At 34.6% G+C, this 57,671-nt stretch carries 52 protein-coding genes, 1 pseudogene and 3 riboswitches (2 of these 56 only partly in view); of the genes and pseudogenes, 41 read left to right on the top strand and 12 right to left on the bottom strand.

Annotated features, from left to right (window positions below):
- Together dapA and MKY04_RS18875 are read right to left on the bottom strand one after the other, a co-directional pair.
- Positions 1-500, bottom strand: the 5' portion of a protein-coding gene (gene dapA, locus MKY04_RS18880) for a 4-hydroxy-tetrahydrodipicolinate synthase (protein ID WP_346234944.1). The gene continues 385 nt to the left of window position 1, outside the view; 500 of the gene's 885 nt are visible here — the first part of the coding sequence; it begins with the start codon at positions 498-500; its stop codon lies off the left edge, out of view.
- A 123-nt stretch (positions 501-623) separates the two neighbouring features.
- Positions 624-804, bottom strand: a riboswitch (Lysine riboswitch).
- A gap of 140 nt (positions 805-944) precedes the next feature.
- The gene (locus tag MKY04_RS18875) at positions 945-1,871 is read right to left on the bottom strand and encodes a ketopantoate reductase family protein (protein ID WP_346234943.1); all 927 of its coding nucleotides are present in this window, start codon (positions 1,869-1,871) and stop codon (positions 945-947) included.
- A 183-nt stretch (positions 1,872-2,054) separates the two neighbouring features.
- On the opposite strand from MKY04_RS18875, the gene MKY04_RS18870 reads away from it, so the two are divergent.
- From MKY04_RS18870 to MKY04_RS18830, 9 genes are all read left to right on the top strand, one after another.
- The gene (locus MKY04_RS18870; protein ID WP_126293106.1) at positions 2,055-2,264 is read left to right on the top strand and encodes an alpha/beta-type small acid-soluble spore protein; all 210 of its coding nucleotides are present in this window, start codon (positions 2,055-2,057) and stop codon (positions 2,262-2,264) included.
- A 217-nt stretch (positions 2,265-2,481) separates the two neighbouring features.
- Positions 2,482-4,836: a bifunctional 2',3'-cyclic-nucleotide 2'-phosphodiesterase/3'-nucleotidase gene (locus MKY04_RS18865; protein ID WP_346234942.1), complete on the top strand. Its 2,355-nt coding sequence runs from the start codon at positions 2,482-2,484 to the stop codon at positions 4,834-4,836.
- Positions 4,837-5,120: 284 nt separating this feature from the next.
- The gene (locus tag MKY04_RS18860; RefSeq protein WP_126293110.1) at positions 5,121-5,978 is read left to right on the top strand and encodes an EAL domain-containing protein; all 858 of its coding nucleotides are present in this window, start codon (positions 5,121-5,123) and stop codon (positions 5,976-5,978) included.
- A gap of 39 nt (positions 5,979-6,017) precedes the next feature.
- Positions 6,018-7,001 carry a GGDEF domain-containing protein gene (locus MKY04_RS18855; protein WP_126293112.1) on the top strand — a complete coding sequence of 328 codons (984 nt, stop codon included), beginning with the start codon at positions 6,018-6,020 and terminating at the stop codon, positions 6,999-7,001.
- A 217-nt stretch (positions 7,002-7,218) separates the two neighbouring features.
- Positions 7,219-8,412 carry an oligoribonuclease gene (locus MKY04_RS18850; RefSeq protein WP_346234941.1) on the top strand — a complete coding sequence of 398 codons (1,194 nt, stop codon included), beginning with the start codon at positions 7,219-7,221 and terminating at the stop codon, positions 8,410-8,412.
- A 170-nt stretch (positions 8,413-8,582) separates the two neighbouring features.
- Positions 8,583-10,988: an EAL domain-containing protein gene (locus MKY04_RS18845; protein WP_346234940.1), complete on the top strand. Its 2,406-nt coding sequence runs from the start codon at positions 8,583-8,585 to the stop codon at positions 10,986-10,988.
- Between the two features lie 236 nt (positions 10,989-11,224).
- A complete protein-coding gene (locus MKY04_RS18840; RefSeq protein WP_346234939.1) occupies positions 11,225-12,286 on the top strand; it encodes an LLM class flavin-dependent oxidoreductase in 1,062 nt (353 codons plus the stop codon).
- A 181-nt stretch (positions 12,287-12,467) separates the two neighbouring features.
- Positions 12,468-13,322: a DUF4097 family beta strand repeat-containing protein gene (locus MKY04_RS18835; RefSeq protein WP_346235891.1), complete on the top strand. Its 855-nt coding sequence runs from the start codon at positions 12,468-12,470 to the stop codon at positions 13,320-13,322.
- Between the two features lie 77 nt (positions 13,323-13,399).
- Complete coding sequence (locus tag MKY04_RS18830) at positions 13,400-15,775, top strand: polyprenyl synthetase family protein (RefSeq protein WP_346234938.1); 2,376 nt, start codon at positions 13,400-13,402, stop codon at positions 15,773-15,775.
- 58 nt (positions 15,776-15,833) lie between these two features.
- Here the strand turns inward: MKY04_RS18830 and MKY04_RS18825 are convergent, their stop codons facing one another.
- Positions 15,834-16,748, bottom strand: coding sequence for a DMT family transporter (locus MKY04_RS18825; RefSeq protein WP_126295943.1), 915 nt, complete (start codon positions 16,746-16,748; stop codon positions 15,834-15,836).
- Positions 16,749-16,829: 81 nt separating this feature from the next.
- On the opposite strand from MKY04_RS18825, the gene MKY04_RS18820 reads away from it, so the two are divergent.
- Positions 16,830-16,952 (top strand): hypothetical protein, encoded by a 123-nt coding sequence (locus MKY04_RS18820; protein ID WP_346234937.1) that lies wholly within the window; start codon positions 16,830-16,832, stop codon positions 16,950-16,952.
- Between the two features lie 7 nt (positions 16,953-16,959).
- Here MKY04_RS18820 and MKY04_RS18815 read toward each other — a convergent pair whose 3' ends face one another.
- From MKY04_RS18815 to MKY04_RS18800, 4 genes are all read right to left on the bottom strand, one after another.
- Positions 16,960-17,370 carry a carboxymuconolactone decarboxylase family protein gene (locus tag MKY04_RS18815; protein WP_126295944.1) on the bottom strand — a complete coding sequence of 137 codons (411 nt, stop codon included), beginning with the start codon at positions 17,368-17,370 and terminating at the stop codon, positions 16,960-16,962.
- Between the two features lie 258 nt (positions 17,371-17,628).
- Entirely contained in the window at positions 17,629-18,198 is a 570-nt protein-coding gene (locus MKY04_RS18810; protein WP_346234936.1) for a manganese catalase family protein, read from the bottom strand.
- Between the two features lie 184 nt (positions 18,199-18,382).
- Complete coding sequence (locus MKY04_RS18805; protein WP_126295946.1) at positions 18,383-18,646, bottom strand: spore coat protein CotJB; 264 nt, start codon at positions 18,644-18,646, stop codon at positions 18,383-18,385.
- Positions 18,639-18,866, bottom strand: coding sequence for a spore coat associated protein CotJA (locus MKY04_RS18800; RefSeq protein ID WP_126295947.1), 228 nt, complete (start codon positions 18,864-18,866; stop codon positions 18,639-18,641). Before MKY04_RS18800 ends, MKY04_RS18805 begins: the two co-directional genes overlap by 8 nt.
- A gap of 180 nt (positions 18,867-19,046) precedes the next feature.
- On the opposite strand from MKY04_RS18800, the gene MKY04_RS18795 reads away from it, so the two are divergent.
- The 6 genes from MKY04_RS18795 to MKY04_RS18770 all read left to right on the top strand — a co-directional run bounded on the left by MKY04_RS18795 (position 19,047) and on the right by MKY04_RS18770 (position 26,855).
- Positions 19,047-19,889: a DegV family protein gene (locus MKY04_RS18795; protein ID WP_126295948.1), complete on the top strand. Its 843-nt coding sequence runs from the start codon at positions 19,047-19,049 to the stop codon at positions 19,887-19,889.
- 157 nt (positions 19,890-20,046) lie between these two features.
- Entirely contained in the window at positions 20,047-21,942 is a 1,896-nt protein-coding gene (locus MKY04_RS18790) for a PrkA family serine protein kinase (protein ID WP_126295949.1), read from the top strand.
- Positions 21,943-22,092: 150 nt separating this feature from the next.
- Entirely contained in the window at positions 22,093-23,256 is a 1,164-nt protein-coding gene (gene yhbH, locus MKY04_RS18785) for a sporulation protein YhbH (RefSeq protein WP_346234935.1), read from the top strand.
- A gap of 23 nt (positions 23,257-23,279) precedes the next feature.
- On the top strand, positions 23,280-24,680 hold the full coding sequence (locus MKY04_RS18780) for a SpoVR family protein (RefSeq protein WP_346234934.1): 1,401 nt from the start codon (positions 23,280-23,282) through the stop codon (positions 24,678-24,680).
- 279 nt (positions 24,681-24,959) lie between these two features.
- Complete coding sequence (locus tag MKY04_RS18775; RefSeq protein WP_126293938.1) at positions 24,960-25,559, top strand: YitT family protein; 600 nt, start codon at positions 24,960-24,962, stop codon at positions 25,557-25,559.
- Positions 25,560-25,916: 357 nt separating this feature from the next.
- Positions 25,917-26,855: an SDR family oxidoreductase gene (locus MKY04_RS18770; protein ID WP_126293939.1), complete on the top strand. Its 939-nt coding sequence runs from the start codon at positions 25,917-25,919 to the stop codon at positions 26,853-26,855.
- 134 nt (positions 26,856-26,989) lie between these two features.
- Here MKY04_RS18770 and MKY04_RS18765 read toward each other — a convergent pair whose 3' ends face one another.
- Together MKY04_RS18765 and MKY04_RS18760 are read right to left on the bottom strand one after the other, a co-directional pair.
- Positions 26,990-28,621: a catalase gene (locus tag MKY04_RS18765; RefSeq protein WP_126293940.1), complete on the bottom strand. Its 1,632-nt coding sequence runs from the start codon at positions 28,619-28,621 to the stop codon at positions 26,990-26,992.
- 246 nt (positions 28,622-28,867) lie between these two features.
- On the bottom strand, positions 28,868-30,466 hold the full coding sequence (locus MKY04_RS18760) for a ribonuclease J (RefSeq protein WP_246020266.1): 1,599 nt from the start codon (positions 30,464-30,466) through the stop codon (positions 28,868-28,870).
- A 281-nt stretch (positions 30,467-30,747) separates the two neighbouring features.
- On the opposite strand from MKY04_RS18760, the gene MKY04_RS18755 reads away from it, so the two are divergent.
- From MKY04_RS18755 to MKY04_RS18735, 5 genes are all read left to right on the top strand, one after another.
- Positions 30,748-31,452: a DUF421 domain-containing protein gene (locus MKY04_RS18755; protein WP_126293942.1), complete on the top strand. Its 705-nt coding sequence runs from the start codon at positions 30,748-30,750 to the stop codon at positions 31,450-31,452.
- Between the two features lie 155 nt (positions 31,453-31,607).
- Positions 31,608-32,306 (top strand): hypothetical protein, encoded by a 699-nt coding sequence (locus tag MKY04_RS18750; protein WP_126293943.1) that lies wholly within the window; start codon positions 31,608-31,610, stop codon positions 32,304-32,306.
- Between the two features lie 190 nt (positions 32,307-32,496).
- Positions 32,497-33,210, top strand: coding sequence for an MBL fold metallo-hydrolase (locus MKY04_RS18745; RefSeq protein ID WP_126293944.1), 714 nt, complete (start codon positions 32,497-32,499; stop codon positions 33,208-33,210).
- Positions 33,211-33,226: 16 nt separating this feature from the next.
- Positions 33,227-33,784: a TetR/AcrR family transcriptional regulator gene (locus MKY04_RS18740; RefSeq protein WP_346234933.1), complete on the top strand. Its 558-nt coding sequence runs from the start codon at positions 33,227-33,229 to the stop codon at positions 33,782-33,784.
- Between the two features lie 130 nt (positions 33,785-33,914).
- Positions 33,915-34,796: a DMT family transporter gene (locus MKY04_RS18735; RefSeq protein ID WP_126293946.1), complete on the top strand. Its 882-nt coding sequence runs from the start codon at positions 33,915-33,917 to the stop codon at positions 34,794-34,796.
- An 89-nt stretch (positions 34,797-34,885) separates the two neighbouring features.
- Here MKY04_RS18735 and MKY04_RS18730 read toward each other — a convergent pair whose 3' ends face one another.
- The gene (locus MKY04_RS18730; RefSeq protein ID WP_126293947.1) at positions 34,886-35,461 is read right to left on the bottom strand and encodes a YitT family protein; all 576 of its coding nucleotides are present in this window, start codon (positions 35,459-35,461) and stop codon (positions 34,886-34,888) included.
- Positions 35,462-35,636: 175 nt separating this feature from the next.
- Positions 35,637-35,813: riboswitch (cobalamin riboswitch) on the top strand.
- A gap of 160 nt (positions 35,814-35,973) precedes the next feature.
- Positions 35,974-36,151, top strand: a riboswitch (cobalamin riboswitch).
- 135 nt (positions 36,152-36,286) lie between these two features.
- On the opposite strand from MKY04_RS18730, the gene MKY04_RS18725 reads away from it, so the two are divergent.
- From MKY04_RS18725 to MKY04_RS18715, 3 genes are read left to right on the top strand one after another with little or no spacing between them, the layout of a single operon-like run.
- The gene (locus MKY04_RS18725; RefSeq protein WP_346234932.1) at positions 36,287-37,330 is read left to right on the top strand and encodes a FecCD family ABC transporter permease; all 1,044 of its coding nucleotides are present in this window, start codon (positions 36,287-36,289) and stop codon (positions 37,328-37,330) included.
- Positions 37,323-38,129 (top strand): heme ABC transporter ATP-binding protein, encoded by an 807-nt coding sequence (locus tag MKY04_RS18720; RefSeq protein ID WP_346235890.1) that lies wholly within the window; start codon positions 37,323-37,325, stop codon positions 38,127-38,129. Before MKY04_RS18725 ends, MKY04_RS18720 begins: the two co-directional genes overlap by 8 nt.
- Positions 38,119-39,111, top strand: coding sequence for an ABC transporter substrate-binding protein (locus tag MKY04_RS18715; RefSeq protein WP_126293950.1), 993 nt, complete (start codon positions 38,119-38,121; stop codon positions 39,109-39,111). The genes MKY04_RS18720 and MKY04_RS18715 overlap by 11 nt, the downstream gene beginning before the upstream one ends.
- 191 nt (positions 39,112-39,302) lie before the next feature.
- On the opposite strand, the gene MKY04_RS18710 is transcribed toward MKY04_RS18715, so the two are convergent.
- Positions 39,303-39,893 (bottom strand): metallophosphoesterase family protein, encoded by a 591-nt coding sequence (locus MKY04_RS18710; RefSeq protein WP_126293951.1) that lies wholly within the window; start codon positions 39,891-39,893, stop codon positions 39,303-39,305.
- A gap of 157 nt (positions 39,894-40,050) precedes the next feature.
- Between MKY04_RS18710 and MKY04_RS18705 the strand changes: the two genes are divergently transcribed.
- Both MKY04_RS18705 and MKY04_RS18700 read left to right on the top strand, forming a co-directional pair.
- Complete coding sequence (locus MKY04_RS18705; protein WP_346234931.1) at positions 40,051-40,767, top strand: hypothetical protein; 717 nt, start codon at positions 40,051-40,053, stop codon at positions 40,765-40,767.
- A 128-nt stretch (positions 40,768-40,895) separates the two neighbouring features.
- Positions 40,896-41,090 carry a gamma-type small acid-soluble spore protein gene (locus MKY04_RS18700; RefSeq protein ID WP_126293953.1) on the top strand — a complete coding sequence of 65 codons (195 nt, stop codon included), beginning with the start codon at positions 40,896-40,898 and terminating at the stop codon, positions 41,088-41,090.
- Positions 41,091-41,143: 53 nt separating this feature from the next.
- Here MKY04_RS18700 and MKY04_RS18695 read toward each other — a convergent pair.
- Positions 41,144-41,679 (bottom strand): annotated as a pseudogene (locus MKY04_RS18695) (pyridine nucleotide-disulfide oxidoreductase).
- Between the two features lie 191 nt (positions 41,680-41,870).
- On the opposite strand from MKY04_RS18695, the gene MKY04_RS18690 reads away from it, so the two are divergent.
- The 15 genes from MKY04_RS18690 to MKY04_RS18620 form a co-directional block, all read left to right on the top strand.
- On the top strand, positions 41,871-42,572 hold the full coding sequence (locus MKY04_RS18690) for an arginase (RefSeq protein WP_126293954.1): 702 nt from the start codon (positions 41,871-41,873) through the stop codon (positions 42,570-42,572).
- Between the two features lie 68 nt (positions 42,573-42,640).
- Positions 42,641-42,880, top strand: a complete 240-nt coding sequence (locus tag MKY04_RS18685) for a hypothetical protein (protein ID WP_126293955.1) — start codon at positions 42,641-42,643, stop codon at positions 42,878-42,880.
- Between the two features lie 268 nt (positions 42,881-43,148).
- Complete coding sequence (locus MKY04_RS18680; protein ID WP_346234930.1) at positions 43,149-43,799, top strand: protoglobin domain-containing protein; 651 nt, start codon at positions 43,149-43,151, stop codon at positions 43,797-43,799.
- An 11-nt stretch (positions 43,800-43,810) separates the two neighbouring features.
- Entirely contained in the window at positions 43,811-44,008 is a 198-nt protein-coding gene (locus MKY04_RS18675) for a hypothetical protein (RefSeq protein WP_346234929.1), read from the top strand.
- Positions 44,008-44,886: a methyl-accepting chemotaxis protein gene (locus tag MKY04_RS18670; RefSeq protein ID WP_346234928.1), complete on the top strand. Its 879-nt coding sequence runs from the start codon at positions 44,008-44,010 to the stop codon at positions 44,884-44,886. The genes MKY04_RS18675 and MKY04_RS18670 overlap by 1 nt, the downstream gene beginning before the upstream one ends.
- A gap of 179 nt (positions 44,887-45,065) precedes the next feature.
- Positions 45,066-46,214 carry an acyl-CoA dehydrogenase family protein gene (locus MKY04_RS18665; RefSeq protein ID WP_126293957.1) on the top strand — a complete coding sequence of 383 codons (1,149 nt, stop codon included), beginning with the start codon at positions 45,066-45,068 and terminating at the stop codon, positions 46,212-46,214.
- A 65-nt stretch (positions 46,215-46,279) separates the two neighbouring features.
- Complete coding sequence (locus tag MKY04_RS18660) at positions 46,280-47,773, top strand: long-chain fatty acid--CoA ligase (RefSeq protein WP_346234927.1); 1,494 nt, start codon at positions 46,280-46,282, stop codon at positions 47,771-47,773.
- 23 nt (positions 47,774-47,796) lie between these two features.
- Positions 47,797-48,978, top strand: a complete 1,182-nt coding sequence (locus MKY04_RS18655) for an acetyl-CoA C-acetyltransferase (protein ID WP_126293959.1) — start codon at positions 47,797-47,799, stop codon at positions 48,976-48,978.
- Positions 48,979-49,222: 244 nt separating this feature from the next.
- A complete protein-coding gene (locus MKY04_RS18650) occupies positions 49,223-50,554 on the top strand; it encodes a DUF2252 domain-containing protein (protein ID WP_346234926.1) in 1,332 nt (443 codons plus the stop codon).
- Between the two features lie 307 nt (positions 50,555-50,861).
- Positions 50,862-52,082 carry an ATP-grasp domain-containing protein gene (locus tag MKY04_RS18645; RefSeq protein ID WP_126293961.1) on the top strand — a complete coding sequence of 407 codons (1,221 nt, stop codon included), beginning with the start codon at positions 50,862-50,864 and terminating at the stop codon, positions 52,080-52,082.
- Entirely contained in the window at positions 52,079-52,789 is a 711-nt protein-coding gene (locus MKY04_RS18640; protein WP_346234925.1) for an aspartate/glutamate racemase family protein, read from the top strand. The genes MKY04_RS18645 and MKY04_RS18640 overlap by 4 nt, the downstream gene beginning before the upstream one ends.
- Before the next feature lie 222 nt (positions 52,790-53,011).
- Positions 53,012-54,160 (top strand): DEAD/DEAH box helicase, encoded by a 1,149-nt coding sequence (locus tag MKY04_RS18635; RefSeq protein WP_346234924.1) that lies wholly within the window; start codon positions 53,012-53,014, stop codon positions 54,158-54,160.
- Between the two features lies 1 nt (position 54,161).
- Positions 54,162-55,391, top strand: coding sequence for an aminopeptidase (locus MKY04_RS18630; RefSeq protein WP_346234923.1), 1,230 nt, complete (start codon positions 54,162-54,164; stop codon positions 55,389-55,391).
- 126 nt (positions 55,392-55,517) lie between these two features.
- The gene (locus MKY04_RS18625; protein WP_346234922.1) at positions 55,518-56,690 is read left to right on the top strand and encodes an exonuclease SbcCD subunit D; all 1,173 of its coding nucleotides are present in this window, start codon (positions 55,518-55,520) and stop codon (positions 56,688-56,690) included.
- Positions 56,687-57,671, top strand: partial view of an SMC family ATPase gene (locus MKY04_RS18620; protein WP_346234921.1) — the beginning only. The gene runs 2,090 nt beyond the window's last position; only the first 985 of its 3,075 coding nucleotides appear in the window; its start codon is at positions 56,687-56,689; its stop codon lies off the right edge, out of view. The genes MKY04_RS18625 and MKY04_RS18620 overlap by 4 nt, the downstream gene beginning before the upstream one ends.

Genomic DNA, 57,671 nt, shown 5'->3' with positions numbered 1-57,671 from the left:
TTACCGCTTGCTTCTTTTATTGCAACGATATTTTTAATTTCGGAAAGGCGGACAACTGTATCAACAGATAAGCTGACAGCACTGCGACCAGGAACATTATATAAAATAATTGGTAATGAAGTTTCTTCAGCGATTGCTTTGAAGTGTTGGTATAAACCTTCTTGTGATGGTTTGTTATAGTATGGTGCAACAAGCATAACGCCATCCACACCTGCATTTTCTGCATGCTTTGTTAATTCGATTGAAGCTTTAGTATTATAAGAACCGGTGCCAGCGATGACTGGAACTCTTCCATCTACAACGTCAACTGCAAATTTAAATAGCTCGACTTTTTCTTCTTCAGTCAGTGTTGGAGACTCTCCAGTTGTACCTGAAATAACTAATCCATCAGTACCATTTGCAATTAAATAGTTAATTAAGTTTTTTGTAGCTGGAAAATCAATTTCACCATTTTGATCAAAAGGGGTTACCATAGCAGTTAAAATTTTACCGAAATTCATTTCTTCTCCACATCCTTAATAAATTTTTATTAAAAAATAGAGGGAGAAGGGCGTTAAGTTAAGTAAACGCAAAAAAGCAACAACGAGGGCTCGTTGCTGCTAAGAAATAAAATTCATTTCTTTGCGTAAGATAGCCCTCCATATAGTTTCCTATATGACAGTCCTGCATTTATTCAACAACAGAACCAGCCTTAAGAAGAATGAGATTCTTAAAAGCTTCGGCAAATTCCCCTTTCCACAATTGTCGTAGGACCTCATTATCCTCAAATTGTGTACTGATGGTCTTTGCTCCTCTATCCTTACTTCAAAAGATCTTGAAATAAGTGAATATTTAATTAACCAGAATAATACATGTTTTTGATTGGAAATTCAAGACTTTTCCTAAGAATTAATAAAATTAATTCTGATTGAAGATAAACTAACGGTTTTCGAGCTAGTCATTAGCTAAAAGTTAGCATACGAACTTTCAATCAGCTGAAATTGATCGTATAACATCTTGTTAACAGGTGTTGAAATACCGTGTTTTTTTCCTAATCTTAATACAGTCCCAGAAAAGAGTTCGACTTCGCTTTGTCGTTTGGCATCAACATCTTGTGCCATTGAAGGTTTTCCGTCTGGACTCAAAGTTCCAAGTACATTTAACCAATAGTGTAAATCCTTTTCGGTTAAAGAAACGCCTTCTTTCTCAGATAAAGCAATGACTTCCCGCATCGCTGCAATCATTGTATTTCTTGCTTCGCCATCTCTTTGAACTTCACCATAATTACTTTTATAGACGGCAACTGTTTGATTTACGCCGACATTTAACATAAACTTGCCCCATAACCTATGAAGCATATTTGTATCTATTTCATGTGGAAGCTCAACTCGAGTGAAAAAATCAGCCACACTTTTAACTTTTTCTGAAACAATGCCAGCTTCTTTTTCTCCGAAGCATAGTAATCCTTTGTTAGCATATGTTAGTTTATTTTCTATTTTTACGGCGTCCATTCCTTGTGCTACACAATATAATATTTTTTCCATTCCATATGTTTGACCAATTATTTCCTCGCTGCTAATGCCATTTAATGCGGATAATATAATTGTATTATGTCCAACATGATATTTAACTGATTCAATTGCTTCTTGTAAACCATCAAATTTCACAGTGAAAAGAAGTAAATCAGCTGGTTCGCAATTTTCCTCAGGCGTAATAAAATTAAAATTACAGCGTTCACCATTGCAAAAAATTCCAGTTTTTTTATAGCGTGCAATTCGATTTGAATCAGCGATAATTCTTAAATTTTCCTTTGGCATAATTTTTGATAGATGGTGGCCATATAAGGTACCTAATGCACCTAATCCAATAATCGATACGGTTTTTATTACCATAAACAAACCCTTTCCTTTAAATATCTATAATAGAAAAAAATCTAATCTTATGAATTTAGTGTATCAAAAAGCTGCTCAAGGAGAAAAAGGGATATTGATACTTGCCAGGAACTATTATCATCTATATATAACGTATTAAAAAATCTTCCTTGAACATTCTAATGTCACAAGGAGGTGAGAGAAATGGCTTCTAATAACAGAAGTTCAAATAAACTAGTATTTCCAGGTGCTCAAGCTGCAGTTGACCAAATGAAGTATGAAATTGCACGAGAATTTGGTGTAAACCTTGGACCAGAAGATGCTTCACGTGCAAATGGTTCGGTCGGTGGTGAAATTACAAAACGTCTTGTACAAATGGCTGAATCTCAATTAAAAGGAAGATCAGGACAATAATATAAAAGTGACTAGAGGCTGAAACAAGAAGGAAAATTTTTTGTTTCAGCCTTTAAATTTCCTCGAATATATCCTCATTTTCAGCTAATAAAATCTCCAAAAATATTAAATTCATGTTAATTTTACATAATTTTCATCAAGTTACTATATTTATATTCTATTTTTTGATAAAATAGAAGTTGTTTGAAAATTCTTTATAATGGAGGAATGAGAATATATGTGGAAAAAGGTTTCAGCTTCTGCACTTGCATTATCGCTTGCAGTAACCGGTTTTGCTAATGTAGATCAAACAAATGCTGCAGCCAACGAGGTAACTCGTGGTGAGTATGTAAAAGCAGTAATTGATGCAATGGGAGTAAAATTAGGTACAGGTGCAACTATTAAATTTGAGGATGTTCCAGATTCATTAAAACCTTATATTGAAAAAGCAATCGAATTAAAATTAGTTTCTGGAAAAACAGAAACACAATTTGCCCCAAATGAAAAAATTACTCGTGAAGAAGCAGTTGTTATTGTAGCAAATGCCGTTCAAAGCAATGAAACTTTTTCAGAGGATGTTTTAAACCAATTTAAAGATAATCAAGAGATTAAAGAAGAAAACCGTGATGAGATGGCTAAAGCAGTTGGATTAGGCATTTTAACAGGTTATGAAGATAAAACGATTAAACCAACTAATGTTTTATCTTATAAACATTTAGATAAAATTTTAGAGCGTTTCCTTGAAGACTATAAACCAGCTGAGTCAAATACAACAGTATCACTTCGTATTTTAGGAACGTCAGATATTCATACAAATATTATGAACTATGACTATTATAAAGATACTGAATCTAACAGTTTAGGATTAGTAAAAACAGCAACATTAATAAAACAAGCACAAAAAGAAAATAGCAATTCATTATTATTCGATAATGGAGATGCAATTCAAGGAACACCACTTGGTTCCTATAAACAAGCAATTGATGTATTAGAAGATGGTGAAGAACATCCATCTATTACAGCCATGGAGCTGCTAGGTTATGATGCTGCAACACTAGGAAACCATGAATTCAACTATGGTTTAGATTACTTAGATGAAGTAGTTGATGATGCGGACTTCCCATATGTAAATGCGAATATTCGTGATGCAAATACAAAAGATTATAAATACACACCTTATGTACTAATTGATAAAGAAGTTGTTGATTCAACAGGCAAAACAACAACAATTAAAGTCGGTGTTACAGGAATTGTACCTCCGCAAATTTTAAACTGGGACAAGTCTAATTTATTTGGAAAAGTAACTGTAGATGATTCAGTTGAAGCAGTTGAAAAAGTTGTTCCAGAAATCCAGCAAGCAGGAGCAGACGTTATTGTAGTGCTTTCACATTCTGGCTTTGGTGATGCAACACACGAAGCAGGCGAAGAAGATGTAACATATCTACTTACAAAGGTTGAAGGTGTAGATGCAATTATTACTGGCCACGCACATGGTGTATTCCCGGGTGAGGTTGATGCATCTTTAACAGGTGTTGATGCTGAAAAAGGTACAATGAATGGTGTGCCAGTTGTGATGCCAGGAAAATACGGCAGCCATTTAGGTGTTATTGACTTAACACTTGAACAGCAAGGTGAAGATTGGGAAGTAGTAGCTGGTACAGGTGAAGTACGTGAAATTGCAGAAGATGCTTCTGATGTAGATGCAACTATTGCCGCAGCAGTAAAAGAAGCTCATGAAGGAACAATTGAGTATGTTCGTGAAGCAGTAGGTGAAACAACAGCTGATATTCATAGTTACTTCTCACAAGTACAAGATGATCCTTCCATCCAAATCGTTACAGATGCACAAAAGGCTTATGTACAAGGCAAAATTAAAGGTACTGAATTTGAAAGTCTTCCAGTTCTTTCAGCAGGTGCACCATTTAAAGCCGGTACGCGCAGCGACCCTGAGTACTATACATTTGTACCAAAAGGCCAATTGGCAATTAAAAACGTAGCTGATTTATATTTATATGATAATACGCTTGCTATTTTAAAAGTTACTGGTGCAGATGTAAAAGAATGGCTTGAAATGTCAGCAGGTCAATTCAATCAAATTGATGGAAATAGCACTGCTGAGCAACAATTAATCAATTCTGATTTCCGTTCATATAACTATGATGTTATTGATGGAGTAACATATGAAATCGATGTAACACAGCCAGCAAAATATGATGCAAGCGGTAATGTTGTAAATGAAGATGCAGAGCGTATTGTAAACTTACAATTTAACGGTGAACCAATTGATTTAGAACAGGAATTTATTGTTGCGACAAACAACTATCGTGCAAATGGTACATTCCCAGGTGTTCGTAATGCAACATATGTAGAAATCTATCCAGATGAAAATCGTCAAGCGATTATTGACTATATCATTGAAAACAAAACAATCGATCCATCTGCTGACGGCAACTGGAAATTTGCAGAGCTTCCAGCAAACGTTAATGTTGTATTTGAATCATCTAAAAAAGCGGTTGAAGTTATTCCAGAAGGCAGCAATATCGAATACGTTGGCGATGGTACAGACGGATTTGGTAAATATTCATTAAAATAATTAATTTAACGACTTAGTAATTTTACAAGTTGTTATAAATAATTTAAAAGGGGCGTCCAGCTATTTGGAACGCCCCTTTATACGTTTAGTCATAGTTAACTACAAGAAAATCGTACTATATAAACTAAGTTTGGATGAGTGAATTTAGAGTTTTTTGATATGAAAGACTTAGTAAAACTTGCTTATTAGGGCTTCAATTTACAAATGGTTAATAATTTATTAATAGTGCATTAATAACGTTGGTATAAAATGGGTAATAATACCCCTATTTATAAGGAGTCGCTATGAATTCAGTACCATATACAAGAGAAACCTCATTTAATATATTCTCTTATCTAAAATATTTATTTAATAAAAGACATGATGATATGCTGTACTACAAAAGATATACTGAATTAAAAAAAATAATGATGGAAGAGTCGCTAGAAACTTTTTTTCAGCCTATTATAAATCTGCAAACGGGGAAAACTTTTGGATTTGAAGCTTTAAATCGTCCAGGACAATCTCAATATTTTTCCAGTGTAGATCATTTTTATGAATTTGTTGGACAAACCGATATGGTATTTGAGTTTGAGAAGTTTTGCAGAAATTTATCATTAAAAAGATATATATCTAGATTAAATACTGAATTAGCAAATGAAAATTTTACACTATTTATTAATATTCATCCACATGTTTTGCTGGATAAAAACTATCATTATGGAGATACGTTGCAATCGTTAAATGTAATAGGAATTCAACCTGAACAGGTTGTATTCGAACTTACCGAGCGTAGTGCCGTAACAGATTTTCAAGAATTCGAACGAGTACTTTCTCATTATCGTTCTCAAGGGTATCGTATAGCAATTGATGACGTAGGCTCGGGCTATAATAGTCTAAAAACTTTAATTTTCTTAAAACCTGAATTTATTAAATTAGATAGATCCTTAATCCACCACATTGATAGTAGTGCTCCAGGTCAACAGCTCGTATCACTAATTTATGACTATGCGGAGCAATCAAATACAAAAATAATTGCAGAAGGGATTGAAAGAGTCGAGGAAATAAAATATTTACAAACTGTAGGAATCCATTATGCTCAAGGTTATGCTATAGGTAGACCAAATAGAGAGATTACGGTTGGTAAAATACCAAGTCTATAGAAATTGTATGTAAAATCGATGCAAATAGGTGAGAAAATGATGACGAAAACAGAGGAAGTAGTGTCAAATATAGGTAGGATTGTGAAAACAGTACCCTATATTTCCCCATCGTTAAAAAATAAAGAAGTAGATAAATTATTTACTGAAAACCCGAATTTACGAGGAATTGTAGTCGTGCATCATGAAAAACCCATTGCTCATATTACAAGAACACATTTCTATCAAAAGATTGGGACTTTGTATGGTTATAATTTGTATATGGGCAGAGAAAGTAATTTGCTGGCAAAAACAAGCCCTCTAATTGTAGATTATTTTCAACCAATAACGGAAGTTAGTAAATTAGCGATGGAAAGAAAAGAAGAAGATTTATATGACGATGTTATTGTTACAAAAGATGATAAATTTGTTGGTGTTGTAAGTATTCGAGCCCTATTGATGGAATTTGTTGATATACAGGTACAAATCGCCAGCTTCCTAAACCCACTTAGTAAATTGCCAGGGAATCATTTAATTGATAAACAATTGAGTGAAATTATTTATCTTGAAAAATATAGCATTATTTATTTTGATTTAGATCATTTTAAAACATACAATGATTTGTATGGTTTTAATAAAGGAGATAAAGTACTCCTTTTTTTAACGGATATTTTAAAAAGAAATGTAGCACAGAATGGTTATTTTTTAGGGCATATAGGTGGAGACGATTTTATGGCTATTCTTCCTCATTATGAAGTAGAGTCAATCTGTCTAAATATTATTGAAGAATTTGATAGGAAGATTCCGAATTTTTATGAGGAAAAACATTTAAAGGACCCGACCTTCCGAGTGAAGGGAAGATCTGGAAATCTAGAAAAATTTACAATTATGACGTTATCAATAGCTGTTTTAACGAATGAAAACCAGCGTTTTGAAAAAATCGAGGATCTTTCAAATGCTGTGGCATCGATTAAACGAAATTGCAAAAAGGTGAAGGCTAGTTGTTACCTTGTGAATAAATATGATTATATCCCAAAAACTGTATAAAATATATTATCGGATGAGTAGGCGAAGCTAATTTCTCATTCGATTTTTTATTTATACTCCTTTGTTATGGATAAGATAATATTGAACTGCACCGACACCAAAATCCAAATAAGAATGGAACGGAACTTTGAAATAATACTTCGAATTGTACTTTAGAATTTTTCACAGCATCAATAATTTTTAAGTAATCATTCATACTACACTAGAGGTGAAGAAAATGTATAAGCTGTTAACACATAATGATTTAGATGGAGTTGGGTGTGGAATTTTAGCAAAACTTGCTTTTGGGCAGGAAGTAAAGGTGCGTTATAATTCAATATCTTCTCTTAACCGTGAAATTGAGTTTTTTTTAGAAAATGATCCGCCAGATACGTTTTTATTTATTACCGACTTATCACCAAATGAGGAAAATGAAAAAAAGCTAGAAGATTATTTTAAGGAAATCGGAAATATTCAGCTGCTTGATCATCATAAAACGGCTATGCACTTAAATGATTATGAGTGGGGGCTTGTTTTAGTTGAGGATGAAGAAGGCAACTTAACATCGGCTACTTCGCTATTTTATGAATTTCTTGTATCACAAAACCTTTTAAAGCCTACTAATGCTATTTCGGAATTTGTAGAGCTTGTGCGTCAATACGATACATGGGAGTGGGAAAAGAATGAAAATCATAAAGCACATGCTCTAAATTCACTCTTTTTTTTAGTGTCAATTGATGAATTTGAAGAAAAAATGATTGAACGATTGACTACGAGTGATGAATTTGATTTTGATGAATTTGAAAAAAAACTGCTTAATATGGAAGAAGATAAAATTGAGAGGTATATTCGCAGGAAAAAACGTGAAATTGTTCAAGCAGAGATTGGTGACTATTTTGCGGGGGTTATTTACGCGGAATCCTACCACTCTGAAGTAGGTAATGAGTTAGGAAAAGAGTATGACCATTTGGATTATATAGCTATTTTAAATATGGGAAGCAAAAAAATTTCTTTTCGTACCATTCATGACCATGTAGATGTTTCAGAAATTGCAGGCATATTTGGTGGAGGTGGTCACCAAAAGGCGTCTGGCTGTACATTAACAGATGAAGCTTATAAACAGTATGTATTAGATACATTTCATTTAGATCCTCTACAGGAGGATGCAAAAAGAAACCGTTATAACATAAAACAATCTTCTTTTGGTTCGTTGTATAAAAATCGTAATGAAGATATTTTTCTTATTTATTTAAAATCAGATGAACATTGGGTAATTGAAAAAAATAAAGTTGCTCTTGAACAAACTTATACTAGCTTTGAGCAAGCTGAACGATTTTTAAAACGCAATTTCGAAGCTTGGCTAGTAAGGGACGACGTTTTTGTGGAGTATTTAATGAATGAAATCGAAAAGTTGAGTAATAAAGAGGAATAGAAATAGTTATTTTATACTAGTTATAAAAAGTGCTTATTTAAGCACTTTTTATAATTTTAAAATTAAAATTATAGACAAAAGGTGTATAATTAATGAATGTTTTATATGTCATTTGTAATGTGAATAAAGTAAAATATTAATAATATTATTGGAAATTAAGAGAGGCAATTATGGATAGGCAAATGAAGAGGCAACTCGATACGTTAGATCAATTATTAAAATTATTTAGTAAACAAAAAGATTGTATAGTAGTTATTAATAATTTAGGAAACATTTTATATTTGAATGCAAATGCAGAAAGGATGTTTTTTGCCACAAGTAATCATGTTGTTGGAATGTCTATCAATACTCTTATCCTAAATTATAACCACCTAGAGAATACAAATAGGCAAAAACATCAATTATATATAGCTATTAAGGAATCTAAAAATCACTTTTGGATAGATATACAAACTTATACATTTACTTCTGGGGATGAGCAATTCCAAGTATTGCTTATAAATGATGTGCACGATAATAAAAGTGAATCAGAATTAATAAAACAAATGAAGATTGAATTTCTTAATAAAATGCAAAATCTAAAAAACGGTTTTTTTTCAATGGCAAAAAATGAAGAAGGTAGCATTATCTATACTATGGCTATAGGTAAACTGTTTGAGGAAATAGGAGTTATAACCTCAACACTTTATAGAAAAACGCCCTTTGAGGTTTTCCCAAGAGAGCTGGCATTTTATAAACAATATCATTATGAGAAAGCATTCGAAGGGAAACGCACAAATTATGAAGTTGAATTTAATGGTAGACAAGTATATGTAGATATTACCCCTATTGTAAATGAAGGTGAAGTATCTGAGATTGTTGCTTCTGTAAATGATATTACAGAATTAAGATCAACGCAAAAAGAGCTTCAAATCAATCAAGGACAATTCCAATCCTTGTTTAAATTTAGTCAAGACTACATCATTGTTTTTAATACAGATTCACAAATTATAGATATGAATCCACGTACTTTTGAATTATTTGGACTTTCGAGTGATGATATTAAAAATAATCAAATAAGGAAACAAATCGTTGAAAGTTATTTAGGAGATATTGGTGATTATTTTGAAAAAGCAGTACAAGGAAACGTACAAAATTTTGAAATAAATATAGTAAATAAAAATAACGATAAATTATATTTTAATATAACATTAATCCCTATCATTATCGATAATCGAATTAGAGGTATATATTTAATTGGCAAGGATATTTCTGAACAAAAATACATCCAGGAGACTAATGCATATTTAGCAGATCATGATGAACTTACTAATATTGCTAATAGGAGAGGTATAGAAAAGAAAGTAAACAGAGCCTTACAAAATGCAAAAAACAATAAAATGCAACTAGCGATATTATTAATCGATTTAGATCGCTTTAAATCTATTAATGATACGCTTGGACATATGATTGGTGACCAACTCCTCAAGCAAATTGCTGAACGATTATTAAGTTGTCTTGATAATGAAAAGCAATATGCTGCCCGAATGGGTGGAGATGAATTTATGATTCTTTGTCAGGATGTTGCTTCCTGTGATGAGGTAATTACAATAGCAGAGAAGATATTACAGAGTTTTGTATCACCATTTTTTATTCAAGATTTTGAATTGCTAATTTCTACAAGCATCGGGATTAGTATCTATCCAACAGGCGGAAATGATCTTGTTGAATTAATGAAAAAAGCTGATATTGCTCTTTATAATGCAAAAGAGTTAGGCCGTAATATGTATCAAATTTATGATCAATCAATGAGTAAAAGGAGTTATCAGTCCTTTTTTTTAGAGAGAGATTTAAGAAAAGCAATCTTTAATAATGAGTTTATAGTGTATTTACAACCGCGTGTTGATGCATTAACAGGAAAAATAATAAGTGCCGAGGCTTTAATACGTTGGGAGCATCCAGAAATCGGGTTAGTTTCTCCAGGCGATTTTATTCCACTTGCTGAAGAAACTGGTCTTATCATTCCGATTGGGAAATGGATGAAGCGAAAAGTTTGTGAACTCCTTGTTGCATGGAGAAAAGCAGGGTTGCGACTAATACCGATTAGTGTGAATATTAGTTCTCAACGCTTTTTACAAAAAAGTTTTTCTAAGGATATTTTGGATTTGTTAAATGAATATAATCTTGATGGTGAATGGCTCGAAATAGAAATTACTGAAAATTCAATTATGAGAAACGAAGAAAATGTACAAAAAACCTTGATGGAACTAAAGGAACTTGGAGTTAAAATTTATATAGATGATTTTGGTACGGGTTACTCTTCTTTCAATTATTTAAAAACATTTCAGCTTGATGGAGTCAAAATTGATCGTTCTTTTATTCAGAATATTTCTTCTGAATCAGAGAATGCCAGTATTACTACAGCAATGATAAAAATGGCGCAGCATCTAAAAATGGAGGTTATCGCTGAAGGTGTTGAGACAAAGGGAGAATTAGACTATTTACTAGAACAAAGCTGTCATCAAATTCAAGGCTTCTATTTTGGTAAACCTTGTCCAATTAAAGAATTTGAACGGAAATATTTGATAAATACATAGAAAATATTAAAAAGTGCGTGTCCTATTTTAAGGATTCGCACTTTTTAGCATAAGTAAATTAAAGAATACCTCAATTTAGCACATGTCTAGCTATTCCGCTCTGGCTTCCTCTAATAATCCAAAAAATTGAAAACAAATAGATCTATCATATATTATGAGTTTAAAACATGTATTAATTTACAAGTTAAAAATTGTTTTCAATTTTAGAGATGATGCAAAATAGAGGAGTGGGAATTTTGGAAATTGGTTTAACGACATTTGTTGAAACAACACCTGATGTCAATAATGGGAAAGTAATCAGCCATGCAGAAAGGATACGTGAAGTAGTAGAAGAAATTGTTTTAGCAGATGAGATTGGATTAGATGTATTTGGAGTAGGTGAACATCATAGAAAGGATTATGCTTGCTCTGCTCCAGCAGTATTACTTGCAGCAGCCGCTTCAAGAACAAAACGAATAAGACTAACAAGTGCTGTTTCTGTTCTATCCTCTGATGATCCAGTACGAGTGTTCCAAGAATTTTCAACGGTTGATGCCATTTCGAATGGAAGAGCAGAAATTATGGCGGGTCGAGGTTCTTTTATCGAGTCCTTTCCTCTATTTGGCTTTAATTTGCAAGATTATGATGAATTGTTTGAAGAAAAGTTAGATTTATTATTAAAAATACGAGATGAAGAAATTATTAATTGGACTGGCAAGTACCGACCCTCAATACCGAATCGAGGAGTTTACCCACGCCCTGTCCAAAATCAATTGCCTGTTTGGATTGCCAGTGGTGGAACACCGCAATCGGTTGCACGTGCAGGAGCTCTTGGATTGCCGCTTGCACTTGCGATTATAGGGGGTAGCCCGCTGCAGTTTGCACCGCTTGTGAGGCTTTATTATGATGCTGCAAGGAAAGCTGGTCATGATACATCTAAGCTTACTGTTGCATCGCATTCTCATGGCTTTGTTGCAGATAGTACAGAAATTGCGGTAGAAAAGTTTTTCCCTCCTACACAATATGCAATGAATGTTTTAGGGAGAGAGCGCGGATGGGGTCCATACACTAGAGAAACATTTGACTATGCCCGCAGTTTACAAGGAGCATTATATGTTGGCGATGTGAAAACTGTTGCTGAAAAAATTATTTTTCTACGCAAAAATGTAGGTATTACTCGCTTTATGCTTCACTGCCCCGTTGGCTCTATGCCTCATGAAGATGTTATGAGATCCATTGAATTGCTTGGCAAGGAAGTAGCTCCAATTGTACGACAAGAAATAGCTCGCTGGGAAGCTGCAGGAGAACCACAAGAGTAGAATACTACAAAGAAATTGAGAGGTTGTTCAGAAATAAAACATTCTGTGCAGCCTCTTTACTTTTTAGTATATGTTTAAAATTTATACTTCTAAGGTAGTTATTCCATTTATCTGCAAAGGGGCAATTCATAAAATTCACGAACGCCCATTCAACTACTTCTTAAGTCTTAGTTGAAATTACATTCTAGGGTCGTTAATTAAACAGTATACTTCCTGTAATCTAATAAAGAAAAATGAATTCAAATTTGAAAGGAAGATTAATATTAATAAGAAAGTATTCGTCATAGGTGTTATATTAATCGGTATAATTGTTGTAACATTCTACAATATTTTTTTAAATGGCAAAACTGAGGAAATCGAAATTACTCAAGATTTTTCGCATGTTGAAGTAGAATCCGAAAACGCAAATATTAATGTAATTGCTTCAAATAACAATACAGCAAAGGCAGAATTAGTTAATAATAAGAACAATAAATATAAGCTTGACGTAAAAGTGGATGGTAATACACTTGAAATCGAAGTGAATCGTAGAGGATTTAAATGGCTATCAATCGATTTCTTCTCTGATTCACCAACATTAAACTTAATGTTGCCAGAAAAAGTTGCTGGAACTATAGCATTGGAAACAAATAATGGAACAATTAGTGCATCCAATCTTGAGTCAGAAGAAATGGTGGCAGAATCTGATAATGGGGAAATTTTAATCGGGGATGTAAAAAGCAATTCGATTTATGCTCAATCAGATAATGGGGAACTTTTCTTTGAAAATATTGAAGGGGAAATTTTGGGTGAGTCAGATAATGGAGACATTACACTTGTAAATGATACTTTAAATCAGCCAATCGAGTTCGAAACCGATAATGGTTCAATTATAATTCAAACAAAAAAAGAACCTAAAAATGTTAAGATGGACGTATATACAGATAACGGGAACATAAATATCTTTGGAAAATCTAACGAGTCAACTGTTATTGGTAATGGCGAAAACTTGATTAAATTAACATCTGATAATGGAGATATAACAGTAGAAAAATAAACATATGATTATTAGTGATGTTGGATTGTCTTTTCCATTTGATAGAAAAGAGATCAATAGTAAAGGTGAGTCAGTAAATGAATAAAGTTTTTATGATAAATGCAGATCAATGTTATCGGCAGGCTGAGCACAAAGCTGCTCAGTATTTTAATTTGCTCTATCAACAAGCTGTAAGTCAATCTTATATTACTACATTAACTGAAGATTTTCGGCTGTGGAAAATAAAGCATATCCATCATCCAACATTCTTTTCATACTTTACCCGGAAAAAGCGAAAACCAAGCCAAAAAGATTACCATCAATATATAAAATGGCTTGATTATACAAATAAACTAGAGAATTATTTGGACCGCAGTATTTCGTATTTATTTTTAAGAGATCTAGGGAAAACACTGGATTCATCAGAAACTAAAAATCAAATAGATCGTTTAGTTGAACGGTTAAAAATTCAATTAAAAGATTCTACAAAATTAGAAAATAATGAAATATTTACTTTGGCTTCATTATATCGAAACGCCCAGGAAGAGGGTGTTGAATCTTCAATGATATGGTTGATAAATAAATTGACGGCCGTTGCTTCAAATATTCCAAAAGGATTGGACGCAGTAAACGCCCAGCGCAAGCTCATAAAAATTATTGCTGGTGTTATGATGCATACAATAGATCTTCTAAGTGCTGACATATCATCTGAAGAACGCTCAAAAAAACTTGATGAAGCTATACGGCTAGGATATTGTTACGGATTAACATATCCATTCATTGACGACCTTTTGGACTCAAATGTTTTATCAATAACGGAAAAGGAACAATATGCTGAACTAATTCGAACCTCACTTATTACTGGAAACGTGCCGGATTTAGGGGGAGATTGGCGGAGCGACAGTCTTGTATTTATGAGATATATTCATAGTGAACTCCGTCAAGCATTTGACTATATTAAGTTATATCAAAAACCATCCGATATTCGAAACTTTTTTGAGCAGGCATATATATTTTTTAATTCTCAAGAAATTGACCGTAAGAAGGACTTATCGAATGACAAGTACACAAATGAAGAAATTTATATTCCTATTATTATAAAATCATCTTCCTCTCGCCTTATTGCTCGATTAGTCACAAGTACATCAAGTGATGATGGCTTTGAAAAGAGAACGTTTCTATATGGAATTTACAATCAACTAGCAGATGACTTTTCGGATATGTTTGATGATATGAAAAATGGAGCGGTGACGCCATATACTTACTATTTGACTCATCACGAGAAAAGAAGGGACCTTATTAACCCATTTGAATTATATTGGACAGTTATTTCACACCTAATTCATCATGTCTACCAATCTGATAAAAAAACAAGCGAAGTTATTTTAAATCGTGCAATAAACGGGTTAAAACGATTTAAACAAAATAATGAAGATAAAAAGTTTAAGCAGGTAATGGATGTACTTACTTCAGGAATTCCTCAATTCAATAAAGTGCTGCAAAAAATGGTAGACAATGCAGATGATATAGATTTTTTTGATAAGCTATTGCGTGATCAAATAATTAGTATGCTAAAAACTGAACGTGAGGAACAACAACAGTTTAAAGAAACGATAAAAATCGTTAGACAACAAATAAATCGTCATCTAGCCATATTTAATGATGAAAAATTGGTTATAAAAGAATCAATTACTGATGCAGCAAATTATAGTTTATCAGGAGAAGGGAAACGTTTAAGACCGATTATAACGTGGTTTATGGGTGTCAAAGTTTATGGATTAAAGGAGTCGACCTTATTTCCTCTATTAAAAGCACTGGAATATATGCATACCGCTTCACTTATTTTTGATGATTTACCTTCCCAAGACAATGCTTCAATTCGTAGAGGACGACCAACTGTTCATAAAGCTTACAATGTTGCTGTAGCAGAATTAACAGGGTTATATCTGACTCAAAAAGCAATTGAAGAGCAAACATCCCTTGAAGAATATGACACAAAGACAGTCCTTAAGTTAATTCGTTATACTGCACAAATAACAGCAGAAATGTGTAAGGGGCAGGCGATGGATTTAAATTCCAAGGGGAAAAATTTAACATTGGAACAATTAAATTCGATGTGTTTTTATAAAACAGGTCTAGGTTTTGAAGCAGCACTTCTTATACCAGCTATATTAGCAAATGCAGATGCAAAAGAAATACAGGCTTTAAAAACTTTTGCTCGCCACGCAGGAATTGCATTTCAAATTAAAGATGACTTATTAGATTATGAAGGTGATTCATCTCAATTAGGAAAACCAATCGGTATAGATGTACAAAACAATAGCTCAACTTTCGTTACAGTACTCGGAATTGAAGAGGCTAAAAAGGAAATGTGGGAGCATTACTGTCTTGCTGCCGAAACCTTTGAAATAATTCCTCGAAATACAAGTTTTTTAAAGCATTTCTTGAATTATGCCGTAAATCGAAATTATTAATTGGAATACCGCAGAGATAAAAAAGTCCCAAAAGTCTAATTAGCTCTTGGGACATTTTTTATTGGATCATTTTCACCTGATCACTGTTTTCGACAATATTTTGCCGTTTACCATAGAAATTCACAACCAACACACCTGAAATAGCAATCATACCGCCTATAATAGAAACCATAGTTGGCAGCTCATTTAACCAGATCCAAGCAACAGTAATTGCAATAACAGGTTCTAAGTAAAGGATGCTGGAGACCGAGCTTGCATTAGCAAGTGATAAGGCCATTGCCCATGTTAAGTAAGCAAATGCGGTAGGGAAAATCCCTATAAAAATTGCTGTAATGTTTGCTTCCAATGTTGCAGTTTGAATATCCTGAATAAGCCCAGGTGCGAAAATAAGAAATGGAATTGTTCCTGCCCATGTACAATAAGCAGTTAATTCAATAGCGCTATATTTTTTAAAGAAAGGCTTTTGATAGACAAAGAAGATGGAAGTTGCAATAGCAGCAGCGATTGTTAAAAATACTCCTGGAGCAATTCCAAGTGATGTATCACCTGACCCGATTGCTATTAAAATAATTCCAACAAATCCAAAGCCTAATCCAACCCATCCAACCGAGCTTAATCGCTCTTTTAAAATTAAAATTGCAAATATCGTCGTAAAGATTGGCCCCGAACCTATTAACATACCGGCTGTTCCTGCACTAACAGTTAATTGACCGAATGTAGCACATATATGATAACCACTTATTCCTACAAATCCTAAAAGTGTAATTTTTAAAAGATCTTCTTTTTTTGGTAACCGTATTTTCATTGTAGGAATTAAGGAAAGTATACCAAAAATAATAGAAGCAATGATGAATCTATATAATATTAAATGCCCTGCTGAAAAGCCACCTTGTAAGCTGACGCTATTTGCAGCAAAAGTAGACCCCCATATTAAAACAGTTAAAAGTCCGAGTAATAAAGCTTTTGTATTCACTATGTTCACCAAACTTTCTACTATTTATCATAGAACCAATCTTCTCATGATAGCTGCTAAATTAGCAAGTGAATTTTCCTTATGATTAGTAGAAAATACAAGCAAAAAGACCGCATAAAAACTCCTTTATTTTTTGTAGGGGATAAAGGATTGGTTGAAGAAGAATTTCCTTTATCCGTTATTTTAGAGCAGCTTTATGATTAAAGAGGATTTATATAGCCTCTAGTTTCATGATTGCCCCGAAATATTGCTGAGCAGTTGTAAATGTAATAAATGCACATAGTTCACTGATTTCTTCTTCTGTAAAGCATTCTCTTAATATATTAAATATTGAATCGGGAATATCCCCTTTTTGCTTTAAAAATACTTCTGCAAATCCTGTTGCTACTGAAATTTTTTCATTAAACTTTTCAGGTTCAGGCTTTCCTTTCGCTTTGCAATATTCACACCCATTACTTTGCGCTAAAGTTCTTCTTACTTGTTCCTTTAATTCAGAAGATAAGTGTCCATCTTTTTCTAATGTATCTCCCAGTTGGGACCATGCCTCCATTACTTCTTTATTATGACCTAAAAGCCTTTGGAAAGGCGTGCTGCCAGCTTTCGCTTCAATAATTCTAGCCATTTAAAGTGCCTCCTTAATATTTTTTATGTAGTGATTTAATTATAATGAAGGAAATATTTATTTAACATTAAATTGGAAATGTGTTTAGAATAAATTTTTTTGATATTTAATTAATAATGAGGAATTCTCTTAAAAAATGAAAATGAATAGAATTATAAGACGGAATAGTTTAGTAAAAACAGTAAATCAACGAGGGGACTAGGAAGTAGATTGAATTAGAAAAAGACGATGCTAAAATAGTCATCGTCTTAAGTATTATTAAAAGAATTTCTTTTTACCTTGCTCTTCTTTTAAAATTTCTACTGCTTCTCTAAATCGTTGAGAGTGAACTACTTCACGTTCACGCAAGAATTTTAAGCCATCATTTAAGTCAGGGTCGTCTGAAAGGTCAATAATCCATTGGTATGTTGCGCGGGCTTTTTCTTCAGCGGCAATATCTTCATAGAGGTCAGCAATTGGGTCGCCTTTTGCTTGGATGTACGTTGCAGTCCATGGAACACCTGCTGCATTATGATAAAATAAGGCCCGGTCGTGATCTACATAATGGTCAGCTATACCTGCTGCTTTAATTTGTTCCGGAGTTGCATCTTTTGTAAGTTTGTAGACCATTGTTGCAATCATTTCAAGGTGAGAAAACTCTTCCATAGCAATATCATTCAGCAGACCAATTACTTTATTCGGAATTGAATAACGTTGATTCATATATCGCAGTGCGGCAGCTAACTCCCCGTCGGCACCTCCATACTGCTCAATAAGAAATTTCGCGAGCATAGGGTTACACGTACTTACTCTAACGGGATATTGAAGTTTTTTTTCATAATAAAACATCCCTTGTTTTCACCCCTCATATTCAGTAATTTTGTTTTGACGCAGCAATAGCCATACTTAACTTTTCTAATTATCTAGCTAAGGAGGTTAACCTCTAGCATCGCTTCGACTCTTCCTTCATGAGCAAAATTATGTGTCAGAGTAGCCGACGAGTTTAGAAGCTAATCGAGCAAATTTTGTTTTTCTAAACTTGCCATGGCCATGGTGTGTCATCCACATCCCATGGATAATTTGAATAGCTCCTTCCAAAATTCATGAGTGGTCCAAATTTTTTCTCAAAATTAACTTTTAATTGCATACTTAATTGGGCTGTTTCATTGAATTGTTTAATGGCTTCCATATCGTGTTGGTGAGTATTTAGGTAAAGGTTCAGTTCTACTAAAACGAAATCAATTGCTTGAATTTCTTCTAATAACTGATAATATTCTGGGGGCATTTGTTTAGTCATTAGGCTTCACCCCTTTTTTGGGATCTGGATATGGGCTAAATAAAGCTGGCCAAAGTGTTCCGTGCATTAATGCTTGGTGTGGAGTTTGAAATTGTGGAAGTCCTGGTGGTTGAAATCCCATAAAGAGCTGTGGAGGTGTTGAATAGCTTTTTACACGAATGGGTTTGCAGGGATCAAATGGACTGATGTAGGGCTTCCAATATCTAAATTGAGAAAACAAAGTAATCCTCCTTCCAGATTCTGCATTACAACAATATATATGAGCGAATATTTACTTTTATTCGCAAAAAAATGACAAATATTGCATGCGGAATTATATAGGGTATGTCAGCATATCAATAGACAGGATATTAAATGTGATATAATGGAAAAAAGAGTCTTTATAGAAGGGGTTATGAGTATGATTAAAATTACTGCGGATAGTACATGTGATCTTTCTCCAGCTCTTATCGACCAATTGAATATTTCATTAATGCCACTGCATGTTTTAATCGATGATGAAGATTTTCGTGACGGTGTTGATATTACACCAAAAGAAATTTTTAAATATGTCGGAGAACAAAATAAAACCTGTACAACAGCAGCTGTCAATACGTTTGAATACGAGAACTTTTTTGCAGGGTTATCACCAAAATATGATGCGGTTATACATATATGTTTAGGTTCAGATTTTTCTTCCTCCTACCAAAATGCGAAACTAGCTGCTGAAAATTTTGACAATGTTTATGTTGTTGATTCAAGCAATCTATCAACAGGGAGCGGCCATATTGTGTATGATGCCGCTTTATTGGCGGAAGATGGCATTGAACCTGAGGAAATTTGCAAACAATTAGAGAATGTTATTCCAAAAGTGGATGCAAGTTTTGTAATCGATAAAATGGATTACTTGCGTAAAGGTGGCCGGTGTTCAAGTATTGAAGCACTAGGCGCTACATTACTTAAAATTAAACCATCTATAGAGGTTGTTGATGGGAAAATGCATGTCGGGAAAAAATATCGAGGTAATTTCGAACGATGTCTTGAAAATTATGTGAAAGACCGATTAGAAAACAACGATAATATTGATTACAGCCGATTATTTATTACTCATTCTCATTGCGCACCTGAAACAGTAGCAAAAGTTAAAGAAGCTGTTGCACGTTTCGCGAATTTTGAAGAAATTATTGAAACAACTGCTGGTTGCACAGTTTCAAGCCATTGTGGACCTAACACACTAGGAATTTTATATAAAAGAAAAAATTAAACAAAACAAGGCGCCAACCATAAAGTTTCTTTGGATGGTGCCTTGTTTTTTTATCATGTGAAGTTACAATTCGTAAACTTGAGTAAAAAGTATTCGGTATCATTAGCGAACTATCTTCATACTATGTATAAAACACGCCCTGAATGGAGGGAAGACTATCGATATTTTAAGCAGGGTTAAAAGTTTCAGAGAAGAAGAGGATCGATTGAAGTGGGAAGGTACGTTTGCAGAATACTTAGAAATTCTTAAAGATAGACCTGAAGTTGCTCAAACGGCTCATTCACGCGTCTATAATATGATTAAAAGCGCAGGTGTTGTAGAAAGAGATGGTCAAAAAATGTACCATTTCTTTGGGAAAGAAATTTTTGGACTAGAAACAGCACTTGAAAGACTTGTAGAGGAATACTTCCATCCAGCAGCAAGAAGATTAGATGTAAGAAAACGAATCCTCTTGTTAATGGGACCAGTGAGTGGAGGAAAATCAACAATTGTTACTTTATTAAAACGAGGGTTAGAACAATATTCTCGAACAGATGAAGGAGCAGTTTATGCGATTAAGGGATGCCCAATGCATGAAGATCCCCTCCATCTTATTCCGCATCATTTAAGAGAAGACTTCTATAGAGAATATGGAATAAGAATTGAGGGAAGCCTGTCACCTTTAAACACAATGCGTTTAGAACAAGAATATGGTGGATGCATTGAAGATGTAATGGTTGAGCGTATATTCTTTTCTGAAGATAGACGTGTTGGTATAGGAACATTTACACCATCTGACCCAAAATCACAGGATATTGCAGATTTAACTGGAAGTATAGACTTTTCCACAATTGCTGAGTATGGATCAGAATCAGATCCAAGAGCATACCGTTTTGATGGTGAATTAAATAAAGCAAATCGAGGTATGATGGAATTTCAAGAAATGTTAAAGCTGGATGAGAAGTTTTTATGGCATTTATTATCCTTAACACAGGAAGGGAATTTCAAAGCGGGTCGCTTTGCCTTGATTAGTGCAGATGAGCTTATCGTGGCACATACGAACGAGACTGAATATCGCTCATTTATTTCTAACAAAAAGAACGAGGCTTTACATTCAAGAATTATCGTAATGCCGATTCCTTACAATTTGAAGGTAAGTGAGGAAGAGCGCATATATGAAAAAATGATTCGCGAAAGTGATATGTCCCACGTTCATATTGCACCACACGCATTACGGGCGGCAGCAATTTTCTCTGTCTTAACTAGACTTGAAGTGCCGAAAAAGCAAGGTATAGATATAGTTAAGAAAATGCGTTTATATGATGGAGAAAGTGTTGAAGGATTTAATTCCATTGATGTTGAGGAATTGAAAAAGGAATATCCAAATGAAGGTATGCATGGTATTGATCCGCGTTACATTATTAACCGAATTTCATCCGCAATCATTCGAAAAGAAGTTCCATCGATTAATGCATTAGACGTACTTCGAGCTTTAAAAGATGGGCTAGATCAGCACGCTTCTATTTCTGAAGAAGATAAAGAAAAATATATGAACTATATTGCGGTGGCAAGACGAGAGTATGACGAAATAGCGAAAAATGAAGTACAAAAGGCATTTGTGTACTCTTATGAAGAATCTGCAAAAACTTTGATGAACAATTATCTAGACAATGTGGAAGCGTTTTGCAATAAAAATAAACTCCGTGATCCATTAACTGGTGAAGAAATGAATCCAGATGAAAAATTAATGCGTTCGATTGAAGAGCAAATCGGTGTTTCGGAAAATGCAAAACGAGCATTCCGTGAAGAAATTTTAATTCGCCTTTCTGCCTTTGCGAGAAAAGGTAAACGATTTGATTACAATTCTCATGAAAGATTACGAGAAGCGATTCAGAAGAAATTGTTTGCAGATTTAAAAGATGTTGTGAAAATTACGACTTCATCGAAAACCCCTGATGAGTCGCAGTTGAAAAAAATAAATGAAGTAGTAGCAAGACTAATAGATGAGCATGGCTATGACTCCACATCAGCGAATGAATTATTAAGATATGTAGGAAGTTTATTAAATAGGTAATATATTTAATCGAGTGTCCATAAAATTAAGGACACTCGTTTTTTATTTTAAAAAAACAGTGAAATATATCAGAAAATTCGCATATTATAAAAAAAGTGATTTTCTCAAAGCTGTTAAGTGGGAAATATCATTAAGATGGGTGAGGATAAAATGAGTGAAAATCAGAATCGAAACTTTGTCGTCTCTCAGGAAAACTGGTCCCTCCATCGTAAAGGGTACCAAGATCAACAAAGACATATGGATAAGGTGAAGGATGCCATTAAAAATAATTTACCAGATTTAATTAGTGAAGAAAGCATAATTATGTCGAATGGTCGAGAAGTTATTAAAATACCAATTCGTTCATTAGATGAGTATAAAATTCGCTACAATTATGGAAAATCGAAACACGTTGGTCAAGGTCAAGGTGATAGTAAAGTAGGAGATGTTGTTGCCCGAGACGGAAAACCGGGTGATCAAGCTGCAGGCCAAGGCAAAAAAGCAGGAGATCAGCCTGGCAATGACTACTATGAGGCAGAAGTAAGTATTGAAGAAGTTCAAAACGTACTATTTAAAGAGTTAGAGCTTCCTAATTTAGAGAAGAAGGAAATGGCAGAAATTACAGTAGAAAAAATAGAATTTAATGATATTCGAAAAAAAGGGCTTATGGGCAATATCGATAAAAAAAGAACGATTTTAACTGCGATTAAACGCAATGCAATGAAAGGTAAAGCAGAAATTTCACCAATTCATAATGATGATTTACGCTTTAAAACTTGGGATGAAGTAATAAAACCTGAAACGAGGGCAGTAGTCCTTGCGATGATGGACACAAGTGGATCTATGGGGAATTTTGAAAAGTTTTGTGCAAGAAGTTTTTTCTTTTGGATGACACGATTTTTACGTACAAAATATCAATCTGTTGAAATAGAATTTATCGCCCACCATACAGAAGCTAAAGTAGTGACGGAGGAAGAATTTTTTACAAAGGGAGAAAGTGGAGGAACAATTTGCTCATCCGCGTACTCAAAAGCGTTGGAATTAGTTGATCAAAAATATAATCCAGTTCGTTATAATATTTACCCTGTGCATTTTTCTGATGGTGAAAATTTTTCAACAGACAATGAGAAATGTTTGAAATTAGTGAATGAATTAATGGATATTTCAAGTATGTTTGGCTATGGGGAAGTCAACCCAAACAACCGTTATTCTTCATTGATGTCGACATTTAAAAAAATAGATAATCCGAAGTTTCGTCATTACATTATAAGGCAAAAGAAAGATGTATATGAGGCATTGAAAAGCTTCTTCCAAAAACAAGAAAGCATAGTTTAATTTATTTTTAGGGGGGAGTAAAGATGGAAAAAGAGCTTCATAAAGCAATTGATGAAATTACGGAAATTGCAGTTGGGTTTGGTCTTGATTTTTTCCCAATGCATTATGAGATATGTCCAGCAGATATTATTTATACTATTGGAGCTTATGGAATGCCTACTCGCTTTTCACATTGGAGCTTTGGAAAACAATTTCATAAAATGAAACTTCAATATGATTTAGGATTAAGCCAAATTTATGAATTGGTTATCAATTCGAACCCATGCTATGCTTTTTTATTAGATACAAATACATTAACGCAAAATAAACTAATTATCGCCCATGTGTTGGCGCACTGTGATTTTTTCAAAAATAATATTCGTTTTTCTAATACAAGACGAGATATGGTTGAAAGTATGACGGCAACTGCAGAACGAATCGCGAATTATGAAATGCTTTATGGAAAAGATGAAGTGGAGCAATTTTTAGATGCAGTATTAGCCATTCAGGAGCATATTGATCCGTCTTTAGTTCGACCAAATTTATTTGTTCAAGAAGATGAGGATGAGGAAGAGGATGTGTTTGTTCCAAAAACTCCTTATGACGATCTATGGAGTTTAGATCAAAAAGAAGAGGAAAAGCCAACAATACGATATAAGAAGAAAAAATTCCCACCTAAGCCTGAGAAAGATTTACTTCTATTTATCGAACTGCATAGCCGCGAGTTAGAAGAATGGCAACGGGATATTTTAACGATGATGAGAGAAGAAATGCTCTATTTTTGGCCTCAATTAGAAACAAAAATTATGAATGAAGGTTGGGCTTCATACTGGCATCAAAGAATTATGAGGGAGTTAAACTTAACGACTGAAGAAACGATTGAATATGCGAAGCTGAACGCAGGGGTAGTGCAGCCGTCAAAAACATCCATTAATCCCTATTATCTAGGATTGAAAATTTTTGAAGATATCGAAAAACGCTATAATAACCCGACAGAAGAAATGAAGAGGCTTGGAATAAAACCGAATTCTGGCCGCGAAAAAATATTTGAGGTACGTGAAATAGAATCGGATATTTCCTTTATTCGAAACTATTTAACAAAGGAATTGGTGGACCAAGAAGACTTATATTTATTTGAGAAAAAAGGATCGGAATATAAAATTACTGATAAAGATTATGAACATGTTCGGGATCAGCTCGTTTCAATGAGGGTAAATGGCGGATTTCCATATATAGTGGTAGAAAATGGGGATTATTTACGAAATGGCGAGTTATTTTTGAAGCATGGATATGAGGGGATGGAGCTTGATCCTCACTATTTGGAGCATGTTTTACCATATATTTATCAGCTTTGGGGTCGCCCTGTTCATATGGAAACATATGTGGAATCAAGACCTGTACTTTATACGTATGACGGTAAACGAAATTACAAAAAGGCCTTGTAGGTAATAGTTCAGTTTGCTTTTGAAAAGCGCATATAGTGACAATTTATTTAATAATACGATATTAAAAAATGTACATTACTAAATTATGCTTTAGTAGTGTACATTTTTTATTTGCGATTGAGTTTGATCAATTATTAAGTTTTTGATTCCTCTATATAAAATTTTCTACATATTAAAACTTTACGTATCATTTTCATTCATTACTCATAGTTATTTGTATTGGGACAATTATCAAAAATTTTAGCCAATACATCTTATTTAACAATAAGGAGAGTTTAATTGAAATTTAAAAATTCATATAAAATTTACTTTTTAGATCTCCTCATGAAAATACCATGGATAATTTCCGGTGCAATAATGGCAGCTATTAGTCTTGAAGTAATATTAATCCCAAATGGTTTGATTGATGGAGGAATTACGGGAGTTTCGATGATACTATCAGAAATTCTAGGGTATTCACTAAGTGTTTTGTTATTTATTTTAAATATTCCATTTGTTTTATTAGGCTACATATTTTTAGGAAAACGCTTTGCTTTTACTACATCATTAGGAATTACTGTATTAACAATTTCTACAGGTATTTTAGAAGTATTCCCACCGTTTCTTAAAGGGAATTCAATATTATTAATTTTTATTGGTGCTTTATTGTTAGGAATGGGAATAGGAATCGTCATTCGTAATGGCGGGGCTTTGGATGGGACAGATGTATTGGCGTTACTAATCTCTGATAAAACGTCTTATACTGTTGGGGAATCAATTTTTGCCATTAATATTTTTATTTTTTTATTTGCCTTTATACTGTTTGGATGGAAAGGTGCATTAATTTCAATTATTACATATTTTATTGCGACGACTATTGTTGATATTGTACGTACTTAAAATGATGGGCTGCTTAGAAAAATCTATTTTCTGGACAGCCCAAAATCTTAATATTAAAAGTTTGGATAGTACCATTGACATCTTGGATTTGTATAGAATGGAGGCCTCGTGCTTATTTTAGGCATTCTTAAAGGTTTTCTGTTATTTGCATATTTAAGCATTACTTTTTCATTAGAGTAGGGAATTAATAGAAGATTTACCCCAGGACAAGATTGATAAACTTGAATACTGATTCCTCCTTAAATCTTTTAATCCTATCTTATTCATACTTCTTCTTTTAGGTAACTTTCTGTATATGCACCATAATAGCCTAGTATACATAAGATGTTTTAGTACTGATCTTATTAGGAGGATTTTATGGAAAGTCACTTTAAGAAAGGGATAGAGGAATCAAATAGTCAACAGTATCCTTTAAACCCTAACTATGGGAAAATTACTCAGTTTGAAGAAGTTCCAGTTACAGTACCTGAGCAAAGACAATACCGACAACCAGGTATAGAAGGACTAATGGTTCCAAGACCAATTATAGAAAATCCAAATTATAAAGGTTCCGGAAAACTGAAAGGAAAAGTTGCCTTAATTACAGGCGGGGACAGTGGAATTGGTGCCGCAGTAGCAATTGCTTTTGCTAAAGAGGGTGCGGATATTTCGATTGCTTATTTAGACGAGCATGAGGATGCCAATCGAACGAAAACAAGAGTTGAAGAACTAGGTCAGCGATGTTTATTGTTGCCAGGTGATTTAAGGAATAAAGAACAGTGCAAAAAAATTGTTGAAAATACAATTCAAACATTCGGAAAGCTAAATATACTATGTAATCATGTAGGAATTCAGTTTCAGCAATTAAGCCTACTCGATATTACAGATGAACAATTCGATGATACTTTTAAGGTCAATATATATTCGCATTTCTATACAACAAGAGCAGCGCTGCCATACTTAAACACAGGTAGTTCAATAATAAACACAGCATCAGTAGTGGCGTATTATGGAAATAAAGAATTAATTGATTATACAGCAACAAAAGCAGCGAATGTCGGCTTTACACGCGCATTAGCAAATAACCTAATAAGTAAAGGCATAAGGGTTAACGCAGTGGCCCCTGGGAGAATATGGACTCCACTAATTCCTTCTAGTTTCTCTGCTGATGCTGTAACAATTGCTGACAACCCGATGCAACGCCAAGGTCAGCCATTTGAATTAGCCCCAACTTATGTTTACCTTGCATCTGATGATTCCCGCTTTGTCACTGGGCAAACGCTTCACGTAAATGGTGGCCAAGTGACGTCATCATAATTTAAAACCTTGTGAAAGAAAAAGAGTACAATTCATAAAAATTGAATTGTACTCTTTTACAGTGTAATTTCATTTTTACAAGGTTTTACTGCTGAGTTTTTACGCAGGTTTAACTGATATTTACGCGTTTTTAATTAATAAGGATCTGCGTCATGTCCTTTGTTGACAGCATCGTCTACAGCTTGACTTGCTTCTTTTGCACCTAATGGATGCGGATTGAAATCTTGACCAAATTCTTCTTTATTGTTCATGGTCTTTGCCTTTTCAGCTAATCCTTCTCTTAGTCGGCGTCCATATTCTTCATCTGCTTCATCGGCAAGGGCCATCATCTTATCCTGGATTACTTTTGGACAGAGAGCCAAGTCGTTAACTAGGTTATTGATAAGCTCATCTTTCTCCCATTGTTCAAAGCTGCGGTATGTTTCCCCAGCTTGCTTTGTATTGTCATTACGATCAATGGATTCACGAACTAAATTACCTTCAACATGTGGTGTATATTCTTTACCAGTTTGCTCAGCTTCTGTTAACCCGCCCATGCTCGATGGTTCATAGTTAACATGTAGGTTTTGACCTGGCGCCTTATCGTTGTAATAGCGAAGTTGACCGCCTTCCTGATTTGTAGCAACTCGTTTTTTTGCAGCATTAATCGGAAGCTGTAAATAATTCGCCCCAACTCGATATCGTTGTGTATCCGAATAGGAGAAAGTACGTCCTTGCAGCATTTTATCATCTGAAAAGTCTAAACCATCTACAAGAACGCCTGTCCCGAATGCTACTTGCTCTACTTCATTAAAGTAGTTTTCAGGGTTTTTATTTAACACCATGCGTCCAACAGGCAACCATGGGAATTTATCGTTTGGCCATAGTTTTGTGTCATCTAATGGGTCAAAATCTAGCTCTGGGTGAGGGCCATCCTCCATAATTTGCACAAATAGTTCCCATTCAGGATAATCCCCGCGTTCTATTGCCTCATATAGGTCCTGTGTTGCATGGTTAAAGTTTTTAGCTTGAATTGCTTCTGCCTCTTTAACTGTTAAGTTTTTAATTCCTTGTTTTGGCTCCCAATGATATTTTACAAGAACAGCTTTTCCTTCTTGGTTTACCCATTTATAGGTATTTACCCCTGAACCTTGCATCATGCGATAATTAGCCGGAATGCCCCATGGTGAATAAACGAGTGTCACCATATGAAATGATTCTGGTGAATTAGCACAGAAGTCAAAGAAACGTCTTGAATCTTGAATATTAGTTACTGGGTCAGGTCTGAATGCGTGAATCATATCAGGAAACTTCATTGCATCACGAATGAAAAAGATTTTCAAGTTGTTTCCAACTAAATCCCAGTTGCCATCCTCAGTATAAAACTTTACTGCAAAGCCACGTGGATCACGTACAGTTTCAGGTGAGTGCAAGCCATGAACAACAGTAGAAAATCGTACAAAGACAGGAGTTTGTTTCCCTTTTTCCTGGAACAGTTTTGCACGAGTATATTTTGAAACAGGTTCATCACCTACTGTACCATAGGCTTCAAAATACCCATGAGCACCGGCACCGCGGGCATGTACGATACGTTCTGGAACCTTTTCGCGGTCGAAATGACTGATTTTCTCAATAAAATCATAATTTTCAAGTGTAGCAGGACCTCGATTTCCTACAGTACGTATGTTTTGGTTATTTGTAATCGGGTGACCTTGTCTGTTCGTTAGAGAATTATCGTTTTCAATATTTGTTTCATTTTTGCCTTGATTTGAAGGGTCTTTTTCCACTAGAAGTCATCCTTTCATTAGAGTGATAGGCACTCGTGAAATTTAAAAACATTACTATAATGCCCGTTGCTTTTTAAAAGTATTCTTATAATGGAATGATTTTTCTATTTCTCCAGCCTTAATGGGAAGTAAGACACTACCTTAAGATTTAAGAAAGAGTAATAAGTAAAGGTGGTGGATTAACTTCTCGTAAAAATCCGATTGGTGCAACTAGCAATCGATGGGGGATGCCTCCATCACCATTGATTAAATCGGAATGATGATTGGTAAAATCATTGGTTTTTTCTTCGTTTGTTCAAATACATATTGTCCAACCTCTTTTTTAATTGCCCTTTTCATACCCAAAACATTGGCATCCTTAAAGGGATCAACAGTTGCCTTAACGACTTCATTGATATTGAATAAAAGCTCTTCTGAATTTTTTGCATAAACAAATCCACGTGAAATGCTATCTGGCTCAGAAATTCTTTTGCCATCTTCTTTGTTTATCGTACAAACGATGACAAGCATCCCTTCTTCAGAAAGCTGTCTGCGGTCACGCAATACAATATCACCAATTTCGTCATCTCCAACACCATCTACATACGTATCACCAGCTTGTACTTTACGAGTTTGCCGAGCCTCACCATGCTGAACATCGACCACATCACCATTTCGAATAATGAATGTATTTTCTCTCTCCACCCCAACAGTTTCAGCAAGTATTCGATGTAAATGAAGCATTCGATATTCACCGTGAATCGGAATAAAATATTTTGGTTTCATTAATGTGAGCATCAGTTTTAAATCTTCCTGATAGCCGTGACCTGATACATGCATTCCTGTAATTTTAGATGAACCATAAATAACATTTGCGCCAAGCTGAAATAAATTATCTACAATTTTGGAGACGTCCTTTTCGTTTCCAGGAATAGGAGATGCAGCGAAAATGACTGTATCATCTTGTAAAACCTTTACATCGCGATTGTTATTCGTCGATAATCTTGAAAGCGCGGCAAGTGGTTCACCTTGGCTTCCTGTACAAAGTACGACAACACGATCTGGGGGATGCTGTTTAACATCCCGAGCATCGATCAACAGCCAATCAGGAATATCAACATAACCGCGTTGTCTTGCTACTTTTACAACATTTAACATACTCCTGCCTAATAATGCGAGTTTTCGATTTGATTTAATTGTTGCATGAACTATTTGCTGAACGCGATTTACGTTGGAAGCGAAAGTTGAAATAATAATTTTGCCAGTAGCATTTAGAAATGCCTCCTCAATATGTGACCCGACTTCCCGTTCAGATGGGGTTAAACCAGGTCGTTCAGCATTCGTACTTTCAGAAATTAAAACTAACACGCCTTCCTCACCAATGTTCGCCATTTTATGAATATCTGAATATTGATCATTTACTGGAGTTAAATCAAATTTGAAATCTCCTGTATGAACAACATTTCCTTCGGGAGTATTAAAGACGATACCTAAACAATCTGGAATACTATGACTTGTTCTAAAGAAATTAACTTTAATTTCACCAAAATCTAGTTGTGATTCAGAATGAATTTCGATTAATGTAGACTCTCTTAATAACTTATGTTCTTTTAGCTTTAATTCAATTAAACCGAGAGTAAAACGAGTAGCGTAAATAGGTACATTTAATTTTTTTAAGAAGTAAGGAATTCCTCCAATATGATCCTCATGTCCGTGGGTAACAACTAAACCACGAATTTTATGTTCATTTTGCTGTAAATAAGTAATATCAGGGATAATCAAATCGATTCCTAACAAAGCTTCATCTGCAAACTTTGCTCCACAGTCAACGATAACTAGATCGTCCCCGTATTCGATAACATACATATTCTTGCCGATTTCATTAATGCCGCCAAGTGCAAAAATGGAAAGTGTATTATTAACAGACAAATTAACCCCTCTTTTCAACGACTTTTACTAAATTTAAGTATAGCTTTAAGGTTGTAGTCCTATACAGGTTAGTAAAGTGAACAAATTTCAATTAAATCAAATTCAAAATAGGGTTAATTAATTTTTGTATTAGTTCGCCATTTATTAATGCTTTGCATAATAGTGGGAATAAAGGTGACAATAATTTGGAGTAGAAAGCTTTTAGAAGGAGTGTCATTGTGGATTTTCTTTATGGGCAAGAATCACTAAACGCAATTCAATGGATATTAAGAGCGGTAGTAGCGTTTATTTTTTTATTTTTTGCAGCAAAAATTATGGGGCAACGTTCAATTTCTCAGCTTGGATTACTTGATTTTGCTATGGCTATCACTGTTGGAAATATTATAGCCCATCCATTATCTGATGAAGGTTTAGGGATGGGTGGGTCAATGATTACAATGTCGGTCTTAATCTTATTGTATATTGCATGTATCTACTTGAGTTTAAAATGGATCTCCTTCAGACATTTTATAGAACCTACACCTATACCACTTATTAAGAATGGGAAAATTCTATCTAAAAACTTAACAAAAGCTAGAATTTCGATTGATTATTTACTTTCAGAATTAAGGAAAGAAAAAGTAGATGATATAGAAAAAGTTGCTTTTGCATTTTGGGAACCAGACGGATCTATATCAAGTTTTCTTTATCCTGAAAATCAAACGTTAACTCCAAAAGATATGAATTTGCCAAAACAACCATATTCTCTTCCTGTGGCTATTATTAAAGAGGGAAAAATCGATTATCATCAGTTAAACAAAATTTCACAAAATGAAGATTGGATTGTTAATGAACTCCAATCAACACATCAAGTTGGCATTCAGGATGTATTATTGGCTACAATTGATCAACAAGCTAACTTGCAAGTTTACTTATATAACTAACCTTATTATCACTTAGATAAAGAATCCTTCAAAGGGTTCTATTTTTTTATTTTTAAATTCTATTAAAAAGAGAATGAAAAAAGAAGTTCTTGAATAGTATTTTTAGTAACTACTAGAAAACTTCCAAAAGAATATATGAAAATGGGGTGAGAGGATTGTTGCAGTTATTTCTATTACTCTTAGAAGCTATTTATCTATATTTAGCATTCAAAACTGGCAAAACAATTTTTATTCTTGTTGCTGTTGCATTAGGTGGCTGGTGGTTATACGAGTTAAATAAGGAATCGAAAAGGCGAAATGAAGAAATTCAGCAGGACACAATCGAACAAATAGAAGAGTATCCTCATACTCGCTATATTTTATCTTCTGATTGCTTACAAGCACTTTTGATAGACGAACATTCTGATACTTTTCGAATACTCCAAAGAGAGGATACTGAGGAGGAATTTGAAGCAAGAGAGTACGCATTTCATGAGTTATATGAAGTAGCGATTGTAGAGGATGGCAATAATATAGCACTTACTTCTAAAGGTGGTGTGCACGGCTGGTCTTTAATTGATGGTGGTTCCAAAATTGATGTTCATGTGAAAGGATACGATGCGGAATCAGAAAACAAATCAGAGGAAAAATCGAATAAGGAAGTTAAAAAGCTTATGCTGCAGCTCGTTGTAGATGATTTATCGAATCCGATTATTGAATATATTTTTTTAGATAACGAACAAGCCATTCCAAAAGATTTAGATGAATATAAGGATATTTTAAAAGAATGTACTAAGTGGTACCAGAAAATAAGTGTGATTATTAAACGTAATGAAAATAAACGAAAAGAAGTTGTAGTAAATGGCTGGGTTTAACAAAAGTCCGCTATTTTGATACGCATACTAGTGTGAAGAGGAGAGGCTGTTTTAGAAAATGTTGCTTTCTAGGCAGCCACTTACTTTTCTTAAGAAAAAGTTTCCATAATATCACTTGAAAAACTAATGCCATTAGTTATAATAAAAACTAACGGTATTAGTTTTTATTATATTAAAGGGGATGGGTAGAATGAAGGTTTCAAAATATGGGGAAATGTATCAGTTAACTTTATGGCCGCTGCTTTTTCCTGTGAATTGCTATATTTTTGAGGAACAACATGAAATTACTTTAATTGATACGGGTATGCCAGCTAGTTTTAAAGGAATTGTCGATGCTATTAAAAATATAGGCAAGCCGCTAACAAATATCATTTTGACACATGCACACGGTGATCATGTTGGATCATTAGATAAGCTAAAAGAAAGCTTTCCAGAGGCCTGCTTTTCAATTTCTGTTCGTGATAGCCGCTTATTAAAAGGGGATGTTTCATTAAATGAAAGTGAACCACAAACACCGATTAAAGGTGGGATTCCAAAAGGGATAATAACAGAACCCAATCGATTATTGATGGAAGGGGATAAAATTGGTTCTCTTGAAGTAGTGGAAACACCTGGACATACACCAGGCTCAATCTCACTATATGCACAAAAAACAGGTCATATCATAGTTGGTGATGCCTTTCAAACAAGAGGGAAAATCGCAGTAAGCGGCAAGATTGTAAAGAGTTTCCCATTCCCTGCATTTGCAACATGGAATAAAGAAATAGCCATACAAAGCGCTAAAAAAATTCTGGAATTAAAGCCTTCTTTACTAGCGGCAGGACATGGCACAATAATACAAAATCCTGAAAAAAATATAGCCCGGGCAATTATTGAAGCTGAAGAGATTTTGTTGAAACGGTAGGAAAGGAAAGAGTAACATGTCACCAAGAGTTGGATTAGATGTGAAACGTATTATAGAAACTGCAGCCGAATTGGTAGATAAAGAAGGGGTTGATTCCCTAACTTTAGCCACAATTGCTAGAAAATTAAATGTTCGTCCCCCTTCTTTGTTTAACCATATTGAAGGCCTTCATAGCATCAAGCGTGAGCTGTCCTTATATGGGTTAACTTTATTTTATGAAAAGATTGAAGAAGCATCGAGAGAGAAGAACAAAAATGAAGCAATTTTTTCTTTTGCATATGCATATATTCAGTTTGCAAGGGAACATCCAGGGATATATGAACTAATCTTGCGTGCTCCTGAACCAGATGATTATGAACTGCAAGCAGCCAGCAGCCGAATAATTTCTTTATTAAGCAGCTGCTTTTCAGATTATAACTTATCAGAAGAGTATAAGATTCATGCGATAAGAGCTTTAAGAAGCCTTCTTCATGGCTTTTCCACATTAGAACAAAAGGCTGCATTCGGACTCCCAGTTAGTATTGAAAAGACTTTTGAATTGATGATCCAAGGATTTATTGATTCGATAAAGTAGCCCTTATGCTATTGTTTTACTACAATGATTAAATATACTGATCTTTACATAAAAATAAATATTCAAATATATGTAAATATTATATAATTAATATTCAGATTTTAATCATTACATATATGTGGAGGCAGCAATGAAAAAGTATATTGGAGAAATCATGCTGTGTATTACAGCAATTATATGGGGAAGTGGATTTGTTGTTAGTGCAGTTTCACTAGAGTACTATACTCCCTATCAAGTATTAGCTGGACGGTTTTTAGTTGGTTTTATTATATTAAGCATTATCTTTTATAAGAAACTGAGAGGCTTAAATCGCAGTATTATTTTAAAAGGATTTGTTTTAGGGGCTTTATTATATGTAGCCTTTGCATTGCAAACGGTTGGGCTTCAATATACAACCCCATCAAAGAATGCGTTTTTAACAGCAGTCAATGTTGTGATTGTACCGTTCATTGCATTTTTAGCATACAAAAGAAAAATTGATAAGTTTGAACTAACCGGAGCAATTCTTGCTATTGTTGGGATTGGGTTTCTTTCACTTCAATTTTCAACAGATGTGAACATAGGGGACTTGCTTACTTTGGGCTGTGCCGTTGGGTTTGCTTATCAAATTTTCTATACAGCGAAGTATGTGAAAGATGAAGATCCAATTACTTTAACCATTATTCAAATGTTCTTTGCGGCAATACTAGCATGCATTGTTGTTCTATTTAAAGGAGAAGTGAATTTTTCAATGGAGTTGGAGGCAGTTTCATCTATTTTCTATTTAGGTATTTTCTCTACAACCATTGCATATCTTTTCCAAACAATTGCACAAAAGTTCACGAGTGAAACGAAAACGGCCATAATTCTTTCTACGGAATCTTTCTGGGGCATGGTTTTCTCCATTATTTTATTAGGTGAAGTATTAACGCCTAGAATGATTATCGGAGCTATTTTAATTTTGTGCGCAATTATTATTTCAGAAACGAAACTTTCTTTCATGAAAAAATCCAGACTTGAAAAGTTAATTTAAATAATTCTAGAGGCTTGTCCTATATTAATTTTCTGCTATTCACCTTTAGTGAAAAATACGATGCAGGATTTGTATTGGGCTAGCTTCTTTTATGTATAAGAATTTCTTGTTATAAAGCTAGTGGTGATGCCAACTGCGATAATGGTAACGATTGAAAGAAGTAAAGTATTGGTAGAAATAAAGGCACCTCCTAATAATACAACGATTGCATCAATAATAAAGATAACGAATCCAACATTTATAGAAGTTTTATCAGAAATAAATTGAGCCAGTAAATCCGTTCCACCCGTACTTGTTTCAAAACGAAGCATTAATCCAATCCCAAAGCCAACAAATATACCGCCAATTATTGCACTAAATATAGGCTCCATTTGAATAAGAAAACGCAGAGGTTTAAACATATCAATTACAACGGATGAAATAAGTAAGCCGTGAAGACTATTAAAAAAATAATTTTTATATTTAAACCATGCCAGTATAAAGATTGGGATGCTTAGTACAATAATCATTAAGCCAATTTTTAGTCTGAATAAATAGTGCAAAATTAGTGAAAGCCCAATGATACCACCGTCTAAAATTTCATAAGGGGTTAAAAAGAGATTTATTCCTATAGCTAAAAAAATGCTACCAACAATAATAGCGAAACCTTTCTTTAAATAATACATGCACTTCTCCTTACAATCGGACATGCACCATTTTATGATAAAAACATAGAGAAAATGTATACAGAGGAGAAAACGGGAATAAGTTAGTATCTTATACCGCTTACAATAATATCTATTTGTTCTTTTAATAATATTTCTATTAGTGTAAAACTGTGGTATGGTATTTTTAAAGATTAATTGAATATCGTTATTAAGTGCTCATAATGTTGAGGTAAAAGGGAAACTAGTGAGAATCTAGTACAGCCCCCGCTACTGTAATGGCTGATAAAATCACAGGACCACTCTTTTTGAGGAAGGTGTGAGAGTAAAGAGAAGCCTAAGTCAGGAAACCTGCTTAATAATGTAAACTAAACTTTTCGGTGGGAGAAGTATAGGTGAGTCAGTTTACAATACGTTTGTGTTTATTCACATTCTTATGTATATGTGTACACAAGCCTGTTTTCCCCATTAGAGGAATTCAGGCTTTTTTGTATGCAGGAAAAAGTCTCCTTTCTAAATTTATAGGTCAAATAAAATAATATTGTTCATCGGTATAGTATTTTTACTATTTAAAAGGGAAGTGCGATGAAAAGTCGCCACGGTACCCGCCACTGTGAAACTGAGCAATAAATCATATCCACTGCATATGCGGGAAGGGATTTGTTTGCTATGAAGTAAAGTCAGGAGACCTGCCGAATGAACGAAAATGTACCTACGGGATTATAGGAAGCATTGTAATTCATATATTCTTTGCTTCCGCATGTAAACATTCCGCTGTTTACATGTTTTTTATTTACCGAAAGAAGAGTGGTTGATCCATTAACTTTTTTTATGGGAGCAAAAATTATGATAAAAAAACATTTTTCTATTTTTCTGTTATTGCTAATTCTGATTACATTTGCATCCATTGTAGGGGCAATATTAGTAGGTTCAGTAAATATTTCGCCAAGTATTATATGGGATGTCCTCTGTTGGAAGTTAGGATTTACTAATTCGCTTACAGAGGCATCCATAGCACAATCGACAATTATTTGGGAAATCCGTCTTCCAAGAATTTTATTGGCAATAGCAGTAGGTGCTGGATTGTCTATTAGTGGAGCAGCTATTCAGGCGCTTGTACAAAACTCAATTGCAGATCCATATATTCTAGGTGTTTCCTCTGGGGCGTCAGTAGGTGCAACAGCTGTTATCATACTAGGTGCATTTTCATTTTTGGGAAATTGGGCATTATCATTAGCGGCTTTCATTGGTGCACTTATAACTGTATTCATTGTATTTTTGTTAGCTCGTGTTGGAGGAAGGACATCGATAATACGTTTATTATTGGCAGGCATCGCTATCTCACTTATTTTTTCAGCAATAACGAACTTTATTTTAATGATGACAAAAGATGCGGGGGGGATGAAGGCTGTAATGCATTGGATGTTGGGGAGCCTTGCTGGTGCTAAATGGTCTAATATACAAATTCCAATCCTTGTTTGTATTGCGGTTTTTCTATTTCTTTACTGCTTTACAAATTCACTAAATGCGCTGCTTCTTGGGGAAGAAACTGCAACAACCTTAGGAATATCATTGGAAAAATTCCGATTAATTGTCATTGTCAGTGTTTCATTATTAACGGGAGTACTTGTTGCTGTAAGCGGTACGATAGGCTTTGTTGGATTAATTATTCCTCATATTGTTCGAATGCTAGTAGGATCACATTATCGTTATGTATTGCCTTCTAGTGCATTAATAGGAGCTATATTTTTAATATGGGCGGACACACTTTCACGTATTATTATTGCACCGGAAGAAATGCCAATAGGAATTTTAACAGCTCTATGCGGTGGTCCATTCTTTATATGGCTGTTGAGGAAGGAAGGTTATACCTTTGGAACAAATGACTAAAAATTTATATGAAATCAATAGTCTTAACTATTCCTTACAAGAAAAACAAATATTAAATAATATTCAATTAGTCCTTCCTGAAGGGGAATTTATAGGGTTGATTGGACCAAATGGCAGTGGGAAATCCACATTGTTAAAGCTTTTGTATCGTTACATAAAACCACAAAATGGACAAGTATGGTTAAGAGAAAAAGACGTTTGGGAAATTGGAGAGAAGCAATTTGCAAAGGAAGTTGCAGTAGTTACACAAGAATCCTCTGTTGCCTTTGATTTTACTGTAAAAGAACTTGTTTTTATGGGACGTACTCCGCATAAAAAACTATTAAAACGGGACTCAAAATCGGATGAGGAAATTGTGGAAGATGCAATGAAAAAAGCTGATGTGCTTCACTTAGCAAATCGCAATTATTCCAGTCTTTCAGGCGGTGAGAAAAAAAGAGTAATTGTTGCTAGAGCATTGGCACAACAAACAGATGTCCTTATTTTAGATGAACCAACGAATCATTTAGATATTGAACATCAATTTGCTTTATTGGATTTACTTAGTGAATGTTCTATGACAGTTATTATGGCAATTCATGATTTAAATTTAGCCGCAACTTATTGTGATAAATTGCTCCTTTTACAAAAAGGGAAGCTGTGTGCATTCGGATCTCCAGAGGAAGTGCTGACAGTAGAACAATTAAAACATGTATTTAATGTAGATGTAGAAATTATGACAAACCCTTTTACAAATAAACCATATTTGCAGTTTGTATCTAAAAAGTATAAAGAGAAGGGGAAAGTGAATGAATCTTAAATTAAGGCATTTAATTATTTTCATATTATTACTAATACTATCTGCATGTGGAACCAATCAACAATCTAAAGAGAATACGGATGAACAATCTAGTGGACAATCAAAGGATAAATCAGAAGTTATTGTTATTGATAATAACGGTTTCACCCAAGAATTCACAGAAGCTCCTACTAGAGCAATTTCATTAAATCAACATGTAACAGAAATTATGCTTGCTTTAGGGTTGGAAGACTCAATGATTGGAACAGCTTATTTAGATGATGAAATTTACGAACCATTACAAGAAGCATATGAGAAAATACCAGTTATTTCTGATCAATATCCGTCAAAGGAACAAGTAATTGCTTTAGAGCCGGATTTTTTATACGGCGGCTGGTCTAGTGCATTTGATGAAAAAACGATTGCATCACAAGAAGAATTACTTGAACTAGGTATCCACTCATATTTACAAACCTCTTCAACGATGGTAGCACCGAAACTAGAAGATATTTATAATGATATTCGAAATATTGCGGCTATTTTTCGAGTAGAGGAGCGCGGAGAGCAATTAATTGAAGAAATGAATACAGATATAGCCGAGATTACAGGGCAATTGCCAGAAGTAGATAAGGAGCTGCCAGTTCTTGTATTTGATAGTGGGGAAACGGATATTTTTACAGCTTCGCAAAATTTTATGAATGAACTAATAACATTAGCCGGTGGAGTCAATATTTTTGGTGATATTGAAGGCAACTGGACAACGGTTTCAAAGGAAGAAGCAGTTGATAAGGCACCGGAAGTGATTGTAGTAGTTGATTATGGTTCTACAACTGCACAGGAAAAGATCAATTTTATTAAATCAGATCCAGCTTTAAGTACAACTCCTGCTGCAAAAAACAATCGTTTTGTCGTATTGCCGTTATCAGCAGCCTCTGAAGGAGTACGTGTTGCTGAAGCAATCGAAATTTTGGCAAAAGGTTTTTATCCAGAGTATTTTAATTAGAATGTATCTTTAAGATAGGGGACTGTAGAAAAGTCATAATTGGACTAATCTACAGTCTTTTTTAATTTGACAGTTGTTTCTTATTGAAAGTTTGCAGTGTTTGTAGTGATCTTTGTGGGAAAAAGTCAGACAATACGTGCAAATATCTGTATTGAATGGAACAAGGGAAGAGTTTCAATATCTTCTCTTTATTACATTGACTTCATAAAAGTAATTGTTCTTGCGTTGCTGTCATACAGACACCATTCCCGATGATCTACTACTGAACCTACATTAATCCAATACTTTTTCTTTACTAACTGGAGCTCTTGTCCAAATTGGATATTTATAGGAAGTTTTTTGTTTTTTCTATAGATGCCACTTCTGTGACTATGACCAAAGAACAAAAGCGGCGTATCAATGTCTGTTAACGATGTATCTGAAGGCTCCCAATTTTTGTCCCAATTTATTTGGTGACCGTGGATTATTGCAGCGTCTTCAATCATTATTTTTTCGGGCAAATTAGCAAACCGCTTGATTCCGGTTACAAGTGTTATCCGTTCTTCCTGATTTCCTCTAATTGAAGGAAACGTTAAAAGTTCTTCAAATTTCTCTTCAACTATTGCAGCTTCTTTAAGCGGAACATTTGAAACCATTTGAGCTTTTTTCTTTCCTATTTTACATTCATATAAATCGCCTAAACCGTAAACAATGGCATTAGGTGCAGTTTCTTTAATGTGATTTAAGACAGCCTTAGTATCTTCAATATTTGAATGTAAATCCCCTAAAAATGCATATTTCATTTAATCAATCCTTCAACAATTGTTACTTGTATAATATATCGAAAATGTAATTTGTTAACAGTTTGTTGATTATTCCTAAGAAAAAAATTAATTCTGCTCATAATTCTATTTTATTTAGGCATGATAAAGACATAACATTTTTGGAGGTGTTTTTGATATGCAGAATAATGGTAAACGCTTTACTCAAAGTGGAACTGATATTAATGAAGTAAAACGACAAAATGCACAAGCTGGTAATGGACAAGGTTTTTCTAGTCAATCAGTAGGCGGTACAACTGCTTCTGGTACAAATATCCAGAGAGTAAGAGAAGAAATCGCACAAGAAAGTGCTCCATTTGCAAAGCCTTTTGCTGGTCAACAAAATCAACCAGCAGCTGGCAAAACAGCTTCTGGAACAGACATCCAGAAGGTAAGAGAAGAGATCGCACAAGAGAGTGCACCATTCGCACAACCTTTTGCTGGTCAACAAAACCAACCAGCAGCTGGTAAAACAGCTTCTGGTACAAACATTCAAAAAGTAAGAGAAGAAATCGCACAAGAGAGTGCACCATTCGCACAACCTTTTGCTGGTCAACAAAACCAACCAGCAGCTGGTAAAACAGCTTCTGGTACAAACATTCAAAAAGTAAGAGAAGAAATCGCACAAGAGAGTGCTCCTTTTGCACAACCTTTTGCTGGTCAACAAAATCAACCAGCAGCTGGTAAAACAGCTTCGGGTACAAGCATCCAAAAGGTAAGAGAAGAGATTGCACAAGAAAGTGCTCCATTTGCTAGACCATTTAGTCAACCTTCTGCGGGTCAAACAGTGTCAGGTACTGATATCCAAGAAGTAAGACGTCAAAATGCTCAAGCAGAGCAAGGAAAAAATAAATAATGAATTTTTAAAACGCCTCTCTATGGGGCGTTTTTTTAAAATGAGTATTTTAAAAAGAATTTATACATAATTCCAATTCATAATGTAAATTTTTTTAGGAACTATAAATATGAAGGGAGGAATTAAAATTGGAGCAAGGAAAAAAACAATTTACAGTTGCTGGCACTGATATAGAAGAAGTTAAACGAAAAAATGCACAGTCAGGACTGTCTTATAAAGAGGTATTAGAAATGCTTGCGAAAAGAGGCGGTCATAATACAGCTCAATTTAGCGACACTAATTCTGAGGAAATAAAAAGAAAAATTCAACCGCCATTAAATTAAGAAATCAGCGTCTCTTTAACTTAGAGACGCTAATTTACTTTGCATTATGATTTTTATTTCAGTACATCATGGTCAACATAGCGTTCGCCGTTTAAATCACTAATTAAATTAATAGCTATTTTGGCTCCATCTCAAGCAGTAATAATGGTATGTACACTTACACCAGCACACGTATCTGCTGCCCAATGCCTTCAATATTTGTTTTACCTAATGCATCAACTTCAAAAATTTTTTTACTTGTGGTTCAGTTCTGGGTTTTGTAGCAAGTCCAATGCTTTCAGCTAGGTCTGTAAGAAACCCTGTTGTTAAAATTGCTTGCTTTGCCTCAATTACCCCATTTTCAGATTCTAATAGATGTTTTTGAAAGGTTCATTACCTTTGTTTCAACAAGTTCGGCGCCATATTTTTTGCTTGGTTTAAACCTGTTTCAACTAAATCAGAATCTGCAGTACCATAATGGTTATACAGCATTGCCAGTTTTGTTGCTCCTTGGTTGCTGTCAATAAACAGTTTTTTTACCAGCTTTTGCAGTGTATATCGCAGCGCTTCCCCCAGCGGAACCTCTTCCAATAATTGCTACATCATACATCAATTCCCCTTTTGTTATTAATTTGATTTTAACAAAAACAACTCTATAAATTTTGCTTTTCTGGAATTGCTTTTACAATTAATGGGATTTATTATTTGATTCATAGATTCATAAATATTAATATTACTATATAGTCACATGAGGCTAGTGAGTGTTTATAAAACTACATATTGATTTTTGAGGTGATATGAATGGGGAACAGTTTATTATCAATCGATTGGGACTATTTTATTTCCACAGAAAATCAAGGGATTGTTTCATATGTAGAAAATAAAAAAACGATTATAGATGCCTGGTATAAACGCTATATTCAAGCGAAGGCAAAAGGGAAAAATCTACAAAAGTCTTTTCAGCTTTCACATGAAATAGAAAAATTTTGGGATAAAATAAAACAAGTATTTCAAATTAGTGAAAATACAGAAGTAATTGTTTCAGATTCCCATACATTATCTTATGAAATTGCAAAAAAATATCATTGCAGAGAGGTTTATCTTTTTGATGCACATTCTGATTTAGGCTATGGCGGCTTACAATCTCTTGAATTTGAAGTGAATTGTGCAAATTGGCTCGGTAAACTTTTAAAACAACAAGATATTGAAAAAGCACATATAATTTATAGTCCTTTTACAAAGGAACAACCTGAATACTTTAAACAAATAAACAATATTTTTAATATTAATTATTTGCAGTTTGAAAATTTACCTAGTGGCATTAAGACATCAGCAATACATATCTGCCGATCAGGAGCTTGGAGTCCACCTTGGTTTGATAATAAATTTACGGAATTTATTCAAAAATTGGGATTACCTTATAAAGTGATTGATTGTCCAATAAGAAAGTGGAGTACAAAGAATATAAGCTTTGCAGATCAATTAAATTATATGTTGACATAACCGAGAGTTTTTAAATTTTGCATATTTAACCTTTCATTACACACACTATGATAAAGGAGTGTGTTGGTATGGAAAAAGACTGGGACTCTCTGCCGGAGTCAAAGAATGTATACGCAGATTTACCTTATACGGATAAACCTGATATGGTGAATTCTGAAAATATTAGTCTTTTTGATTTGCATGAAGATATGCAAACTGTTGATGCGATACCTGTTGAAGAGTTAAATAAACGTGTTAAAACTGAAGATGATGAACTCATTACAGAGGTATTTCGAAAAGAATCTCCAGATGAGAAGAAACATAGCTGATAGAAGTCTTAAAAGGGGCATCCCAAAAGTTATTTTGGATGCCCTTTTTTCCGAGGATGGTAAGAGCAACTTAATTAATCATTTTCTTTAGGTTGGCTGTCCAGAATAAACTTTCAGGGCAGTCACCCTATTAGCATCATGCACATAGTATTTTGTCACCGAAATTACCTAAAATATTGACAAAATATACATATTTTATAATCCGTTTTTAACTTTTGTATATTAGAATTTACTTAGCATTTATTTTCTTGTTAAGGAGGGTCATTTTATGTTTGGAAAATATAAGAGGCTTCAAAACTATGAATACTTTTCACAATCTCAAATTTCTGATATAGAAACAAACGAACGCTTTAAAGAAAAATTGGATTTTCTAGCTTTAACTAAAATTCGACGTGATTCTGTACGCTCTTTACATAAACTTTACAATGAAAATAAAGAGTATATACTTGATATGTTTTACAAGCGACTATTGGAGATTCCAGAGTTAAATTACATTATTACTACTTATTCTTCTGTTGAACGCTTAAAAGTATCTTTGGATCGACATTTTGTTAGCTTATTCGAGGATGAATTATCAATTGAATATGTTTTTAAACGGCGGAAAATTGCTTATACGCATGCTCAAATTGGTGTTTTACCTAATTGGATGATTTCCGCTTATACATTAATTAATCAATTATTTATTCCGCTTATTATAAAAAGTTTTTCTAAAAATGAACGTACAATGATGGATATACTACTTACATATGATAGTTTAGTTACAATTGATATCCAGATTATTGTTGAAACCTATATCGAAATACAGGGTGGTTCAGTAGTAAATGGACTGGGAGAAATTATTAAATACAATACACAGCTTGAACAAATAAAAGAGCTTGTTCAATTCCAAGAAGTACAGCAGCAAGAAGTAATATATTAGCAAGTGATGCTATGCAAGAACTTGATGCAAGTATTGAAGAAATTGCAGCATCAGTGGGAGATGTTGCAATGCAAACTCAGCAAGCATTGAATCAATTAAACCACGATATATCCTCTTTAAAACATGTATCAACAATTCTTCAAAATACAGATGATGGTCAACAAAAAATCCAAATGGATGTGAAACATTTAGTAGTGTTTCAAAATTAATGTCCTTCATTCAGGATATTGCAGAGCAGACGAATCTATTAGCACTTAATGCATCGATTGAGGCGGCCAGAGCTGGGGAAGCAGGGAAAGGGTTTGCAGTAGTAGCTGAAGAGGTTCGAAATTTAGCTGACAATACAAAGCATTCTGTACAATCAATAAACGATGATATTGAGAAGCTATTGCAAATTACAAGTGAGATTGACCAGCAAATAAAGCAATCAGCCAACGACTTGCATAGCAGCGTTAGAGAAGCGTCACAAGTTACAAAAACATTATTTGAGCTAAATAATGCATTACAAATACAAGGTGAACGTTTTGATGAAATTGTAACAGCGGCCAAAATTCAAGCTCAGTCATCCTCCTCTATTTCTGAACGAAACAAAAATATTGCAGAAAGTGCAGAACGTAGTAAAGCCATTACATTTGAAGTTGGTCTTGCTATCTATCAATTAAGTAAAATGATTGATGGTTATCGTACAAAGACCATTTCTAAAAACTTCATATTAAGCCAAGAAGATATTATAGAGGTTGCGATTACTGACCATCTTTTATGGAGATGGAAAATTTATAATCTAATTCTAGGCTTTGAAAAGATGACTACAGACGATATTGGTTCGCCTAAAACTTCGAGATTAGGCGAGTGGTACTACGGAAAAGGCAAAGAATTATTAGGTGCGGAGAAGGCTTTTCAGGATTTAGAGGAATTACATGAACAAGTATACATAATCGCAAAAAAAGCTGTTGAAGCTTATCATGCTGAAGATAAGGAATTAGCTGAAAAATTTATGGAAGAAATAACAGACGTTTCAAATATTGTTATAAACAAACTTAAACAATTACAGCAAATTCTAATTGATCAGAAATTACAATATCATTAATAAAGCGATTTTAAACTCGATTGAACAAATGTCTCAATTGAGTTTTTTTCTTTTTTAATGTACTTAATACCCTCGAAAACGAACGTATTTCACTTTGTTTTGTTGCTTAGTTGAAGAATCCTTTGTTAAAATATGATTATATTTTCAGAAAATTCTACAATCTGATTGGGGAGAAAAATATGATTGGGGATATTTTTTCAGAGGAACATAAGATGTTTAGAAAATCACTTCGAAAAATGCTAGAAAAAGACGCCTATCCATACTTTGAACAGTGGGAACAAGAACGGGATGTCCCTAGGTCATTTTGGCTTAAGCTTGGAGAGCATGGTTTCTTATGTCCACAAGTAAGTGAACAGTATGGTGGGATGGGGCTTGATTTTGGATACTCTATGATTCTAGCGGAAGAGTTAGAGCGGGTTGGTGCAGGGCCCGCAAGTGGAATCGTGCTGCATTCAGATATAGTTACACCATATATAGAACAGTATGGTACGGAAGAGCAGAAAGAAAAATGGCTTCCAAAAAGTATATCAGGAGAATATATTTCTGCAATTGCTATGACTGAACCAGGTGCAGGATCTGATTTAGCAGGTATTCAAACAACAGCTCGCCCTGAAGGTGATTTTTATATCTTAAATGGAGAAAAAACCTTTATAACAAATGGCATTCATGCTGACTATGTAGTAGTTGTTTGCAAAACTGATCCACAGGCTAGTCCAGCACATCGAGGCATTAGTCTAATCGTTGTAGAAGATGGAACACCAGGCTTCAAAAGGGGTAAAAAATTAAATAAAGTAGGTATGCATTCATCCGATACAGGAGAACTCATTTTTGAAGATGCAAAGGTTCCTGCTCAAAACTTACTAGGAGAAGAAGGAAAAGGGTTCTACTATTTAATGGATAAACTACAGCAAGAACGGTTGTTGGTTGCCATTGAAGTGCAAATTGAAGCAGAAGAAATGTTTCGTATAACAAAGGACTACGTTAAAAACAGAAAAGCCTTTAATCAAACAATAGCAAATTTCCAAAATACACAATTTAAACTAGCAGAAATGGCGACAGAGATTGATATAGGACGCAACTATATTAATTCTCTTGCAGCTAAGCATATTGCAGGGGAAAGGATTGTAAAAGAGGTATCGATGGCAAAGTGGTGGATTAGTGAAATGGCAAAGCGTGTTGCAAGTGAGTGTCTTCAGCTCCATGGAGGTTATGGATATATGGAAGAATACGAGATTGCAAGACGTTTCAGAGATATACCAGTTGCAGCGATATATGCCGGAACAACAGAAATTATGAAAGGGATTATTGCAAAAGAGATTTTAAAGTGAAATATTAAAGAGCTTTAGCCGCTAGGGGATGAGGATTTATTTCATAAATAAAAGGGGGAAGTTATATGTTTATTACAAATGTTTTAGCACAGCACGCAAAGAATCAACCTAATGAACTAGCAATCGTTTTTGAAGGGAATAAATGGACATATAGTGAGCTATATGAGAATGCCAAAAAAATTGCTGGGTACTTGCAAAAACAGGGCTATAAAAAAGGGGATATTATAGCGCAATTTATGCTTAACTCAGATGCATTTATGGCAGTTTACTATGGGGTGCAGCTTGCAGGGCTTACTATAATGCCTATTAATACAAAGCTTGCTCCACCAGAAGTGGAATACATCTTTAAAAATTCTGAAGCAAAAGTATTATTCTATGATGAGAAAATTGAACAAACAATAGAAGGCTCCCTTCATAGCTTTAATGAACAAATTAATTCAACTAAAATACGCGACATTCTTAATGCAGATGAAATCCATTTTAACAGTCCTCCAGTTAATGAAGAGGATACTGCAGTAGTAATGTATACTTCAGGAACAACGGGTAAACCAAAAGGAGTTATGCTTTCTCACAAAAATATTTACGAAACCGCTGACATTTGGTCCGAGTCTATGAATATGACTGCTAATGACCGGATGTATATTTGTACACCGCTATTCCACTGTGCAGGAAGCCACGTTTTTGCCGTGCCGACAATGTATCGTGGAGGAGCGGTAATTATAGAAGAAGCATTTTCTCCTGATAGAACGCTAAAGAATTTAGTTGAAACAAAGGCTTCGATATTTTTTGGTGTACCCGCAATGTACACGATTTTATTAAACAAACCAGAATTAAAGAATTATAATTTCGAACATTTAAGACTATTTTGCTACGGTGCTGCACCTATGCCCTATGAGTTAGTGAAGCGATTAAAAGATACTTTCCCAAATGTAAAAGTGCAAAATCTTTACGGCCAAACTGAAAATACACCAGCTGCCTCTTCTTTAACAGATGAACATGCATTAACGAAAATAGGATCTGTAGGCAGACCATTATCAAAAACAGAGATTAAGTTAGTAGATGCATATGGTGAAGAAGTATCACTTGGGGAAGTAGGCGAAATTTGTGTAAAGGGCCCTCAAGTAATGAAAGGGTACCTTAGAAATCCAGAAGAAACCGCAAATACATTACAAAATGGCTGGTTATTATCAGGGGATTTAGGACGTTTTGATGAAGAAGGATTTTTATTTATAGTCGATCGTAAAAAAGATATGATCATTTGTGGTGGAGAAAACATTTATCCAATTGAAGTAGAGGAAGTTTTATATCAAATACCACAAATTCTTGAAGCAGCTGTTGTTGGAGTGCCCCATGAGGTTTACGGTGAGGTTCCAAAGGCATTTGCTGTTCTAAAAGAAGGAGCGTCTATTACAGAAGAAGAGATTTTATCTTATTGTGCAACACAGCTTGCGAAATATAAAGTTCCATTGGAAGTAGAATTTTTAGATCAATTGCCGCGCAATGCTTCGGGGAAAGTGTTAAAACATACATTAAAACCAATAGAAAGTAAAACAACATAATTTTAAGATAAAGGGGATTGGATATGAGCAATGTATATATAGTAGATGGAGCAAGAACTGCTTTTACGTCATTTGGTGGTTCATTTGCAAGCATTGATGCTGTACAGCTTGGGTCTGCTACTGCTGTAGAAGCATTAAAAAGGTCAAAGGTGCATCCTGAACAAGTTGATCATGTCGTTTACGGTGGAGTAATTGCAACTGGTGTGAATGCATCCTATCTTGCTCGACATATTGGTTTGAATGCAGGGGTGCCAAAAGAAACCCCGGCTTTAACAGTAAATCGTTTATGTGGTTCAGGTATGCAATCAATCGTAACTGCGGCTCAACAAATATTGTTAGGAGAAGCTGACATTGTTCTGGCTGGAGGAACAGAAAATATGTCGCAATCTCCGTATTCTAATTTTGAACAACGGTTTAACGGTTCGAAAATGGGAAATTTACAATTTGTCGATATGCTCCAAGCTACCTTAACTGACCAGTATACTGGATCAGGAATGGGGATGACCGCAGAAAAATTAGCACAGCAATATAATATTTCACGCGAGGAACAGGATGAATTTGCGGCACTTTCCCATCAAAGGGCTGTCAATGCACGTTCTGCTGGGTACTTTAAAGAAGAGATTGTACCAGTTACTATTCAAACGAGGAAAAATGAAATTTCTATTGAAGTCGATGAGCATATAAAGGAAAATACCAATCTCGAAAGTTTATCGAAATTACGGGCTGCGTTTATAAAAGATGGTACTGTAACGGCAGGAAATTCTTCAGGAATTAATGATGGGGCAGCTTCTGTTATTGTTGCAAGCGAAAAAGCTGTTCGAGAAAACGGACTTAAGCCTATTGCACGCATTATTTCTTGGGGAGTTGCAGGAGTCGACCCAACGATTATGGGAATCGGTCCAGTTCCTGCAATAAAGCAGGCTTTACAACGAGCAAACTTAATTTTAGAAGATATGGATTTAGTTGAAGTAAATGAAGCATTTGCTGCTCAATACTTAGCTGTTGAAAAAGAATTAGGATTAAATCGAGATACTACAAATGTCAATGGTGGTGCCATTGCTCTAGGACATCCTGTTGGGGCAAGCGGTACCAGAATCATTCTATCAAGCGCCTATGAATTAAGACGCCGTGGAGGGCAGTATGCAGCAGCGAGTCTTTGCATCGGGGGCGGTCAAGGAATAGCATTAATAATGACAGCTATTTAATTACGAGAGTATTTCAACCATATAAAGAAGCAGAAAGTACAATTCATATTATGATGTCCTAAAAGTTAAATTTTTTGTAGTTTAATTTTAGGGTGAACATCATAAAGTTGTATTTTTTGCTCTTTTTTTATTTGTTGTGACCAATTGGTGGAATATATTACATTATTTTCATAGGTTATTCCCAAAAAAACTATTAACAAGAGTATAATGAATAACTAATAGAATAACGACAGGAGAGAATTGTATGGAAACTTTAATTCACCGTGTAAAAGATACAAGAGATGTGCTGCGCAAGTATGTAATTGAAACCATTTTGAATGAATTTGATGATCAATGTATGGGGCTTGATCGTGAGAAACGGAAATTGAAGTACACGAAAATGATGGAAAGTCCATTCCGTTTTTTCAGAGGAAGTGCTTATTTATTCTATTATGATATGACAAAAATCCCATTTCCTTATCATACTGATCAGAATAAGCCAACGTGGATTCAAGGGGATTTGCATATGGAAAACTTTGGCGCCTTTCAAAATGAAAAAGGGGAAATCGTTTACGATGTAAATGATTTTGATGAAGGCTATATTGGCTCTTATTTATATGATGTTTTGCGCATGGCTACAAGTATTGCTTTATATTGCGAAGCACAAGGTCTATCAGAGGAGCAGCAAAAAGGAAGAATTGAAACATATTTAGATGCATACTATGATCAATTGAAACGATTTAAGAAAGGGAAAGATGATCCTTTCACTTTAACCTTTACAGAAAACAATACTAAAGGTCCTATTAAAAAATTATTAAAAAAGCTGGCAAAAAGACAAAGAGAACATTTATTGAAAGACATTACAATCCTCAATGAGGAAAATAAACGTGTTTTTTCATGGTCAGAGGAAATCCAACCTCTTAATGTGGAGGAAAGGAAATTGCTGGAGTCTCTAACAGAGTCTTATTTTAATTCACTAGATCAGGAAGATCAAAAGGATATTTCATACTATACAATCAAGGATATTGCTATTAAACATGGTACGGGAACGGCTTCAATAGGACTTGATCGATATTATATTTTAATAGAAGGAGAAAACGAATTAAATGGTGAAGATGATTTAGTTCTTGAAGTAAAGGAAGTTCGAACACCAATTCCAGCCTACTTTTTGCCATACAGGGATAAATTTTGGGGAAAATACGAGCATCAAGGAAAACGTGTAGTCGCTACACAAAAGGCAATGCATCACTTAGAAGACCCATTTTTAGGTTATCTAACTATGGATGGAAGGGAATTTTACGTTCGAGAACGATCACCATATAAGAAGAAGGTAAAAGCTTCTCAATTAGCTACTGTCGAAGATTTTGATGCAGTATTGGAAATAATGGGCAGAGTTACTGCGAAAATTCATTCAAGAGCCGATGTAGATACAGAACATGAACTATTTACACATGAAAGTGAAGAAGAAATATTAGATGCGATTGGGAAGAATTTCGATGCATTTAAAGAGCAGCTTTCTTTTTCAGCAATGACCTATAAGGTACAAGTAAATTATGATTACAATTTATTTACTGAATGGGTAAAAGAAACATTCTAGAATGATAAGGTCTTATTTAAGATGGTAGGAGAATCATCTTAGATAGGACCTTTTAACTGAATAGGAATGTATAAAATAGGTGACTAAACTCTACCACAGACTACATAAGCCCCTGCATTTCGATAAAAAATGCACCGTTTAATAGGATTAGTGTAACAGCATAGATTTTAAGCCTGTATAACATTGTATAGGTAAATATAACGTCTATAAAAAGTAAAGAAAATTTTAGCTGCCTAGCTTATTAAAAACCTAACAAAATGTGTTAAACTATCTTCTATACAAAATAACTAAAGTGAGCTGAAACACAATGGAACAACCATTTTTACCAATATTATTAGGTTCTGACATGAACGCATACGGCATGGCGCGTGCTTTCTATGAAGCATATGGATTAAAGCCGCTTGTATTAGGCCGCTCTCATTTAACTGCAACTCAAAATAGCCGCATTTTAAACTTTCAAGAAGTTGCAAATTTAAATCAACAAGACGTGTTTGTACCTGCACTTGAAAAAATTGCAAAACAGTACCCAGATAAAAAGTTATTGCTGCTTGCATGTGGGGATGATTATGCAAAATTAATTATTAAAAATAAACCTGCATTAGAAAAATACTTTACAGTACCATATATCGATGAAACATTAATGGATCAAATTTTGTTAAAAGAAAACTTTTACAAAATGTGTGAGAAATATAATTTCAAATATCCTGGAACAACAACTGTTACAGCAGATAATTACGAAGGTTTTACACCGCCTTTTGAATATCCAATAATTTTAAAGGCATCCAATTCAGTTGCTTATTGGGCTTGTAAGTTCCCAGGGAAAAAGAAAGTATTTGTTGCCAATGATGAAGCAGAAAAGACTGCTATTTTAAAGGCAATTTATAGTTCTTCTTATCAAGATACAATGATTGTTCAAGAATTTATTCCTGGCGATGATTCGTATATGCGTGTTCTTAATGCATATGTTGGGAAAGACGGAAAAGTAAAATTAATGTGCTTAGGAAATCCAATTTTAGAGGAGCATTCACCTGAAGGAATTGGAAGCTATGCAGCAATTATTACAACACATGATGAAAAATTAATGGATAAAGTCCGCTATTTCTTGGAAGATATCGGTTATACTGGTTTTGCCAATTTCGATATGAAGTATGACGTGCGTGACGGAGAATATAAGCTCTTTGAAATTAATTTGCGAAACGGCCGCTCAAGCTACTACGTTACAGCAGCGGGTTATAACTTAATGAAATATGTTGCAGATGATCGTATGTTGAACATAAAACAAGATTTAACATATGCTAACAATAAGCACTTATGGATGATTATCCCGAAAGGCGTTTTATTTAAATATGCTTCAAATGAAAAAATGAAAATTGAAGCAAAAAGCTTAATTCGTCAAGGAAAGTGGACAAACTCTTTGTTTTATAAAGAAGACATGAATTTAAAGCGTTGGGTTAAACTAACGTTAAACAATTTAAATTATTACCGAAAATATAAAAAATACTTTAATAAAAAAGGTTTGGAAGAATGAGAAAAACATTAGGTATTATTGGTGGCGTCGGTCCTTTAGCAACGATGTTTATTGGTGAAATGATTGTTCGCCGTACAAGAGCTTCTAAAGATCAAGAGCATGTTCATACAATTATTGATAATGATACAACTATTCCAGATCGGACAGCGTATATTTTAGATAATACGAATGAAAATCCAGTTCCGTATTTAATAAATGATGCAGTAAAGCTTGCAAATGCAGGAGCAAATTTAATTTGTATACCTTGTAATACTGCACATACGTTTTATGATGAATTACAATTAGCTTCTCCAGTACCTGTTTTGCATATGATTCGTGAGACAGCAAAACGTGCAGCATGTTTAGGAGCAAAACGTGTTGGAATTTTAGCAACAGATGGTACGTTGGCTTCAGCTGTCTATCAAAAAGCGCTGCTTGAGGAAGGAATTGAACCCGTTATTCCTGATAGAGCAATACAAAAGCAAGTTATGTCAGTTATTTACGATTATGTAAAGGCAGGAAGAGAAGTTTCGCTTTATCAATGGAATGTGATAGAGCAGGCAATGCTGCAATTACAATGCGACAAAATAATTTTAGGATGTACAGAGCTTTCAATTGTAAACAAAGATTTAAAATTAAATGATCGCTATATCGATTCATTAATGGTCCTAGCAGAAAGTGCAATTGTTGCATGTGGATATGAACTGAATAACCCTGTAAGAGTTTAAGCCTGCCTTTTAATAGGCAGGTTTTTTTACTGAATGGCAAGTATTAATTTTTGGGAAAGTGTTTAGCTGCGCACGTCTGCTCTCGTGTCTATTCAACTTCCTTCTGTGTTTGGCGGTAGTCTCTTAGCACATATAGAGCCAAAACGTGCAGCCTCTGCTTTTCAAGGTATAAATGACTAAATTATGGTACACTAAACGCAAGTAACTAAAGGTGGGTAAAAAATGTCAGTAATTAGTTTGTTAAACGAAACATTACAAAATAAATGGAAATTTGAAGATACAATGAAAGTGCAGGAGGAAATGATTCCAGCAATGCTTGAAGGAAAAGACATTGTTGCACAATCGCCGACAGGTTCTGGTAAAACTCTTGCATATGTTTTGCCGATTTTAAATAAGGTAGATGGAAGCAAAAAACAAACGCAAGCACTAATCGTTGCACCTTCACAAGAGCTTGCTATGCAAATTGTTGAAGTAATTCGTGAATGGACAACTGGCACAGATATTACTGTTCAGCAATTAATAGGTGGAGCAAACTCAGCTCGTCAAATTGAAAAATTAAAGAAAAAACCAACTATCGTTGTTGGAACACCAGGACGTTTAAATGAATTGGCAAGATCAAATAAATTAAAATTAAAAGAAATTCAAATTGTAGTATTAGATGAATGTGATCAACTTCTTAGCCGTGAATACCGCGTTATAATAAAATCGTTTATTGAAGGTGCTGCATATGGTAGACAGGTTGTTGTTGTATCGGCGACAATAACTGATGAAATAAAACTGGTAGCAAGCCGTATGATGTTTGAACCGATTAATATTGAGATTAAACCTGAAGATATGGTTCAAGTTGGAAAAGTTGTTCATTCGTTTATTAAAGTAGAAGAACGCGATAAGACAGAAATGTTAAGACGTCTTGCTAATATTGAGGAGCTGCGTGGGTTAGCATTCGTTAATAATATTGATCAAGTTTTAATGAAAGAAACAAAATTAAAATATAAGGATGCAAAAATTGTAACTCTCCACTCAGATATGAAAAAGGAAGAACGTAAAAGTGCTTTAGATGCATTTCGTAAGGGAGATGCACGCATTTTAATTGCAACAGATATTGCAGCACGTGGCCTTGATATAGGTGGTTTGACACACGTTATTCATGTAGATGCACCGCGTACAATCGAGCAGTATACCCACCGTTCTGGCCGTACAGGACGAGCTGGAGCTGATGGAGAAGTTTTAACATTGCTTTCCTATAAAGATGAAAAAACATATAAGAAATTAACACGAGAAATAAATGTTAAACCAGTGCAGAAAATTTGGCACCAAGGAAAAGTAATCGAGGGCAATTCAAAAACAGTTTTACAAAAGAGAGGGAAATAGGATGACGTTTGATGAAAAGTTGGAACAATATGCTGAACTGGCAGTAAAAGTTGGCGTTAACATTCAAAAAGGTCAATACTTACTAATTAATACATCAACAGAGACCCTTGATTTTACAAGAATTGTTGTGAAAAAAGCTTATGAAGCAGGTGCAGGCAGAGTTCAAGTGAATTTAACAGACCCTGTTTTTACTCGTGAGTTCTATGAACATGGTGCAGAAGAAGAATTTAATAAATATCCAAAATGGATTGTCGCTCAACGCGATGAGTTAATAGAACGAAAGGGCGCTCTTTTATGGATTGATGCAGAGGATCCTGACCTTTTAGCAGGAATCGCAACTTCCCGTATTTCAGCACAGCAAAAAGCTGCGGGAAATGCTTTAGTTCGTTACCGTAAAGCAATTATGAATGATGATATCGCTTGGTCGATTATTGCAGTACCATCGAAAAAATGGGCTGCAAAAGTGTTTCCAGATTTATCGGAAAGCGAACAGATGACTGCATTATGGGAGGCAATTTTTAAAACAGTGCGCATTGGTGAAGGTGATGCTGTAGAAAAATGGCGTCATCATATTAATAATTTAGAAAAACGTGCAGAGCAACTAAACAACAAAAAATTTACAAAATTACATTACAGGGCTCCTGGTACAGACTTAACGATAGAACTTCCTGAAAAACATGTTTGGCTTTCAGGCGGCAGCAACACTCCTGAGGGAACGACATTTATTGCCAACATGCCAACTGAGGAGGTATTTACACTACCTTCTAAGTATGGGATAAACGGTGTTGTAAGCAATACGAAACCGTTAGCATATCAAGGGAATATTATCGATAAATTTTCGCTGACGTTTGAAAAAGGGAAAATTGTGAAGGCAGAGGCTGAAGTCGGGAATGATTTATTGCAAGAATTAATTGCAACGGATGAAGGATCTTGCTATTTAGGGGAAGTTGCTCTTGTCCCTCATGAGTCGCCAATTTCAACTTCAGGTATCTTATATTACAATACTCTCTTTGATGAAAATGCTTCAAACCATTTAGCAATTGGTGAAGCATATCCTACTTGCTATGAAGGTGGACGCGAACTACAGGACGGTCAACTAGAGTCACTTGGAATAAATGTTTCTGTTACTCATGTTGATTTTATGATTGGCAGCGGGGAAATGGATATTGACGGCGTCCTGCCTGACGGTACTGAAGAGCCGATTTTCCGAAAAGGGAATTGGGCATTTTAAGTAAAGTAATAAAAAATTTCCAGTAAAATAAGCTTACTTTTCACGAATGTTTGTTCGTGTGAAGTGGGCTTTTTTTATTGAAAAATGATACAATAGAAAAAAATCGAAACATGGAGGTCGATGTAAATGAAAATATTCCATACCGCAGATTGGCATTTAGGTAAGCTTGTACAAGGGGTTTATATGACAGATGACCAACGCTATATTTTACAGCAATTTTTACAAGCAATTGATGAAGAACAGCCGGATGTCGTGATAATTGCTGGGGATTTATATGACCGTGCACTTCCTCCTGTCGAAGCAGTTGATTTATTGGACGAGACGTTAGCAGAAATTGTTTTAAAAAGAAAAGTACCTGTACTAAGTATTGCGGGAAACCATGATAGCCCGACACGTCTACAGTTTGGCAGCAAGTTGATGCAGGAAAGCGGACTGCATATTATTGGTGAGCTTTCAAAAAGCATCGAACCAATTATTTTGAACGATGAGTTTGGAGAAGTCCATTTTCATTTAGTACCATTTGTAGAACCATCCACTGTTAAAAATATATTTGAGGATGACGCAGTTACTACATATGATGAAGCGATGAAAAAAGTTATTCAAATAATTGAAGAGAAAATGGACAAATCCAAGAGACATGTTTTTATTGGACATGCCTTTGTCACACCGTATGGAGAAAAAGAGCACAATACGAGTGATTCAGAACGTCCTTTAGCAATAGGGGGCTCGGAGTGTGTAAACGCCGAGTACTTTAAGCCATTCCACTATACGGCACTAGGGCATTTACATAAGGCACACTATGTTCTAAATGAAACAATTCGATATTCAGGTTCTCCTTTAAAATATTCTGCCTCTGAAGCAAACCACGAAAAAGGTTTTTTAATTGTTGATTTAAATAAGGATGGACAAGTATCGGTTGCAAAACGCCCCTTCATTCCACTTAGAGATTTGCGCATTATTGAAGGAACAATTCAAGATATTTTAAAACATGGAATTAGTGAGGATTACGTATTTGTTCGTTTAACAGATTTAACGCCTGTTGTTGGAGCGATGGAACAAATTCGTACGGTTTATCCAAATGCAATGCATGTTGAACGAAAAGCATTGCCGAGATTAGAAGACGCTGAAAATGGAGAAATCGTTCGAAGGGAACAGATGGATGAGGGCAGTCTATTTAAAGCGTTCCATAAAGAAATTTTGGGAACAGAACCAACTGATTATACACAGCAACTATTTGAAGAGGTTCTTCAGGAAATGCTGGCAGAAGAACGTGAAGGTAAAGAGGTGATCGTGAAATGAAGCCGCTTAAACTAACAATGCGAGCATTTGGTCCGTATAAAAACGAAGAAGTAATTGACTTTACGGAGCTTCAAAATAATCGTCTGTTTGTTATTTCAGGTTCAACTGGAGCAGGGAAGACGACGATTTTTGATGGCATCTGTTTTGCGTTATTCGGGTTTGGCAGTGGACAAGATCGTAAAGACACAAAAATGATGCGAAGCGATTTTGCAGAAGACCATGTCCATACTGCAGTGGAACTAATTTTTGAAATCCACGGAAAAGTCTATCGTGTGCTGCGTCAGCTTCCTCATGTTAAAGAAGGGCGTAAAAGTGCAACTGGTGAAAAATATGAGTTGTTTGAAATACGAGACGGTCAAGAGCTTCCAGTTGTTGAACGGCAAAGAATAACAGATATTAACCAAAAGCTTGAAGATATAATCGGCTTATCATACGACCAATTTAATCAGATTGTCATGCTGCCGCAGGGAGAGTTTCGTAAATTATTAACCTCTCAATCTGATAATAAAGAGGAAATTTTACGAAAAATTTTTAAAACAAATCGCTATGGAGAGCTAACGCAAAGGTTAGAAGAGAAAAAGAGACAGGCTGAACAAAAGTTAAATGAAGCTCGCTTGTTAAAAAATAGCTATATTGCACAAATTGAAGGGGCGTTGCCAAAGCGTGAATCCTTACTGTTTACGGTACTTAATCAAAACTCAAACATTTATCAAATTCAGGATGCGCTCGATGAAGAGGTCCAATACTATCAACAAAAAATAAAAGAAGATCAAAAAAGCTATGATGAAGCTGCAGGAAAATATAAAGAGAAATATGAGTTTATCGTAGCGAAGCGAAATTTAAATGAACGAATTGATGCATATGAAAAGAAAGTACAAAAACTGCATGAAATCGAGCAACAAAAACCTTATTTTGAACAAATAAACAATGAATATCAAGCAGCAATTCGTGCCAGTAGAATCAAGCCTTTGAATGAACAAT

Source organism: Lysinibacillus telephonicus (genome assembly GCF_039654155.1).
Lineage (GTDB): Bacteria > Bacillota > Bacilli > Bacillales_A > Planococcaceae > Ureibacillus > Ureibacillus telephonicus.
The sequence above is the reverse complement of the archived record's forward strand: the minus strand, read 5'-3'. Positions and strand labels throughout refer to the sequence as shown.

Bases quoted from the DNA above. Each gene is read 5' to 3' on its own strand.
- MKY04_RS18875 (WP_346234943.1), bottom strand. From the start codon at position 1,871: ATGGTAATAAAAACCGTATCGATTATTGGATTAGGTGCATTAGGTACC.
- MKY04_RS18870 (WP_126293106.1), top strand. From the start codon at position 2,055: ATGGCTTCTAATAACAGAAGTTCAAATAAACTAGTATTTCCAGGTGCT.
- MKY04_RS18865 (WP_346234942.1), top strand. From the start codon at position 2,482: ATGTGGAAAAAGGTTTCAGCTTCTGCACTTGCATTATCGCTTGCAGTA.
- MKY04_RS18860 (WP_126293110.1), top strand. From the start codon at position 5,121: ATGAATTCAGTACCATATACAAGAGAAACCTCATTTAATATATTCTCT.
- MKY04_RS18855 (WP_126293112.1), top strand. From the start codon at position 6,018: ATGACGAAAACAGAGGAAGTAGTGTCAAATATAGGTAGGATTGTGAAA.
- MKY04_RS18850 (WP_346234941.1), top strand. From the start codon at position 7,219: ATGTATAAGCTGTTAACACATAATGATTTAGATGGAGTTGGGTGTGGA.
- MKY04_RS18845 (WP_346234940.1), top strand. From the start codon at position 8,583: ATGGATAGGCAAATGAAGAGGCAACTCGATACGTTAGATCAATTATTA.
- MKY04_RS18830 (WP_346234938.1), top strand. From the start codon at position 13,400: ATGAATAAAGTTTTTATGATAAATGCAGATCAATGTTATCGGCAGGCT.
- MKY04_RS18820 (WP_346234937.1), top strand. From the start codon at position 16,830: ATGATTAGTAGAAAATACAAGCAAAAAGACCGCATAAAAACTCCTTTA.
- MKY04_RS18815 (WP_126295944.1), bottom strand. From the start codon at position 17,370: ATGGCTAGAATTATTGAAGCGAAAGCTGGCAGCACGCCTTTCCAAAGG.
- MKY04_RS18810 (WP_346234936.1), bottom strand. From the start codon at position 18,198: ATGTTTTATTATGAAAAAAAACTTCAATATCCCGTTAGAGTAAGTACG.
- MKY04_RS18805 (WP_126295946.1), bottom strand. From the start codon at position 18,646: ATGACTAAACAAATGCCCCCAGAATATTATCAGTTATTAGAAGAAATT.
- MKY04_RS18795 (WP_126295948.1), top strand. From the start codon at position 19,047: ATGATTAAAATTACTGCGGATAGTACATGTGATCTTTCTCCAGCTCTT.
- yhbH (WP_346234935.1), top strand. From the start codon at position 22,093: ATGAGTGAAAATCAGAATCGAAACTTTGTCGTCTCTCAGGAAAACTGG.
- MKY04_RS18780 (WP_346234934.1), top strand. From the start codon at position 23,280: ATGGAAAAAGAGCTTCATAAAGCAATTGATGAAATTACGGAAATTGCA.
- MKY04_RS18770 (WP_126293939.1), top strand. From the start codon at position 25,917: ATGGAAAGTCACTTTAAGAAAGGGATAGAGGAATCAAATAGTCAACAG.
- MKY04_RS18760 (WP_246020266.1), bottom strand. From the start codon at position 30,466: ATGTATGTTATCGAATACGGGGACGATCTAGTTATCGTTGACTGTGGA.
- MKY04_RS18745 (WP_126293944.1), top strand. From the start codon at position 32,497: ATGAAGGTTTCAAAATATGGGGAAATGTATCAGTTAACTTTATGGCCG.
- MKY04_RS18740 (WP_346234933.1), top strand. From the start codon at position 33,227: ATGTCACCAAGAGTTGGATTAGATGTGAAACGTATTATAGAAACTGCA.
- MKY04_RS18735 (WP_126293946.1), top strand. From the start codon at position 33,915: ATGAAAAAGTATATTGGAGAAATCATGCTGTGTATTACAGCAATTATA.
- MKY04_RS18730 (WP_126293947.1), bottom strand. From the start codon at position 35,461: ATGTATTATTTAAAGAAAGGTTTCGCTATTATTGTTGGTAGCATTTTT.
- MKY04_RS18725 (WP_346234932.1), top strand. From the start codon at position 36,287: ATGATAAAAAAACATTTTTCTATTTTTCTGTTATTGCTAATTCTGATT.
- MKY04_RS18720 (WP_346235890.1), top strand. From the start codon at position 37,323: ATGACTAAAAATTTATATGAAATCAATAGTCTTAACTATTCCTTACAA.
- MKY04_RS18715 (WP_126293950.1), top strand. From the start codon at position 38,119: ATGAATCTTAAATTAAGGCATTTAATTATTTTCATATTATTACTAATA.
- MKY04_RS18710 (WP_126293951.1), bottom strand. From the start codon at position 39,893: ATGAAATATGCATTTTTAGGGGATTTACATTCAAATATTGAAGATACT.
- MKY04_RS18705 (WP_346234931.1), top strand. From the start codon at position 40,051: ATGCAGAATAATGGTAAACGCTTTACTCAAAGTGGAACTGATATTAAT.
- MKY04_RS18690 (WP_126293954.1), top strand. From the start codon at position 41,871: ATGGGGAACAGTTTATTATCAATCGATTGGGACTATTTTATTTCCACA.
- MKY04_RS18685 (WP_126293955.1), top strand. From the start codon at position 42,641: ATGGAAAAAGACTGGGACTCTCTGCCGGAGTCAAAGAATGTATACGCA.
- MKY04_RS18680 (WP_346234930.1), top strand. From the start codon at position 43,149: ATGTTTGGAAAATATAAGAGGCTTCAAAACTATGAATACTTTTCACAA.
- MKY04_RS18675 (WP_346234929.1), top strand. From the start codon at position 43,811: ATGCAAGAACTTGATGCAAGTATTGAAGAAATTGCAGCATCAGTGGGA.
- MKY04_RS18670 (WP_346234928.1), top strand. From the start codon at position 44,008: ATGTCCTTCATTCAGGATATTGCAGAGCAGACGAATCTATTAGCACTT.
- MKY04_RS18665 (WP_126293957.1), top strand. From the start codon at position 45,066: ATGATTGGGGATATTTTTTCAGAGGAACATAAGATGTTTAGAAAATCA.
- MKY04_RS18660 (WP_346234927.1), top strand. From the start codon at position 46,280: ATGTTTATTACAAATGTTTTAGCACAGCACGCAAAGAATCAACCTAAT.
- MKY04_RS18655 (WP_126293959.1), top strand. From the start codon at position 47,797: ATGAGCAATGTATATATAGTAGATGGAGCAAGAACTGCTTTTACGTCA.
- MKY04_RS18650 (WP_346234926.1), top strand. From the start codon at position 49,223: ATGGAAACTTTAATTCACCGTGTAAAAGATACAAGAGATGTGCTGCGC.
- MKY04_RS18645 (WP_126293961.1), top strand. From the start codon at position 50,862: ATGGAACAACCATTTTTACCAATATTATTAGGTTCTGACATGAACGCA.
- MKY04_RS18640 (WP_346234925.1), top strand. From the start codon at position 52,079: ATGAGAAAAACATTAGGTATTATTGGTGGCGTCGGTCCTTTAGCAACG.
- MKY04_RS18635 (WP_346234924.1), top strand. From the start codon at position 53,012: ATGTCAGTAATTAGTTTGTTAAACGAAACATTACAAAATAAATGGAAA.
- MKY04_RS18630 (WP_346234923.1), top strand. From the start codon at position 54,162: ATGACGTTTGATGAAAAGTTGGAACAATATGCTGAACTGGCAGTAAAA.
- MKY04_RS18625 (WP_346234922.1), top strand. From the start codon at position 55,518: ATGAAAATATTCCATACCGCAGATTGGCATTTAGGTAAGCTTGTACAA.